Below are 53,079 nucleotides of genomic sequence, written 5' to 3'. Positions count from 1 at the left end.
GGTGAGGGGGTGAAGGCCAGTGTTGCCGGTCCGCACGGGTACGCCATACCTGCCCTGGCATGACCCTCGCGAAGCTACGCGTCTACTGCGTTACGCGTCGCCTCGCGTGCGATCGACCCACACCTACCAGAGCATGTCCAACGGCGCCTCCGCGCAATCGGTGTTGACTGAGCTGACCGTGTGGTGCGATGACGGATCCTTTGTCGCGAACGAGGAGGGTGACGCCCCCGTCACGCGCCCCATTGATGACCCGGTCGGTGCAGCTCGACGCATCACCACACGTAACCGGCAGCAGGGACCTTCACGTCCCCCCATCGACTCCGTGGGCGAGCCAACGGTCTAGGACTCCATCCCTCGCCGGAGTCCTGGCGCCGTCGCACACGGGGCAGGAAGCGCGTCCTGGCGGGTCCCCCACGCCCGCCAGGGCGCGTTTTCCACTCAGGGACCGACCACGAGACCCACGCCTCCATCTCCCGATGGGGGCCTTCTCGTTTTCTGGACGGCGGGGCGCGGGCACTGGGGCGGGCACCCGCTCGCGCCCTCGGGCGCGCAGGCAGGATCTCGTCGCGTGACCCCCCGGTCACCATCGCCACCGAGTCCTCACCGCTCACGTCTGCCGCCAGGTCTGTGCCGTCCGCGTCGACGACGCCTACTGCCTCATCATCAACCCTGGGACGCGAACGCGGGGACACCTTTCTTGTTGGTGGGACTGGTGGGATTTTCTGGTACCAATCCAATTTTCGGCGCAAGATCGACCAGCCGGCGGATTTCCGGGTCAGGACGGATCGGGACCCGGGGTGCAGGCGTCGGCCGGCGCCCAGTCCAGCAGCGTCACCCCCTCCCCCACCTCGGTGAACACCCCCACGACCCGCTCGCCGCCCACCGGCTGCCGCGCGGCGCGCCAGTTGCCGTACACCAGACAGTCCGGAACCGCCACAGGCCGGACCATCACCACTAGGTATGGCTCGCGGCGCCCCGGCACGAACGGCTGATGGCTGACGATCCAGCTCTCGACCGTCCCCACGGGCGCCACCTCCCGCCAGTGCCACCCCTCCGTACGGCAGGCCGCGCAGAACGCCCGCGCCGGGAACCGGAGCGTGCCGCAGGCGTCGCACTCCTGCACCGCGAACTCCCGCCTGGCGACCCGCTCCCACCAGGGCGCGGAGTCCCGGTCGGGCTGCGGCGGATAGTCCGTCACGACGCCCCCTCAGGACCTGTCACTACGCTCTCCTCAGGATCAGGGCCGAGGTGGCGGGCAGGATGTAGCCGGGCTGGGACGTCGAAAGCGCCACCTCCGCCCCCGGCACCTGCCGGTCCCCGGCCTCGCCCCGGAGCTGGGAGACCGCCTCGGCGAGGTGGTTGATCCCGTGCACGTACCCCTCGGACAGGAAGCCCCCGTGCGTGTTGACCGGCAGCGGGCCGTCGAGCGCGGTGGCCCCCGAGTCCACGTACGGGCCGCCCTCCCCCTTGGCGCAGAACCCGTAGTCCTCGAGCTGGACGATCACCGAGTACGTGAAGCAGTCGTACAGCTCGGCCACGTCGATGTCGCCGGGCCCGAGCCCGGCCTGGGCGTACAGGCGCGGGGCCAGCGCGGCGGCGGCGGTCACGGTGGGATCGGGGCCGGTCCAGGAAGGACCGCCGGCCCCAGAGAGGTGAGAGGTGCCGCCGCCCCAGGCCGCGGCCGAGACGAGGACGGGCGGGCGGCGCAGCGAGCGGGCGCGTTCCGCGGTGGTGACGACCACGGCGCAGGCCCCGTCGGTCTCCAGGCAGCAGTCCAGGAGGCGGAACGGCTCGGCGATCCACCGGCTGGCCAGGTAGTCGTCCAGGGTGATCGGGGCGCGCATGAGGGCGCGCGGGTTCTTGGCGGCGTTGGCGCGCTGGGTCACCGCGAGCCGGCCGAAGTGCTCTTCCCTGGTGCCGTAGCGGAGCATGTGGGCGCGGGCGTACATGGCGTACTGCTGGGGCGGGGCCACGAACCCGTACGGGGCCTGGTACTGCGTCTCCGGGCTGACCGGCACGCCCCGGCCGGTGCCGCCCATGCGGAACTCCGAGCGGGCGTTGACGGCCCGGTAGCAGACGACGGTCTCGGCCATCCCGGCGGCCACCGCCAGCGCGGCCTGGCCGACCACCGCGTGCGAGACGCTGCCGCCGCCGAACTGGTCGAGGTGCCAGGCCAGGTCCGTCAGGCCCAGCGCGGGGCCGACGAGCGTGGGTGGGACGGAGTCGCCCACCCGGTGGGTGGCCAGGCCGTCCACGTCGTCGGGGGACAGCCCCGCGTCCTCCAGGGCGGCGAGCACGGCGCGGCAGGCCAGGGTCAGGGTGCTGACGCCGGAGTCCTTGGTGAAGGGGGTGTAGCCGACCCCGGCGACGGCGGTGCGGTCACGGAACTCAAGCAAGCGCTTGGACACCTCGGTCACGGTAGGCGGGCGCGTCCTGACCTGTCAACGCAGGTCGGAGGGGGCGACTTGACAGCGTTTCGTGGATCGCCCTACCGTCCAAGCAAGCGCTTGGTATGATAGGCGCATTCGGTGGACGAGGAGGCGGACCATGAGCACACACGCTGCCCGGCTCATCACGCCGGACGGCTGTCGCGGCCTTCCGACGCCCCATCAGCGCAGGATTCGCAACGGAGCCGCCATGCCGCCGGGCCCATCCCACCACAGCCCGAACGGCCACCTCGACAGCCGCCGCTTCCGTCAGGTCCTCGGCAGGTTCGCGACCGGCGTGGTGGCGATCACCTCGGTCGACCCGCTGGACGGACGGCCGTGCGGCCTGGCCGCCAACTCCTTCACCTCGGTCTCGCTCGACCCGCCGCTCGTGGCGTTCTGCGTGGCGTACACGAGCACGAGCTGGCCCAAGGTGCGCGGCGCCAAGGTCGTCACCGTGAACGTGCTCGCCGAGGACCAGCAGCCCGTCTGCGCGCAGATGGCGGCCAAGGGCGGCGACAAGTTCGCGGGCCTGGAGTGGAGCGGCTCCCCCGGCGGCAACCCCGTGCTCGACGGCGCGCTGGCCTGGATCGACTGCGCCGTCGAGGCCGAGCACCCGGCGGGCGACCACGTGATCGTGGTGGCCCGGGTGCTCCAGCTCGACACGTACGCGGAGGGCGGCCCGCTGGTCTTCTTCCGCGGCGCCTACGGCTCTTTCGACGGGGGATTCGTTGACCCTTCGTGAAGAGGCGCGCGCCTGGCTGGAGGCGAGCCTGAGCGGCGAGTTCGCCGCCGCGCGGGGGCTCGGCGGCCCCGGCCGCGAGCACGAGGGCCACGAGCTGCGCCAGGCGTGGGAACGGCATCTCGGCGAGCACGGCTGGACGTGCCTGGCCTGGCCCGAGCGGTACGGCGGCCGCGCCGCCTCCCTCGAGGACCAGGTCGCCTTCCACGAGGAGTACGCCAGGGCCGAGGCCCCGGCCCGCGTGGGCCACATCGGCGAGGGCCTGATCGGCCCCACCATCCTCGAGTTCGGCACCGACGAGCAGAAGGACCGGTTCCTGCCCCCGATCCGGCGGGGCGAGGAGCTGTGGTGCCAGGGCTACTCCGAGCCCGAGGCCGGCTCCGACCTGGCGAACGTCCAGACGCGGGCCCGCCTCGAAGGCGGCGAATGGGTGATCACCGGCCAGAAGGTGTGGACGTCGCTGGCGCACGTGGCCGACTGGTGCTTCGTCCTGTGCCGTACGGAGGAGGGCTCGCGGCGGCATCGCGGGCTGTCGTACCTGCTGGTGCCCATGCGGCGGCCGGGCGTGCAGGTCCGGCCGATCGTGCAACTCACCGGGACCTCGGAGTTCAACGAGGTGTTCTTCGACGGCGCGCGCACGGCGGCGGGCAACATCCTCGGCGCGCCCGGCGAGGGCTGGCGGGTCGCCATGGCCACGCTGGGCCACGAGCGCGGCGCGTCCACGCTCGGGCAGCAGATCGGCTTCCGGCGGGAGTTGGCCGCGGTCGTCGAGACCGCCAGGCGGACCGGCGCGGCCGAGGACCCGGTGCTGCGCGACCGGCTCGTACGCTCGTGGCTGGAGCTGGAGATCATGCGGCTCAACGCGCTCAGGATGCTGCGCCCCGATCCGGGCCCCGAGGCATCGATCGCCAAGCTGTACTGGTCGGAGTGGCACCGCAGGCTGGGCGAGCTGGCGCAGGCCGTCCAGGGCAGGGCCGGGCTCGTGGGCGAGCCGGACGCCCTGCGGCGGCTCTACCTGTTCAGCCGGGCCGACACGATCTATGCCGGTTCCAGCGAGATCCAGCGGAACATCATCGCCGAGCGCACCCTGGGACTCCCCCGCTGATTGGAGCCTGCCGATGCCCCAGCAGAGATCCTCGTCGTACCCGAAGGCGCACGGCCTGCTCGACGGCAAGGTCACGCTGGTCACGGCCGCCGCGGGAGCGGGCATCGGCTACGCCACGGCCAGGCGCTGCGCGGAGGAGGGCGCCACGATCGTCGTCTCCGACCGGCACGAGCGCCGCCTGTCGGCCGCCGCCGACGCGCTGACGGAGCTGACGGGCGTCAAGCCGCTGGCCGTCCCGTGCGACGTGACGTCGGAGCCTCAGGTGCTGGCGCTGTTCGACGCGGTGGTGGAGGCGCACGGGCGGCTGGACGTGGTGGTCAACAACGCCGGCCTCGGCGGTACGGCCCCCCTGTCCGAGATGACCGACGACCAGTGGCACGCGGTCGTCGACGTCACCCTGACCGGCACCATGCGCTGCACCAGGGCCGCGCTGCGGCAGATGGTCGCCCAGGGCTCCGGCGCCATCGTCAACAACGCCTCGGTCGTCGGCTGGCGGGCCCAGCGGGGGCAGGCGCACTACGCGGCGGCCAAGGCCGGTGTGATGGCGCTGACCAGGTGCGTCGCACTGGAGGCGGCCGAGCACGGGGTCCGGGTCAACGCCGTGGCGCCGTCGCTGGCCGTGCACCCGTTCCTCGCCAAGGTGACCAGCGAGGAGTTGCTGGCCGAGCTGACGGCCAAGGAGGCGTTCGGGCGCTCGGCGGAGCCGTGGGAGGTGGCCAACGTGATCGTCTTCCTGGCCAGCGACTACGCCTCGTACATGACGGGCGAGGTGGTCTCGGTCTCCTCGCAGCACCCCTGACAATATCCTGCGAGACAGGATATGGTGGGGGCATGAATATGACGGAGCCCATGTTCCTGGCGCTGACCGCGCTCGTGGACGAGCCGCGCCACGGCTACGGCATCCTCCAGGAGGTCGACCGGCTGTCCGAGGGGCGCACCCAGCTCAAGATCGGCACGCTCTACGGCGTCCTCGACCGTCTCTCCGCGGCCGGCCTGGTGGCGCTCGACCGCGAGGAGGCGCAGCAGGGGCGGCTGCGCCGCTACTACCGGCTCACCGACGAGGGCGCCCGCACGCTCCAGGAGGAGGCCGCCAGGCTGGCCGCCACCGCGCACGCCGCCACGGTCCGCCTGCGCGCCAGGACCGCCGGAGGAGCCGCGTGAGCCTGCTCGAACAGCGCTACCGGTCGGTGCTGCGCCTGCTGCCCGCCTCCTACCGCGCCGAGCGGGAGGAGGAGATGGTGTCCGCGTTCATGGAGATGTCGGGTGAGGTGCCCGACGAGGTGGACCCGCGCCCTCGCTGGGGCGAGATCGCCAGCGTGCTCGCGCTGTCGGTGCGGGTGCGGCTGGGCGGCGCGGGCGCGTCCCCACGGGCCTTCGCCTGGGGCCGCGCCGTACGCCTCTTCGCCCTGCTCGGCCTGGCCCACCAGAGCATGTACGCCACCTCCGAGCTGATCGGGCTGGCCCACCAGTTCGCCCTCGGCACCGACCACCGCCTCACCGAGAGCCCACCGCTCTCCTTCGAGCGGCTGATGTCCATCGCCGTCCTGGCCGCGACGGTCTGTTCGGCGGTCGCGTTCGCGGCGGTCGTCCGCGGCCACGTCCGCCGGGCGAAGGTGACGGCCCTGCTGGGCGCCGCGCCCATGGTGGCCTACTTCGTGCTCCCGATGGTCCTGGCCGGGTACTCAGGCGACGGGCCGCTGACCGAGGTGGCCCGCCTGGCGCTCGTACTGGTGCCGTTGGCCGCGCTCCTGGCGGGCTTCCACTCCGACTTCGAGCCGACGCGCGGCCCGTGGACGCTCGCGCTGGCGCCCGCCGCCGCGGGCCTGGTGCTGCTGGGCTGGCCCGGCGCCGCCCTCGCGCTGGGGCTGGGCGAGCCGGAGTGGATCTACATGTGGCTGGACCTGGGGTTTGTGGTCGCGGCGTGGGTCGTGGGCGGCACGGTGGTGCTGGCCCGCCGCCGCTCGGCGTCCTGGGCGCTCGCGCTGTCGGCGGCCGGTCTGCTGCTGCTGGCGGCCCGGCTGCCGGCGCTCACCAACCTGCCCACGGGTGCGGAGTGGGCCGCGGTCTGCGTCCAGTGCGCGTTGCTCGGCACATTGTCCGCCGCGCTGGCCGCGACCGGGCTGAGCCGGCTGCCCGCCGTGCGGAGCGCACCCGGGCCCTGACTGGACCTGTCAGGGAAAGACCAGGGTAGGCGGCAAGGGGGATCCGGATCTAGTGTCCCTGCATGGGCACACGCTCCTCCTTTTTGCTCGACGTCCTCATGACGGAGTTCGGCGAGTCGATCAAGCGCGATCCGGCCGCGTTCAGGCGGAAGTTCCGGAAGATGGCGGCCTCGCCCTTCGCCTTCTACCGGGGCAGCGCCTGCCTGTTCTACGCCGACATGGCGGGCGGCTCCAGCGGGGCGTACGCCGACGACTCCTATCTCGACGGGCCGACCAGCCGGGTGTGGATCCACGGCGACCTGCACGCGGAGAACTTCGGCACGTACATGAACGCCTCCGGCGAGCTGGTCTTCAACGTCAACGACTTCGACGAGGCGTACGTGGGGCCGTACGTCTGGGACCTCAAGCGCTTCGCCGCCAGCGTGGCCCTGCTCGGTTACGCCAAGGCGCTGTCTGACGACTCGATCAGCGTGCTCGTCACCGACTTCGCCGGCGCGTACCTGGTGGAGCTGGGGGCCGTCGCGGCGGGCGGGGACGACGCGATCGGGTCGCTCACGCTCGGCACCACCAGCGGCGTGCTGCACCGGGTGCTCCAGCGCGCCCGGCTCAGCACCCGCGTGGCGCTGCTGGACGTCGAGACCGTGATCGACGACTACGACCGCCGCTTCGCGCTCATGGAGGGACGCGAGCCCGTGGACGCGGCGACCCGGCGGGACGTGCTGGCCGCGTTCGACGACTACCTGGCCACCCTGCCCGTGACGGTCAACCCCGTCGAGCACGTGATCAAGGACGTGGCGCTGCGCAAGGGCGTGGGCATCGGGTCGGCGGGGCTGCCGTCGTACAACCTGCTGCTCGAAGGACGTTCGCAGGCGCTGGAGAACGACGTCATCCTGTACATGAAGCAGGCGGCGGTACCCGCGGTGGCGCGGCACGTCGCCGACGAGAAGGTCACCTCCTACTTCCTGCACCAGGGGCACCGTACGGCCGAGTCTCAGCGGGCGCTGCAGGCGTACGCCGACCCGTGGCTGGGCTACACCACGCTCAACGGCGTGGGGCAGCTCGTGGCCGAGGTGTCGCCGTACTCGGCCGACCTCGACTGGGACGACGTCAACGAGCCGGCCGAACTGCGCTCGATCGTGCAGGACCTGGGCCGGGCGGTCGCCCGCATGCACTCGGTGGCCGACGACGAGTCCAGCCACGACCTGGTGGACTTCTCGACGGAGGAGGCGATCGTGCACGTGATCGGCGACGACCGGACGGGGTTCGTCGCGATGCTGGTGGACTTCGCCCACCGCTACGGGGCGCAGGCCCGGGACGACCACCAGCGGTTCGTGGACCTCTTCCGCAACGGCCGCCTCCCGGGGGTGTGATCCCGGCCTTCTGGTAACCGACCGGTCGGTATGGCATTGTTTCAGAACATGACGCTGTTCTCGGTGGAAGGCAAGTCCGTCGTCGTCACGGGCGGTTCGCGGGGCATCGGGCGCATGATCGCCGCGGGCTTCGTGGCGGCGGGGGCGGAGGTCTGGATCTCCGCCCGCAAGACGGCCGAGGTCGAGAGGACGGCCGCCGAGCTGGGCTGCCGCGCCGTACCGGCCGACCTGTCCACGTCCGAAGGGGTGCGGCGGCTGGTGTCGGCGGTGGACGGGCCCCTGCACGTGCTGGTGAACAACGCGGGGGCCACCTGGGGCGCGCCGCTGGAGGAGTATCCCGAGTCCGCCTTCGACAAGCTCTGGAACATCAACGTCAAGGGCGTCTTCTCGCTGACCAGGAGCTTCCTGCCGCAGCTCAGGCAGGCGGCCGACGCCGACGACCCGGCCCGGGTGATCAACGTGGGCTCGATCGACGGGATCAAGGTGCCGGAGCTGGAGAGCTTCGCCTACTCCGCGACGAAGTCGGCCGTCCACATGCTGACCCGGCACCTGGCCAGGCGCCTGGCGCGGGAACACATCACGGTCAACGCCATCGCGCCGGGACCCTTCGACTCGAAGATGATGGCCTTCGCGCTCGACGACCCCGCCACGCGCTCCGCCATCGCCTCGAACGTGCCCCTGGGCCGCATCGGGCGGCCCGAGGACATGGCGGGCGCGGCGATCTACCTGTCGTCGCGGGCGGGGGCGTACTTGACGGGGACGGTCATCCCGGTGGACGGCGGGATCTCCTGCTGATCACAGCAGCTCGCGCAGGGCCCGCGCGAACCTCGCCGCCGCCTCCGGCTCCTGGTTCAGGAAGAGGTAGGGCTCGGTCAGCTCCACCTCGATGACGGCCGGTCCGCCGCCGGGAAGCCGGACCAGGTCGATCCTGGCGTAGAGAAGGACATGGGGTACGGCAACAAGCACCTTCTCGGCGAGTTCGACCTGGTCCGGGGCTGGGGTGCGGGTGTGGACCCGCGGGGGTTCACCGGCCGCCCGCCCTGTGGCCAACACGGGGGCCAGCACGGGGTTGCGGCGGACGGCGTGGCTGAAGCGGCCGTTGAAGTACAGCAGCGAGGTCTCGCCCTCCGACTCCACCATGTCGAGGTAGGGCTGCACCATCGGGGTGCGCCCCGCGGCCTCCAGCGCCGCGGCCAGCGCCTGGGCCTCGGCGCGGTCGGTGGTCCTGGTGGTGTCGCGGCCCCCGGCTGAGACGGCCGGCTTGACCACGTATTCCTGCCAGTCCGGCAGCCCACGCGACGACCAGTGCGTGGGCACGGTCGGCACGGCGAGGTCACGCAGGTACGTCTTGTCGGTGTTGGACTCGAGCACGGCGCGGGAGTTCAGCAGCCGCGTGACGGACTCCGCCCCACGCGCCCACGCCAGGAACTCCTCCCGCCTGGGTACGTAGTCCCACACCGAGCGGATGACGACGGCGTCGTACGCGCTCCAGTCGACCTCGGGGTCGTCCCAGCGCTCGGCGCGCCCCTCGATGCCGACCTCCCGCCAGGCGGCCAGAACCGGGGCGATCTCGTCGTCGTCAGCCCCCGCAGACGTGGCATAAGCACAGATAGTCACGCACGGATGCTAATACGGCGCGAGCCGGGCCAAATCCGACCCGGCTCGCGCCTACCGGACACACCGCGTTCATGCCGTCCCGCGGCGTGGCCCCCGAATCAGTCGACGACGTCGTCGACGACCACGTCGCTGCCGTTGGTGCCGATCACGGCGTTGCCGTTGACGTTGTTGACGCTGGTCGCGCCGTGGCCGCCACTCAGGTTGGTGTTGACGACGTTGCCGAAGTTGTTGCCCGACTGCGAGGAGTGGGAATTGTGGCTGGAGTTACCCGCGTTCGTGTCGGCGTACGCCGGGACGGACAGCAGGGTCACCCCGGCCGCGGCGGCGATGACACCCGTCACGCAGAGCTTCTTCATCATCTCGATGTCCTTTCAGAGTGCTGTTTTCCGGACGTCAGCCGGTCAGTGGAAGATGTACGTCACCGTGATCCCGCCGTTGGTGGCGGTCGGGGCGAAGCCGTTGACGTTGTTGACGTTGGTCGAGAACCCCTGGCCGTGGATGCGGCCGAAGACGTCGCCGAAGTTGTTGCCCGACTGGGTCGAGTCGCTGTTGTCACTCCGGTTGGTCGACCAGTTGCCACCGCCCCAGGGACCGGCCCAGTCGTCGTCAGCGTGAGCGGGGACTGCAAGCAGCGTGCCGCCGGCGACCGCTGCCAGCACGGCCGCGGCGGCGCACACTCTTTTGATCACATCTGCTCCTTCGCCTGGAACAAGCCCTCAGGAACGGCGGTGGGCCAGGGCCCAGGGCACACCACCATCCCCGTTGACCTTCTTTGACCTCAGGGGATCAAGGTCAGTGCGAGCATATAACTTCACGTGGTCGTTCGATAGCTGTGAGTGATCAGAATATTGTTCGGCCAATACGCTGACAGGGGGTGTCAGTGACCAGGGCATAGCGTCCGCCGCATGATCTACGAGTTGCGCCGCTACCAGATGCGTCCAGGGCGGCGGGACACGCTGATCTCCCTGTTCGAGCGGGAGTTCATCGAGACGCAGGAAGCCGTGGGCATGCGCGTGACGGGCACGTTCCGAGAGGCTGGAGAGCCCGACACCTTTCCCTGGCTGCGGGCCTTCCCCGACATGGAGGCGCGGCGGGAGTCGCTGGCGGCCTTCTACGGCGGGCCGGTGTGGCGGGCCCACCACGAGGCGGCCAACGCCACGATGCTGGACTCGGACGACGTGCTCCTGCTGCACCCCGCCGGGCCCGAGCCGCCCTCATGGGAACGCCCGCCCACAGACGCGGGGGAACCGCCCTCGTCACTCTACGTCGCCACGATCTACCACGTCGCGGGCGACGACTTCGCCTCGTTCTTCGCCCGCGAGGCCGCGCCGGTGCTCGCCGCGGCCGGGGCGGCGCCGGTCGCCTGCCTGGAGAGCGAGCACTCGGAGAACACCTTTCCGCGGCTGCCCGTACGGACCGGGGTGAACGTGTTCGTGTGGTTCGCCCGGTTCGAACGGGCGGCGGACGAACGCGAGGTGCCTCTGCCCATGCTCACGACCCGCCTCACCGCCGCCCCGCAGCGCCTCCGCCTGCACCCCACCGCCCGCTCCGCCATGCGCTGACCCCACCACACGCTCTGGAGAGCCGCCGCTTTCTTCCGCCGTCGTCGGCCCCGAGCCCCAGAGCCATCCGCGCCACGGAGGTCCACCGCCCTCTTCGCCCGGCGTCGGTCCCGAGCGCCGGAGCCACCCGCGCCACGGAGGGAGGGCTGCCGCTTCTTCCCGGGGAACCTCAGTCCGGTGGTGAGGACGCGCCGTAGACCGGTTCTGGGGGCGGGGCGGAGGAGAGGAGGGCGGTGAGGGCGGGGCCGAGGTCGGCGGGCGACCAGCGGGCGCCGCAGTCCACCGCCGGGCCGTGCCGCCAGCCGGTGGCCACCGAGACGGCCCCGCCCTCCACCTCGAACATCCGCCCCGTGACGTGCCCCGACTCCGCCGAGCCGAGCCACACCACGAGCGGGGCCACGTTGGCGGGGTCCATGGCGTCGAACCCGGACTCCGGCCTGGCCATGGCGCCGGCGAAGACCTCTTCCGTCATCCGGGTACGGGCGGCGGGCGCGATGGCGTTCACCGTGACTCCGTACCGGCCCAGCTCGGCCGCCGCCACCTGGGTGAGAGCGGCGATGCCCGCCTTGGCCGCCGCGTAGTTGGCCTGCCCGACGCTCCCGAGCAGGCCCGCGCCCGACGAGGTGTTGATCACCCGGCCGCTGACCCGCTCCCCGGCCTTGGACCTCTCCCGCCAGTACGCCGCCGCGTGCCGCAGCGGGGCGAAGTGCCCCTTGAGGTGGACGCGTACGACGTCGTCCCAGTCCTGCTCGGTCATCGAGACCAGCATCCGGTCCCGGACGAAGCCCGCGTTGTTGACCAGGACGTCGAGCCTGCCGTACGCGCTGACCGCCGTCTTGATCAGCCGCGCCGCCCCGTCCCAGTCGGCGACGTCGTCGTTGCTGGCCACCGCCTGGCCGCCGAACCCGCGGATCTCCTCGGCCACCGCCAGCGCGGGGCCTGGCGAGCCGCCGTCGCCGCCGGGGCCGGTGCCGAGGTCGTTGACCACGACGCGGGCGCCCTGCCGGGCGAACTCCAGCGCGTGTTCCCTGCCGATGCCGCGACCGGCGCCCGTCACGACCACCACTCGGCCGGCACAGATTTCCACACAGACCTCCCGGAAGGATCAAGCAGGAAGGATCAAGCAGAGATATCAGGAAATGTCGCCAGAAACCAGATGTCGCCAGGCGGGGATCTCGCCGCCGCCGTCCACCCGCACCTCGGCCCCGGTCACATAGCCGGGCACGGCCAGCCACAGGCACGCCCGCGCCACGTCGGCAGGAGTGGCCATCCGACCCGCCGGAATGGCCCGCCCGTCCAGATCGGAGCGCCCCCCATAGTGGCCGGACGTGTCACGGCCGGACGCCTCACGACCGGACGGGCCAGGGGCGGACGGGTCGAGGGTGGGCGTGTCGAAGGTTGTGGCCAGGCCCACGACGACCGTGTTGACGCGTACGCGCGGGGCCCACTCGGCGGCCAGGCAGCGGGCCAGGTGGTGCAGGCCGGCCTTGGCGGCGCCGTACGCGGAGGTGCCGGGCGAGGGGCGGGCGCCGCTCGCGCTGCCGATCATGATGACGGCCCCACCCGAGGCGGCGAGCAGCGGGTAAGCGTACTGCGAGACCAGCAGCGGGGCCGTGAGGTTGAGTTCGATGACGCGGGCGTGCAGGCGCGGCGAGGTGCCCACCAGGGGCGCGGGGGGCGAGCCGCCCGCGTTGTTCACCACGACGTCGAGGCGGTCGAATCCGGCGAGCAGGCGCTCGACGTCCTCGGGCACCCGGACGTCCGCCCGCACGAACCGGACCCCCGCCTGCGCCAGGCGACGCCCACGGCCCTCAGGCACACCCGCCTCCGTCTGGGCGAAGACGTCCCCTGGCGCACCCGTCTCCGCCTGGGCAAAGCCGTTCCCGGGCGCAGCCACCTCCCCCTGGGCGAAGACGTTCCCGGGCGCGCCTGACCGAACAGAACCGGGCTCGGGTGGGGTGCGGGCGCAGACGGTGACCTCGGCGCCCGCTGCGCGGAAGGCCGCGGCGATGCCCGCGCCGATGCCCCTGGTCCCGCCGGTCACCAGGACGGACTTGCCCGTGTAGTCGTAAGTGACGGTCACGGATGCTACCGTACCAAGCAAGCGTTAGGTAAGGGAGAGTGGATGGGGATCTCGCTGCTGGGTGGGCCCGTCGCCGAGGTGGTCGTGGACGTGCCGCCGGTGAACGCGTTGCCCGTGCGGGCCTGGGAGGAGCTGGCGCGGGCCGTACGCGCCGCCGGGGACGACCCCGCGACCAGGGTGGTCGTGCTGCGGGCCGAGGGACGCGGGTTCAACGCCGGGGTGGACATCAAGGAGATGCGTGACACCGAGGGCTTCACCGCGCTGGTCGGGGCCAACCGGGCGTGTTACGCGGCGTTCGCGGCCGTGTACGAGTGCGCCGTCCCGGTGGTGGCCGCCGTGCACGGGCACTGCCTGGGCGGCGGGATCGGCCTGGTGGGGAACGCGGACGTGGTCGTGGCCGGCGAGGACGCGTACTTCGGCCTGCCCGAGGTGGACCGCGGCGCGCTGGGGGCGGCCACGCACCTGGCCAGGCTGGTGCCCCGGCACCTGGTACGCGCCATGGTCTACACGTGCAGGAACGCGACCGCGGCCGAGCTGCACGCGTTCGGGTCGGTGCTGGCGGTGGTGCCGCGCGACAGGCTGCGCGAGGCGGCGATGGAGGTGGCCGGGCAGATCGCGGCCAAGGACCCGTACGTCATCCGCCGCGCCAAGGAGTCGCTCAACGGCATCGACCCGGTCGACGTCAACCGCAGCTACCGCTTCGAGCAGGGCTTCACCTTCGAGCTGAACCTCATGGGCATCGGCGACCGGCACCGGGAGCGGTTCACGTGAGCAAGCTGATGACGGCCGGGCAGGTGGCCGCGTCGGTGGAGAGCGGCATGACGGTGGGCATCGGCGGGTGGGGCTCGCGCCGCAAGCCCATGGCCCTCGTCGGCGCCCTGCTGCGTTCCCCCGTACGCGACCTCACGATCGTCTCGTACGGCGGCCCCGACGTCGGCCTGCTCTGCGCGGCCGGGAAGGTGCGCAGGGTCGTGGCCCCGTTCGTCACGCTCGACTCCATCCCCCTGGAGCCCAACTTCCGGCGCGCCCGTCAGGCAGGGGAGATCGAGTTCACCGAGTACGACGAGGGCATGTTCATGTTCGGGCTGCTGGCGGGGGCGCACCGGCTGCCGTTCCTGCCGACGCGGGCGGGGATGGGGTCCGACGTGCTGCGGGTCAATCCTGAGCTGCGCACGGTGCGCTCGCCGTACGCGGACGGCGAGGAGCTGGTGGCGGTGCCGGCGCTGACCGCGGACGTGGCGCTGGTGCACCTGAACCGGGCCGACGCGCTGGGCAACGCCCAGTACCTGGGGCCCGATCCGTACTTCGACGACCTCTACGCCAAGGCGGCCGCGCGGTGTTACGTCTCGTGCGAGCGGGTGGTGGACACCGCCGACCTGCTCAAGGGCGGGCCCGTGCAGTCGTTGCTGATCAGCCGGTCGATGGTGGCGGGCGTGGTGGAGGCGCCGGGCGGCGCCGGGTTCACCTCGTGCGAGCCCGACTACGGGCGCGACGAGGACGCGCAGCGGCGCTATGTGGAGGACTCCCGTGAGCAGGGCTGACGTTTGCGTGGTGGCGTGCGCGGAGGCGTTCAGGGGCGACGGGGAGATCCTCGCGGCCGGGATCGGCGGGGCGATCACGGTGCTGGCGGCGCGGCTGGCGCGGCTGACGTTCGAGCCGCTGCTGCTCACGCACGACGGCGTCTGCCTGCTCACCGGCGACGTGCCCGCGCTGGGCGAGGCGCCGCGGGAGGTGGAGGGGTGGCTGCCGTTCAGGGAGCACCTGTGGCTGGTGCTGAACGGTCGGCGGCACGTCATGCTCGGGGCGAGCCAGATCGACCGGTACGGCAACACGAACATCTCGTGCGTCGGCGACTGGGCCCGGCCCACGGCGCAGCTCCTGGGCGTGCGCGGCGCCCCTGGCAACACGCGCTGCGACCCGACGAGCTACTGGATCCCCCGGCATTCGAGGCGGGTCTTCGTGCCCGCCGTCGACATGGTCAGCGGGCTCGGCACCGATCGGGGCGCGTTCGAGCTGCGGCGGGTGGTGACGAACCTGGCCGTGCTGGACTTCGGCGGGCCTGACGGGACGATGCGGCTGGTGTCGGTGCATCCCGGGGTGAGCGTGGCCGACGTGGCGGCGGCGACGGGGTTCGACCTGCACGGCATGTCAGGAAATGTCGCCCGGACGCGGGAGCCGACCCCCGAGGAACTGCGCGTGCTGGACCGGCTCGACCCCGGCCGCCTGCGCGACCGGGAGGTGTCCGGGTGAGGACCGCGCTGACCTCCCTGGTCGGCTGCCGGCACCCGATCGTGCAGACCGGCATGGGGTACGTCGCGGGCGCCCGGCTGGCGGCGGCCGTGTCCCTGGCGGGCGGCCTGGGCGTCATCGGCGCGGCCACCATGTCGGTGCCGGAGATGACGGCGGCGATCCGGCGGGTGAAGGAGCGTACCGACGCGCCCTTCGGGGTGAACCTCCGCGCCGACGCCGACGACGCGGCCGAGCGGGTGCAGGTGCTGGTCAGGGAGGGCGTGCGGGTGGCGTCGTTCGCGCTGGCGCCGCGACGGGAGCTGATCGCCCGGCTGAAGGACGCGGGCGTCGTGACGATCCCGTCGGTGGGCGCGCGCCGGCACGCGGAGAAGGTGGCCGGGTGGGGCGCGGACGCGGTCGTCGTCCAGGGCGGCGAGGGCGGCGGGCACACCGGTCCCGTGGCCACCACGCTGCTGCTGCCGCAGGTCGTGGACACGGTGGACATCCCGGTGATCGCGGCAGGGGGGTTCTTCGACGGGCGGGGGCTGGTGGCGGCGCTGGCGTACGGGGCCTGCGGGATCGCCATGGGCACCCGTTTCCTGCTGACCGAGGACTCGCCGGTGCCCGACGAGGTGAAGAGGTTCTACCTGGCGGCGCGGGAGACGGTGGTGACCACGTCCGTGGACGGCGTGCCGCACCGGGTGCTGAACACGCCGTTCGTGGCCTCGCTCGAACGCGCGCGGCTGCTGCGGGCGGTGGTGAACGGGACCCGCTTCAGGCGGCTGTCGGGGCTGTCGTGGCGGGCGATGCTCAGGGAGGGACGGCGGATGCGGCGCGGGCGCGAGCTGACGTGGGCGCAGGTGCTGCAGGCGGCCAACACACCGGTGCTGCTACGGGCGGCCATGGTGGACGGGCGGGTGGATCTGGGGGTGATGGCCTCGGGGCAGGTGGTCGGAGTGCTCGACGACCTGCCGTCGTGCCGGGAGCTGGTCGAACGCGTCATGGCCGAGGCGGAGACCGCCCTGGCCCGGCTCCCCCGGCCCGCCGGCTGAGCGGGAGCTACAGGACGGTGATGCCCCGGGCGGCGAGGATGGCGTTGGCCTGCGCCTGGTTGATGATCGCGCCCGCGAACGCTCTCAGCTTGGCGTCGTCGGGCTCACCCAGGTCGGCCCCGCGCAGGTCGGCCTTGGCGAACTTGGCGCCGAGCAGCCGGGTGCCGCGCAGCCGGCAGTCGCTCAGCGTGGCCTCGGTGAAGTCGCAGCCCGACAGGTCGGCGTCGTCGAAGCGCACGCCCTCGACGACCTCACCGCGCAGCGAGCAGCCGCCGAGGTTGGCCAGCGTCAGGTTGGAGCGCGACACCTTGAAGCCGGTGCCCCGCGAGCCGGTGAGCGAGGCACCGATCATGCGGCAGCCCGTGAACGAGGCGTCCGTCAGCAGCGCCCCGCCGAACTGCGCCGACGACAGGTCGACGTCGGTGAACGTCACGTCGATGAGGTCGGCGTCGTTGAACCTGACGCGCATCCCGCCCCCGCCGCCGAACACCGCCCCGTCGAGGTCGGCCTTGCGGAAGTCGGTCTGCTCCAGCACGCACGACTCGAACGTGGCCCCGGCCAGCGGGGCGCCCCACAGGTCGGCCTCCGTCAGGTCGCACTCGCGGAAGACGTGCGTCTCACCCGGGGGGAGCCGGTCCGCCAGCGCCTTGTGCGACAGGTCCTCGCCGTCGAAGTTCACCCTCAGAGACTACCGGTCAGCACCTCCGCCGCGGCCTGCCCGCAGACCCTGGCCGACCCGTACGTGGCGACGTGCACGGAGCCCAGGTCCGAGCGGGCGGGCAGGCCCATCTCGACCACCACGGCGTCCGGGCGGGCGCTGAGCAGGTGCCGCAGCGCCTCCGACTGCCAGGCGTGGCGGTGCACGTCCCTGACCACCACGACCAGCGGGTGACCTGCGGCCTCGATGATCAGGCGCTCCAGCTCGGGGCCGGTGGCCTGCGCGACCGTCAGGCGGGTGACGCTGGTGCCGGGGATCAGGACGCTCAGCGGCCGGCCCACGCCCCACGGGGTGTTCCTGTCGATGGCCAGGTTCATCTCCGGGGACAGCTCCACCACGTGGGGCACGCCCATCAGCGGGAGTACGGGCGCGGTGGAGCGGCGGGTGACCCTGATCGCCCGCCGGGCCGCGACCAGGCCGATCCGGCCGTCGGCGGGTGCGGGGCTGCCCGAGGAGGCGGCCCATGCGGCCAGCTCGCGGACCCGGCGAGCGGCGTCGGCCAGACGCTCCTCGGGCAGCAGCCCCTCCGCCACCGCCGCCGCGATCGCCTCGCGGATGCCGATGACGGTGGCCTCGTCAGCGTTCTCGCCGCCGACGCAGATCGCGTCCGCGCCGGCGGCTATGGCGCGGGCGGAGGCGCCCCCGATCCCGTACGCCCCCGACACCGCGGCCATTTCTATGCCGTCAGTGATGATCATCCCCTCGAACCCCAGCTCCTCCCGCAGCAACCCCGTCAGGACCTTGGTGCTGAGCGTGGCGGGCCGCTCGGCGTCGTACGAGGGCACCAGGAGATGGCCGGTCATGATGGCTTTGACGCCCTCCGCGATCGCCTCGCGGAAAGGGTGCAGCGCCTCCTCGATCCCGCTCTCAGCCACGACCGGCACCCCGTGGTGGGAGTCCACCGAGGTGTCCCCATGTCCGGGGAAGTGCTTGGCGCAGGCGGCCACCCCGGCCGACTGGAGCCCGCGGACGAACGCCCGGGTGTGCCGGGCGACCAGCACCGGGTCCGCGCCGAAGGCACGCAGGCCGATGACCGGGTTGTCGGGGTTGGAGTTGACGTCGGCGGAGGGGGCGAAGTCGATCGTGATGCCCGCTCTGGCCAGGTCGCCGCCGAGGTCTCTGGCCAGGGACTCGGTGAGGTCCACGTCGTCCACGACGCCGAGCGCGTACCCGCCGGGGCGGGAGCTGCCGCAGGCCACCTCCAGCCTGGTGACCTCGCCGGACTCCTCGTCGATGCCGACCAGCACCGAGGGGTTCTCCGCACGCAGCGCGGCGGTCAGCCGGGCCACCTGCGCCACGTCGGCGATGTTGCGGGAGAACAGCACGACGCCGGCCAGCCCGTCGCCGAGCCGGCGTCGGAGCCAGTCGGGAGGCATGTGTCCGGGGAAACCGGGGAAGAGGACTGCGTCAGCGAGGCGAAGCAGATCACCGCTCAGGGGCATGACCCGAAATCTAATAGGAAAGTTTCTTATTTGCTAGAGCCATTTTCTGACGTCAGCCCGCTTCCCTTCGCGAGGAACCCCCGACGTCTCCGGGCAAGGCTCTGCTTGATCGCGGGACGGCGCGCGTTTTCAGCGCGGCTTCAGCGGATTTTCAACGTGTGGCGTGATTATGGCGCGGACCGGACGCCGGGGGGACGGGCGGCGCGCTCGCCCTCCGGTTCACCCAGGACTACAGGAAGAACATGAACCTTCGTCACAAGTCAGCCGCCGCCGTGGGCGTCGCGATGCTCGCGACCCTGTTCGTCTCCGCCGCCGCGACTCCGGCCAGCGCGGCCGGCCCGTGTGGCAGCGGCTACAACCTCGTCGGGACGTACAGCATCTCGCTCAACGGCGTGAAGTACGGCACCCTTGAGGTCCGATGGAACGGCAGCACCGGGAAGAACTGCGCGCTCGCTTACGGCACCGGCTCGAACGACGGCCGGTCCGCACTCAAGTCGGCGCGGATCAAGGTGGCCAGCGCTGACAACTGGGCCGATTCCGACGTCGGCACCTACAAGCGCTACGCGGGTCCGGTGTACGTCTCCGCCAAGGACACGTGCATCACCGTGTTCGGCTCCATCAAGGGCGAGAGCAGATTGGCCACCTTGTGGAAGAGGAACGTCCACTGCGGCTGACCGGGAGCCCTCAGGCAGATCCCGTCCCCGGCAGGGCCCTCAAAGGCGCTCGATGACGGTGACGTTCGCCTGTCCGCCGCCCTCGCACATGGTCTGCAGGCCGTACCTGCCGCCGGTCCGCTCCAGTTCGTGCAGCAGCTTGACCGCCAGCACCGCGCCGGTCGCGCCGAGGGGGTGGCCCAGCGCGATGGCGCCGCCGTTCGGATTCACCCTGGCCGGGTCGGCGCCCGTCTCCCTGAGCCAGGCCAGGACGACCGACGCGAACGCCTCGTTGACCTCGATGACGTCGAAGTCCCCGATGGACATGCCGGTCAGGCCGAGCGCGTGCGCGGTGGCCGGGATCGGGGCCGAGAGCATCATGATCGGGTCGCCGCCGCGCGCCGACAGGTGGTGCACGCGGGCCCGCGGCGTCAGGCCGTGCTCGCGTACGGCGCGGGGCGAGGCGATGAGCAGCGCCGCGGCCCCGTCGGAGATCTGGGAGGCCAGGGCGGCGGTCAGGCGGCCCCCGGGCGTGAGGGGCCGGAGCGCGGCCATCTTCTCGGGCGTGGTGTCCCTGCGCGGGCCCTCGTCCGTGGCCGCGCCCTCGTAGGGGGCGATCTCGCGGCGGAAGTGTCCGGCGTCGATGGCGTGCAGGGCCCGCCGGTGCGACTCGTACGCGTACCGCTCCATCTCCTCGCGCGTGACGCCCCACCGGGTGGCGATCAGCTCGGCGCCGGCGAACTGGGAGACCTCCCGCGTGCCGTACCGCTCGGTCCAGCCCTTGGAGCCCGCGAACGGGGTCTCGTGGCCGAGGGGGCGGCCCGCGAGCATCGCGGAGGAGATGGGGACCATGCTCATGTTCTGCACTCCCCCGGCCACCACCAGGTCGTTCGTGCCGGAGAGCACGGCCTGGGCGGCGAAGTGCAGGGCCTGCTGGGAGGAGCCGCACTGGCGGTCGACCGTGACACCCGGCACCTCCTCGGGCAGCCCGGCCGCCAGCCAGCACGTACGCGCGACGTCGCCCGCCTGCGGGCCGACCGTGTCCACGCAGCCGAAGATCACGTCCTCGACGGCCGACGGGTCGGCGCCCGCCCCGCGCATCAGCTCCTTGAGCACGTGCGCGCCGAGGTCGGCGGGGTGGGCTCCGGCCAGGCCGCCGTTCCTGCGCCCGACGGGGGTGCGGACGGCGCCGACGATGTACGCCTCACTCATCCTCGAATCGTAGCAAGCGCTTGGTCTAGTCGGGAACGCCGCACGAGCTGGGCCTGTAACGTGAACAAGCGATTGCCTGAGGGCCCATAATGGTGTCGTGACCACGCGAAAGAACTCCGGCACCGCCACGACTCCGGCGAAGCGCCAGCGCGCCACCTCATCGGGGTCGGCGTCCGAGCGCCGTGACCACCTCGTCAAGCTCGCCGCGGAGCTCTTCGCGCGCAAGGGCTTCCAGGCCACGACAGTACGTGAGATCGCCGACGAAGCAGGCATTCTCTCCGGAAGTCTCTACCACCACTTCGACTCCAAGGAGACGATCGTCGACGAGGTGCTGTCCACCTTCCTCGACGACCTCATCGCCCGCTACCGCGCCGCGCTCGACACGGGCTCAGACCCGCGCACCGTGCTCTCGGAGATGGTCCGCATCGGCTTCGGCACGCTCGAGCCCCACCGCGCCGCCATCACGGTGATGCAGAACGACTGGAACTACCTGCGCCAGTTCGAGCGCTTCAACTACCTGGTCAAGGCCGAGGACGAGGTCGAGCAGATCTGGGTCACGCAGATCAAGGCGGGGCAGGCGGCCGGGCAGTTCAGACCCGACGTCGACCCGAAGCTGACCTACCGGATGATCCGCGACACCATCTGGGTGGCGGTGCGCTGGTTCCGTCCCGGCGGCAGACTCAACACGGCCGGGCTGGCAGAGCACTACATCACCGTGCTCTTCGACGGGCTGGCCACCGGCGAGCGCACCACCCAGCAAGGATGAGCCTCGGCAAGGCGGTGCGGCTGGCACTGCAGGACGCGGCCGAGCCCGGCAAGGCCGAGACGATGCGCGCCTACATGCGGTCGGACATGCCGTTCCTGGGCGTACAGGCGGTGCCCCGGCGGGCCGCGCTGCGGAAGGTGTTCGCCGAGCACCGGCTGGACAGCGCCCCGGAGTGGCGGCGGGCGGTGCTGTCGCTGTGGCGGGAGGCCGAATACCGCGAGGAGCGCTACGCCGCCGTCGAGCTGTCGGGCTACCACCTCTACCGGGAGTTCCAGACCCTCTACACCATCCCCATGTACGAGGAGATGATCGTCTCCGGGGCGTGGTGGGACCTGGTCGACGAGCTGGCCACGCACCGGATCGGCGGGCTGCTGGCCGCCTACCCCGACTCCATGCGGCCGCTCATGCTGGAGTGGGCGCACGACGACGACCTGTGGAAGCGGCGCACGGCCATCCTGTGCCAGAACCGGTTCAAGTCCCGCACGGACACGGCCCTGCTGTACGCGTGCATCGAGCCCAGCCTGTCCGACAACGACTTCTTCGCCCGCAAGGCCATCGGGTGGGCGTTACGCGAATACGCCAAGACCAGGCCGGAAGAGGTGATCCGCTACGTGAAGGCCAAGGGCCTCACCGGGCTCAGCCGGCGGGAGGCGCTGAAGAACCTGCCCGTGGCCTGACCGCGCCTGCCCGCGCCCGACGGCCGGGAGGTCGGGGGTCACCTCGTCCAGAGGGCGTCCTGCACGGCCTGCACCAGGGCCATCAGCTCCGGGGTGACGCGCTCCCTCGACCACGCCAGCGCGTACGTGATGCGCAGGTCACCCGCCTCCAGGGGGACGAAGCGGAGGTCGTCCCGCCTGATCGTGCGCACCAGAAGTTGCGGGATGGGCAACAGGCCAGCGCCCGCCGCCACCAGGTCGAGTGCGGCGGCGAAGTCGTCGTCGGCCACCAGGCGGGCACGGCCGGGCAGGCCGTGCCAGGGCCGGCCGGACGGCGTGATGAGCACCTGACCGGCCAGCTCCGCCGCCGTGACCCGGGCCCTTGACGCCAGCCGGTGTCCGGCGGGGACGGCCAGGTGGTCGACCGTGACGTGGAACCTGGCCGCCGTGACGAACCGCGCGGGCGCGGGCGTGGCCAGGATCGCCGCCGAAACCTCCCCGTCGGCCAGCGCCCGCGCCGCCGCGGCCCGCCCGGCCGCGTGCAGCTCCACCCGGATGGCCGGGGTCCGGCCCGCCAGCCGCCTGACGATCCGCGCCGCCAGCGCACCCACGAGCGGTGGATAAGCCAGATGAATGGTCGGCCGGGCCAGCCGGGCCGACTCCGCGGTGAACGCCGCGACCGACTCGATCACCTGCTCCGCGTACGCCAGCAGCGCCCTGCCCTCCGCCGTGAGCCGCACCTCGCGGGCGGAGCGTTCGAAGAGCCGGGTGCCGGTGGCGCGTTCGAGCCGGGTGATGGCCTGGCTCATGGCGGGCTGGGACATCCCGAGGTCGGCGGCGGCGGCCGAGAAGCTCAGCCGCTCCGCGACCCGCGTGAAGCAGTGGATCTCCCGAAGCATAAGCAGCACCAATACATGGTGCATGACCCCGTGGGTCGTCGGCACCATTCCAGCGACCTGACGGATCACCAGGGTTCACAAGGGAGCCGAAGAAGATGTCCTCATTCCCCACGTCCACCGTGCTCGGATATCCGCGAATCGGGCCGGACAGGGAGCTGAAGCGGGCGCTGGAGGCGTACTGGGACGGGCGCTCGACCCGGGCGGAGCTGGAGCGGGTGGGCGCGGAGCTGCGCGCGCGGACCTGGCGGAGGCTGGCCGAGCTGGGGCTGGAGGGGCTGCCGTCTAACACGTTCTCGCTGTACGACCAGGTGCTCGACACCTCGGTGCTGCTCGGGGCCGTGCCCGCGCGCTATCGGGACGCCGCCGACCCCTACTTCGCGATGGCCAGGGGCACGGAAGGGCGGGCGCCGCTGCGGATGACGAAGTGGTTCGACACCAACTACCACTACCTCGTGCCGGAGATCGGGCCCGAGACCGAGTTCCGGCTGAACGCGGGCAAGCCGCTGGGCGAGGTGCGGGAGGCGCGGGCGCTGGGGTACGAGACGCGGCCGGTCGTGGTGGGGCCGGTGACGTACCTGCTGCTGGGCTCGGCCCTGGACCGGCTGGACGAGGTGCTGGGCTGCTACGAGGAGCTGCTGTCCGCGCTGGCCGCCGAGGGCGTGGCGTGGGTGCAGCTCGACGAGCCCGCCCTCGTGGGCGACCGGACGGCGTCGGAGCTGGCCGCCGTCCGGACGGCCTACGAGCGGCTGGGCTCGATGGGGGCGCGGCCCGGGTTGTTCGTGGCGTCGTACTTCGGCTCGCTCGGCGAGGCGCTGCCGGTGCTGGCGGGCACGCCGGTGGAGGCCATCGGGCTCGACCTGGTGCGGGGGCCGGTGCCGGAGACCGACCTGACCGGGAAGACCGTGGTGGCCGGGGTGGTGTCCGGCCGGGACGTGTGGCGGACCTCTCCCGGGCGCGCGCTGGCCGCACTCGCCGCCGTACGGGCCTCGCGGGTCGTGGTGAGCACCTCGTGCTCGCTGCAGCACGTGCCCTACTCCGTGGCGGCCGAACCGGAGCTGGAGCCGGGGGTGCGGGCGCGGCTGGCGTTCGCCGAGGAGAAGGTGGCCGAGGTGGTGGCGCTGGCCGGGGCCGACTTCCCGAGCCCCGGTTTCGAGGGCGACGGGTTCGAGAGCGCCGGGTTCGGGGGCGACGGGTCGGGCGGGCGGCCGTCGGTGGCGCTGCCGGGGCCGGTCGCGGCCGGGGAGCGCAGCCCGTACGCGGTGCGCGCCGCCGCCCAGGCCGAGCACCTGAGCCTGCCCCCGCTGCCGGTCACCACGATCGGCTCCTTCCCGCAGACCGGCGAGCTGCGCGCGGCCCGCGCGGCGGTCGCGTCCGGCACGCTGTCGCAGGCGGGCTACGAGCACCGGGTCGAGGCCGAGATCGAACGGGTGATCAGGCTCCAGGAACGCCTCGGCCTCGACGTCCTGGTGCACGGCGAGCCCGAGCGCAACGACATGGTGCAGTACTTCGCCGAGCACCTCGACGGGTTCGCGGTCACCAGGCACGGCTGGGTGCAGTCGTACGGGTCGCGCTGCACCCGCCCGCCGATCCTGTACGGCGACGTCTCTCGTCCCTCGCCGATCACGGTGCGCTGGGCCGCCCACGCGCAGTCGCTCACGGACAAGCCGGTCAAGGGCATGCTCACCGGACCGGTCACGATCGTGGCCTGGTCGTTCGTCCGCGACGACCTGCCGCTGCGGGACGTCGTCCGCCAGGTGGCCGACGCCGTCCGGCAGGAGGTGCGGGACCTGGAGGCGGCCGGGGTGTCGATCATCCAGGTGGACGAGCCCGCGCTGCGCGAACTGCTGCCCCTGCGCCGCGCAGCCCAGGCCGACTACCTGGAGTGGGCGGTGGCGGCCTACCGGCGGGCCACCTCGGGAGCCGGAGACCGTACCCAGATCCACACGCACCTGTGCTATTCCGACGCCGACCAGATCCTGGACGCCATCGACGGCCTGGACGCGGACGTCACCACGATCGAGTCGGCCCGCTCGGGGGCGCGGATCCTGAGGGCGGTGTCGGCGTTCGGGCGAGGGCTCGGGCCCGGCGTCTACGACATCCACTCGCCTCGGGTGCCCTCGACCGAGGAGGTCGAGTCGCTGGTGCGGCAGACGGTGGCGGCTCTGCCGGTGGAGCGGGTCTGGGTGAACCCGGACTGCGGGCTGAAGACGCGTACGTACGAGCAGGTCGAGGCGTCCCTGGCCAACGTGGTGACCGCCGCTCGCCGGCTGCGGGACGAACTCGGGGCCTGATCCGTCCCGGCCACGCGGGCGCGCAGCCGTCTAGGAGGTGGCGCCTGGTCGGCGGTGACGCTCGGCGTACTCCTCGACCGTCATGCCGAACAGGAACTCGTCGTGATAGGCGCCGTTGGCGTAGTGACTCCGGCGGCGCCGGCCCTCCTCGACGAAGCCCAGGCGGCGGTGCAGGGCGAGGGACGCCTCGTTGTAGCTGTAGACCCAGGCTTCGGCCTTCTGGAAGCGGCGTTCGAAGAACATGTACCGCAGCAGCAGGACGACGGCCTCGCTGGCGTAGCCCCTGCGGTGGTGCGGGGTGCCGATGCTGATGCCGTAGGCGAAGACGCCGTAGGGGCGGTCGATCTCGTGGGTGTTGATCGAGCCGACCGGGGCGTTGTCGGCCTTGGCGGCGATGACCAGGGAGAGCTTGTCGAGATCGGGCTCCTGCTCGGCCTGCTCGGTCGCCTCCTTCTTCGCGCGGGCGGCTGAGATGGGCGGAGCCAGCCGCCAGCCGCTCCGCACCGCGTCGGAGTATTCGTCGAAGGACTGGAAGACCTCCCAGTCCTCGGGTTCTCTCGCGCGCAGGCGGACGCGCTCGCCTACCCAGGCGGACGATGTCATGGAGGTGAGCAAAGCAGATCGGCGGGCAGGCCCGCGAACGCTTTTCCGGCCCGCCGCCTCCAGGCGTCACGGACGACGTCCGCCAGGATCGTCCTCCGCCCGGGTCTCCCGGCGGGAACTTCCCGCGGCGGTTCGGCTAAGTATCGTCGTGAGAACCATCCTGGAACAGGAGATCGTCTTGGCTGATCCTCCGACGCCCGTGCAAGCGCCGACATCCGGCGGCGTCCTGCGGGCAGATCAGCGAGACGACTCCTCGATCATCGAGACCTCGCTGCGCGCTCCGGAGCGCTTCGCGGAGCTGTTCGATCGGCACGCCGCCGAACTGCACCGCTACGTCGTCCGGCGGCTCGGCCCCGAACCCGCGGAAGACGTGGTGGCCGAGACGTTCACGAGGGCCTTCGAGAAACGGCACCACTACGACCTCAGCCGCGGAGCGGCGCTGCCCTGGCTGTACGGCATCCTGACGAACGTCATCGGCAGCCACCGGCGGGCGGAGGTCCGCGGTTACCGGGCGCTGGCCCGTACCGGAGAGGACCCTGTCGCGGTGGCGTTCGACGAGCAGGTCGTGGCCAGGGTCTCCGCCTCGGCCACGCGGAAGCGGATCGCCGACGCGCTGGCGAGGCTGGGACGCGGTGAGCGCGACGTGCTGCTGCTGATCGCCTGGGGCGACCTGACCTATGAGGAGACGGCGCAGGCGCTGGGCGTGCCCATCGGCACCGTGCGCTCGCGCCTGTCGCGCGCCCGCCGCAAGGTCGCCAAGGCTCTGGGCGGCGTCAACCCGATCGATGTGCGGGAGGAGACCCCATGAATGACGTTGACCTGGTCCGGGACCTGCGTTCCGAGGTGCGGCAGAGCGATCCCGGCACCCTGCACGCCGCTCGGGGGCGCCTGCTCGCCGCGATGACGTCCCCCTCCCCCGCTCGGCGGCCCCGACGCATGACACAGCGCATGACATTGGGCCTGGCGGGTGCCGTCGGCCTGACGCTGGCCCTCGGTATCACGGTCGTGCAGAGTTCCGACGGCGCCGACGTGCCGCCGACCGCCAGTGCTCCCGCGTGGGTTCCGGTGGCCGCCGTGGAACACCTGGCAGAACGCGCCACGGCGGCATCCGCGCGGACGACGGACACCTACCCGCGCGCCGACCAGTGGCTCTACACCAAGTCACGGATCTACGTCCCCGGCGAGGAGGGGACGCAGGAGGCGGGCGAGACGCAGACGCACGAAAGCTGGCAGCGCGGCGACGGCGAGCAGGAAGCAATCCGTCACACCAGCACGGACCCGGACAAGGGCCAGTCCTCCGACGGCTCCGGCGACCCCGTCACCGCCGGTCCCGTCGAGAACTCCACGGGCCGGCGGTGGGACCCGGCCTACCTGAGTTCCCTTCCCCTGGATCCGGCCGAGCTGAAGGAGCGGCTGCGGCAGAACGGTGCGGACCGCCCTGACCTGCCGGCCGCGCGGACGCTGTTCCAGCAGGTGCAACTGATCCTCCAGGATGGCGCCCCTCCGCCCCGCCTGCGCGCCGCCCTCTACACCGTCGTCTCCGAGCTGGAGGGCGTCGGGCTGGAGGAGAACGTACGGGATCTGGCGGACCGTGAAGGCGTCGGAATCTACTTGGACAACGCGGACGGAACCCGCCACGAGATCATCGTCGACCCGGAGACCTACGCGTACCTCGGAGGCCGGAACCTCGTCCTCGGGGACGGCGAGCTGAGAGCCGCATGGGTGCAGGAGGCCCGTGGCATCGTCGATCGTGCGGGTGACCTTCCGTAGCCCTCGCCCGGTCATCGGCAAGAGCGCCCAAGAGGCGCGTCAGGCGGCCTGTGTAGTCAGGCGGCGGTCGTGAAGGTGGCGTGCCGGGCCCTGGCGTCGGCCTCCGTCAGCACCTCGCGGGCCGCCAGCCAGGCCGCCGCGCCCGCCGCGTCGCCCGCCGTGGTCACCGTCTCACCCGCCAGCAGCTCGACGACGGCCTGACGGATCGGCCCTTCGCTGGTCAGCACGCTGCCCGTGAGCACCACGGGGCCCGACACGTGAACCCTGCGCAAGGTCGCCACCAGGTGGCCGGCTGCCTCGCGGACGATCTCGACGGCCGTCGGGTCGCCCGCCGAGGCCGCCCGGCCGACCAGCGACGACAGGGCGGCCAGGCGCACGGGGTCCGCCTGCGCCAGCCGTACGACGCGCAGGGCGGCCTCTCGCGGCTCGTCGGGTGCTCGCGTACCGAGGAAGTGCGACACGACGAGCCCGGCCAGCACGTCTCCGGCGTCGGTGCGGCCCGGCACGGGCGCGCCCCGGTCGAGGGCCTCGATCACCGCCATGGCCGCCCGCCGCCCGATCCAGAACCCGGAGCCCGCGTCGCCGAGCAGCCAGCCCAGCCCGTCGGCGATCGCGGCCGGCTCGAACCCCGCCATCCTGGCCGCCACCGCCCCCGTTCCCGACAGCAGCAGCGACCCTTCGGGCTCGGCCGAGCCGGCGGCGTAGCCGACCGTCACGTCATCGACGTAACGCGGCGTATGGGCGATGCCGTGCGCGGCCCAGACCTTCGCCAGCTCGGGCACCATCTCCTCGACGTGCCCCGCGACCCCCGCCACCGACGCGACGACCCGCGCCCCGTCGAGAGACCCGAGCGCCGGGCCCAGGGCGTCGGCGACCGCCGCCACCGCCTTGGCCAGCCCGTGCGCGGTCGGATTGCCGGCCCCGGCCCGCGCGTACCCGACCCGCGTGCCGGTGAGCGTGTGCACGGCCACTCGCGTGGAGGTGGCGCCGGCATCGACACCGACCACTAGCGATTCAGTCACGGTCCGAGTCTGGGGGTTGACGTGACCGATAAGCAAGAATAATTTTCGCCAGAAGACCGGGTATTCGGAAGGAATATTCGTGACTTCAGGAGCGCTCGGGCGCGTCGAAACAGAGCTACCCGGTTTGCCGGAGGCTTTGCGCAGGGTCGGCGAGGTGATTCTCGGCGATCCGGCCGAGGCCGCGCGGTCGACCATCATCGCCCTCGCCGAGCGCGCGGGCAGCTCGCCCGCGACCGTGACCAGGTTCTGCCGGGCCTTCGGCTTCTCGGGGTACGCCGATCTGCGCGTGGCCCTGGCCACCGAGACCGGCAGGGCGGCCCAGGCGGGCTGGGGCGCGGGCGTCGGGCACGAGATCGGCCCCGACGACCCGCTCGACTCGGCCATCGAGGTGATGGCCGCCGCCGACACCCGCCTGATCCAGGACACCGCCGCCCAACTCGCCCTCGACGTCGTCTCCCGGGTGGCCGAGGCCATCGTGGCCGCGCCGCGCGTGCTCCTCGTCGGCGTCTCCACCAGCGGCAACGTCGCCACCATGCTCGAAGGACGGCTGCGCCGCATCGGCATCCCGGTCTGGAGCGCGGGCGACTCGCACGTGGCGCTGTCGGAGGCGGCGCTGCTGAAGTCCGGCGACGTGGCCATCGGCATCAGCCATCGGGGCCGTACGCGGGAGGTCATGGAGTCGCTGGCCGAGGCGGGCAGCCACGGCGCGCTGACGGTGGCGGTGACCTCGTTCGCCCGTTCGCCGCTGGCCGAGCTGGCCGACCTGGTGCTGACCACGGCCAGCAGGGAGACCACGTTCCGGCTCGGCGGGCTGGCGGCCGTCCACTCGCAGCTCTTCGTGCTGGACGCCGTGTACGTCGCCGTCGCCCAGCTCACCTACGAACGGACGAACGAGGCGTTCGAACGCACGATCCGGGCGGTGGAGAGCCACCGGGTGGAAAGAGGCTGAATTGACGTACGCATCCAAGACCCTCGACCTGGCCCGGCAGGTCGCCGAGAAACAGGCGGAACCGGTGGGCCGGGCGGCCGAGCTGCTGGTGACCTCGATCCGGGCGGGCGGCCTGGTCAACGCGTTCGGCTCGGGGCACTCCGAGGCCATCGCCATGGAGATCGCCGGGCGGGCCGGCGGCCTCGTACCGAGCAACCGCCTCTCCCCCAAAGACCTCGTGCTGTACGGCGGCGAGCCCCCCAGCGTGCTGACCCCCGAGCTGGAGCGGGACCCGGCGATCGCGCAGCGGATCTACGACCTGGCGCCGGTCGAGCCCGCGGACGTGTTCGTGCTGATCTCCAGCTCGGGCGTGAACGGCACGGTCGTCGAGCTGGCCAGGATCGTCAAGGACCGCGGCCACCCGCTCATCGCGATCACCTCGGTCGCGCACAGCACGCGCATGACCTCCCGCCACCCGTCGGGCGGCAAGCTGCTCGACCTGGCCGACGTAGTGCTGGACAACGGGGCGCCGTACGGTGACGCGATCCTCGACCTGCCCGGCGGCGGCAGCTACGGCGCGGTTTCCACGATCACCTCCGCGTTGCTCGCGCAGATGGTGGTCACCGAGGCGGTGGACCGGCTCGTCGCGCTCGGCGAGCGGCCGCCCATCTACCTGTCGGCCAACGTGACCGGCGGCGACGAGCACAACAGCGCCCTGGAGGGCCGCTACGCAGGCCGGATCAGACGCGGATCATGAAAGGTCAGGAGTAGACATCATGCCTCACACCCCCCGTATCAGCAGGCGCGAACTCCTGCGCGGAGCCGCGCTCGTGCCCGTGGCGGGCGCGCTGGGCGCGTGCGCCACGCCCGCCGCGCCGCCGGCCGCCTCGACCTCGGCCGCCCCGGTCGCGACCAGCGCGGCGAACCCGTTCGGCGTGGCCGCGGACAAGCCGCTGGAGGTCTGGATCTTCGACGGCGGCTTCGGCCAGGACTACGCCACGAACATCCATCAGCCGCTGTTCAAGTCGAAGTACCCGGGCGTCGAGATCAAGCACAACGCCACCAAGGAGATCACCAAGATCCTCCAGCCGCGCTTCGCCGGCGGCAACCCGCCCGAGGTCATCGACAACTCGGGCGCGCAGTTCATCGACTTCGGCGCCCTCTCCCAGGACGGCCAGCTCCAGGACCTGACCCCGCTGCTCGACGCGCCCTCCTGGGACGACCCGAACGTCAAGGTCAGGGACACCATCGACCAGTCCGTGATCGACATCGGCCAGTACGACGGCAAGTTCAGCGTCCTGGGCTACGTCAACTACATCTACGGCATCTGGTACTCGCAGAAGGTGTTCCGCGACAACGGCTGGCAGATCCCGAAGACCTGGGACGAGTTCCTCGCGCTCTGCGAGACGGTCAAGAAGTCCGGCAAGATGGCGCCGTTCACGTACGCGGGGAAGTTCCCCCAGTACCTCTACGAGCCGCTGCTGACCATGGCCGCGAAGATCGGCGGCAACGAGGTGCTGGTCAACATCGACAACCTCGAGGACGGCGCCTGGACCGCCGAGGCCATGAAGACCGCGGCCACGGCCTGGGCCGAGGTGGGCGCCAAATACCTCATGGAGGGCACCACCGGCCTCGACCACGTGCAGACCCAGACCGCCCAGAACAAGTACAAGGTGGCCATGCTGCCCTCCGCCTCCTGGCTGGAGAACGAGCAGAAGACCACTACCCCGGCCGACTTCGAGTACGGCGTGTTCCCGATCCCCGACGTCACCGGCTCCGACAAGCTGCCGTACGGCACCCTGCACACCCAGCCCGGCGAGAACTTCATCGTCTCCGCCAGGAGCCCTCACCCGCAGGCCGGGCTGGAGTACCTGCGGGCCATGCTGTCGAAGAAGGCGGCGGGCGACTTCAGCGCGCTGGTGCGTACGGTGACCGCGGTCAAGGGCGCCACCGAGGGCAGGGAGATCTCCCCTGGCGTCACCAGCGCCACCAAGGCCGTCACCGACGCGGGCGCGAACACCGTCTACTACCGCTGGTTCAACTGGTACGGCCCGCTCAAGGACGAGGCCATCGCCGCCACCGGCGAGCTGATGTCCGGCGGCCTGACCCCGGACAAGTACCTGGAGCGCATCCAGAAGAAGGCCGACGAGATCAAGAACGACTCCTCGATCAAGAAGTACCAGCGCCAATGATCTTCAACAGGTATCGCCGCGGGCTGTTCATCACCTCGTTCCTGGCAGCCCCGGTGATTCTCTACCTGGTGTACGTCATCGCCCCGTACGTCCAGGCGTTCTACATCGCGATGACCGACTGGCGCGGCGTGACGGCCACGCCGCGGTTCATCGGCCTGGACAACTTCGTGCGTCTGTTCGCCGACACCGCGTTCTGGAAGGCGGTCACGCACAACGCCGCCCTGCTCGTGCTGCTGCCGCTCATCACGATCGTCATCGCCCTGTTCTTCGCCTTCCTGCTCAACGTCGGGGGCCCGCAGGGCGTGACGGGGATCCGCGGGTCGAAGTTCTACCGGGTGGTGTTCTTCTTCCCGCAGGTGCTGGCCGTGGCCGTGGTGGCGGTGCTGTTCCAGCAGGTCTTCCGGCCGGACGGCAGCGGCATGCTCAACGGCCCGCTGACGGCGCTCGGCCTCAGCCCCGTCGGCTTCCTCTCCGACCCCGACATCGCGTTCTGGTCGGTGCTGGGCGTGATGGTCTGGCAGGCGGTCGGCTTCTACGTCGTGCTGTTCTCGGCCGGCCTGGCCTCGATCCCCAGGGACATGTTCGAGGCCGCGCAGATCGACGGCGCGAGCCGGCTCAGCCTGTTCTTCCGCATCACGCTCCCGCTGCTCTGGGACACCGTCCAGGTCGCCTGGGTCTACCTGGGCATCCTCGCCCTCGACGTCTTCGCGATCGTCTGGGTGATGACCCTCCAGCGCGGCGGCCCCGACCGGTCGACCACCGTCATGGCCGCCGAGATCTACCGCAACGCCTTCGAGTACTTCCGCTTCGGGTACGCCTCGGCACTGGGCGTGGTGATGTTCTTCTTCACCGTCGGCTTCGCGATCCTGTCGCTGCGCCTGTCCCGGCGCGAACGAATCGAGTACTGATGACAACGATGATCTCGTGGACGGTGGCGAACTCGCGCAAGCTCCTCCGGGCCGAGCGCCGTCGCCGGCTCGGCCCCCTCGGTGTGCTGACGCACCTGGCCCTGCTGATCTGGACGCTGCTGGTGATGATCCCGATCCTGTGGACGTTCCTGGCCTCGGTCAAGAGCGAGGACGAGATCTTCGACGACGCCTGGACGCTGCCCGCCACGTTGCGCTGGGACAACTTCGCCAGGGCCTGGGAGCAGGCGCACATCGGGCAGTACATGCTCAACAGCGTCATCGTCGTCGCGTCCAGTACGTTCGGGACGATGCTCATCGGGTCGATGGCGGCGTACGTGCTGGCCCGGTATCCCTTCCGCGGGAACCGGGCGATCTACCTGCTGTTCGTGTCGGGGCTGGCGTTCCCGGTCTACCTGGCGCTGACGCCGCTGTTCTTCGTGGTGCAGAACATGGGCAACCTGCCGGTGATCGGTCCCTTCATCGGGCTGAACACGCACGCGGGCGTGGTGCTGGTCTACATCGCGTACTCGATGCCGTTCACGATCTTCTTCCTGTCGGCGTTCTTCCGTACGCTGCCGACGGCCGTGGGTGAGGCCGCGATGGTGGACGGGGCCTCACACACCCGGGTCTTCTTCCAGATCATGCTGCCCATGGCCAAGCCCGGCATCGTCAGCATCACGATCTTCAACATCCTCGGCCAGTGGAACCAGTACCAGCTCCCGCTGATCCTCCTCCAGGAACGCGACAAGTGGGTGCTCACCATGGGCATCGCCGACATCTCCACCGCCGCCGGCTACGACCAGGACTGGGCGGCCCTCTTCGCCGCCCTCACCCTCGCCATCCTCCCCATGCTGATCGTCTACACCGTCTTCCAACGCCAGATCCAGTCCGGCCTGACCTCAGGCGCCCTGAAGTAGCCCCCAGCCGGACCAAACCGGACGGCACCCACCAGCACCCACCCGTGGGCCGTCTACCGGGTGAGCCCTGTATGCCCGCCCGAGCGGTCCTCGCTGTCGCTCGGGCGCCCTCCCGAGCGCGCCTCCGGCGCGCAAGGCTTCGCCCAGAGGCGCTATCGCGATCGACGGGCCAGCCCGTCGATGATGCCATCGTTCTGCAGATGTTCATGGCACGGCAAAAGCCCCGAGCCGTAACCTGAAGGTGCGACCTGTTCAGGAGGTGCAGGGCTGATGTACGACGAGAGTGCCATCGGGGCCCGCTTGAGAACGCTTCGTCGCTGGCGCGGCTTGAGCCTGGTCGAACTCGCCGGCCAGGCGGGCATGAGCAAGACCCACCTGTCCGACATCGAGCGCGGGCTGAAGGCGCTCGACCGGCGTTCCTACATCGCCGGTCTCGCCACCGCATTGCGGGTGTCCGAGAGCGACATCGTGGGAGGCCCGCACCTGTCCGCGGATCCGATCCAGGCCGAACCGCACGCCGCCATCCCCCGTATCAGGGAAGCCCTGCTCGCCAACACGTTGACCGCGCCAGTGGTCAACCAGGCGCGGGCGCTGCCCGAGCTCGCAGCCGAGACGACCCAGCTCGATCGCAGCCAGTTCAAGTTCCGGGAAGCCGGCCGCATCCTGCCCGCGCTGATCGACGAGCTCCATGTACATGCCGCGGCGCCCGTGGACGAGCCAGCCCACCGGCTCGCGCTGGGCACCTTGATAGATGCGTTCCAGACCGCGACCTTCGTATGCAAGGACCTGGGGTACACCGACCTCGGGCACATCGCCGCCATGCGAGCCATGGAGGCCGCGAACATCCTGGACGACCCGGTCAGCCGCGGCAAAGCGGCATCGCTGCGCATCCACACGATGCCCACCACGTCCTGGCGCGCTCGGCTCAACGCGGCCGAGGCCGCCGCCGACGCGCTCGAACCGCACGTCGACGACTCCACGGTCCCCGTCCTGGGCATGATCACACTGGTGGCCGCTCTGTCGGCAACCGTCGCCGGCAACTCCTCTCGCGCCGAGCAATGGCTGAACGAGTCCGAAGAGCTCGCCACCCGCATACCGGACACCCCCTTGGACAATTGGGGCGCGTTCTCGACCAGCAACGTCGGTGTCTGGCGTGTCGCCCTCGCGGTCGAGCGCGGCGAAGGCGGCGGCGCGATGTTGGACCTGGCCCAGAAGGTCGACGAGAGCAGGCTGGCGGGCAGGCGGGGACGACGCGCGGCGTTCCTGGCCGATGTCGGCCGGGGCCTGGCCAGAGACCCTCGCACCCGGGAACAGGCCGTACAGTGGCTTCGCCGAGCTGAGACTGTTGCCCCGCACAAGATCCGCAATGATCGCCGTGTCCACAACACGGTAACGGTAATGATGGCGCAGTCCCAGGCAGCCGCCATGGGCCGTGAACTGCGCGGTATGGCCGCGCGGATGGGGATTCCCCACTGAAGTTCGGCCGATTCCGCTCCAGCGGAAATAGGCCGTGACGAGCTCACTACGTTCTGTGGTCATGGAGACCGACACGGCCATCAGCGCCAAGCAGCAGCTTGAGCAGTTGCGCGCGGAGATGGAACGCCGCGGTTGGCACGCCGACCATCGGAGTGACCGCACGGGCCCGTTTCTGCACGTGCAGAACCCGGCCGACCCCGAGTTCAACGACTCGGTCGCATGCCGAGGCGACGTGTTCCACTGGGTCTGGGGACCGAAGATCGGGCCTGTCGACGACGTGTCCGGGGCGGCCGACCGAATCGTGCACGTGCTGCGAGTGATCGAGCGATGACGAGCCTCGAAGCGCGTGCGCTGATCCGGCCCGCTGACGGCCTCGCCCTCTGGGCGATCGCCTGCCGCGCCGTTCTGCAGGACTACACGGCCCGCCGGCTTTCGGTCCTGCGCAGCACCTATCCAGGGTGGGAGATCGCCCGGGAGCCGGACACGTCCGGCCGCGTGTGGTGGACAGGCCGGCTACTCCGGCCGGTCGGCATCGACCTGGCCGCGGCCGGGGTCACGCCCATCGTGGCGGAACCGAACGCAATCGCCCTCGCGTCCACGCTCGCCTGGCAGATGGCTCTGCTGCCCCGGCCATGAGCAGGGCCCTCCCCAACTGCGGCGGCTGCGGCCGGAACGTGGTCACGGTCTATCTCTTCGATCGCGGCGGAATGAAGATCGATCTCGACCCAGAGCCGGTGGTCGGCGGCGACTACACGTTCTGGAACCCGACCTACAGCGAGGTGAGGATCTGGCGTGCCAAGTCCAGGCCCGCCATGATCCCAGCGCCCCGCGACCTGCCGGAGCACCTGCGCAGGCAGTGGAACGGCGAGCAGATCGCCGACAGCCGCACCTGGTTCGTCCAGCACCTGTGCGGACTGACAGCAGCCCAAATCATTGCGGCGCGACGCACCAGACAGAGCGCATAGACCACCCTCCGAAGGCAGTCACCCCCACGCGTGCCGAAAACCCTCAGAGAAGAAGACGGACCCGCTACACCAAGCAAGGAGATCCAGAATGGGACAGCCACTCACCACCGCCACAGGCAACCTCACCGCCGACGCCTGCGCTCAGCACATCGCCACCCAGGCCGGCAACTACTGGCGCGCCATCACAGCCGGCCTCCCCCACGACCCCAGCGAGGTCGCCTCACTTCTCAGCGAAGTCAAGGCCCTGCAGGCCGAACTCACCGGCGAGCGAGACCAATGACCACACCCGACGAACTCACCCCCTTGACCGCCGCCATCGTCCCGCCGACCAGGCCGAGCGTATGCAGCCGAAACCCGCCCGGACACAGACGCTGTCCGTGAGGCCGACCGGCGTGCGAGGCTCTGGGACTGGTACGCATTGGCCGCAACTGCGGTCGCCGTGCTCTCCCCGGGAGTCTGGCTCTCGATCTGGTCCTGATACGGCTCCAAGTCGCACCTCATGGAGGTCAATGCCCTGACACACTCTTGCATCTGAGCCCGAGGCCGCACACATTGGAGATCGACGCCCATGAGCTGGATGCTCGACCATCCGAGCTGGAACCTGCGTCCCCAGCCCACACGCGCCATGCGCACCTCGACCGGGACCTGGCTGATCAAGGCCACCACCATGTACGACCCGGTCCTGCTCGACGGCGAGGGAGCGGCCCCACGTCTGGAAACCTACGATCCCGCCACGCTGGCGGGCCTGCCCCTGCCCGCAGGCTTGGCCCACGCCCTGCAGGGGCTCAACCCCATCCGCCGAGTGACCAACGCCGACCTGTGGGACGCTCTGGCCACGGCCATCATCCGCCAGGTCATCCGCGCCGCCCAGGCCCGCACCATGTACCGGGCGCTGCTCAACGCTCTCGGGCAACCGGCCGATCAAGCATGCCTACCCCCAACCGCGGAGCAGATCCTCGCCATGCCGGACCAGGAGTTCGCGAAGCTCAGGATGGCGTTCAAGCGCCGCCCACTCCAGGCCGCCGCCGACGCCTACCTACGCCACCGCGACGAATGGGCCCTCATGCCTGCAGACGTTCTGGTCAAGGCCCTGCAGGCGGTACACCGGATCGGCCCGTGGACCGCCGGCGCCGCAGTCGCCGATCACACTGGCGACTTCTCCCTCTACCCGTACGGCGACCTGGCCGTACGCACCTGGGCCCGCCGTGCCGACCCGGCCTCGCCATGGCCTCACGACGAGCCCGCCTTCGCCGCCCGCTGGCGCGAGCTGGCCGGGCCGCACCTGTCCACCCTGACCGCTCTCACCCTGTCTTGGGGAGACCACCATGTCCATCAACACCCCGCTCATCCAGGAAGGCTCGTGCACTGACCCTGGCGGGCAGCTCGACCTGCTCCTCGTGAACGCGCCGCTGCGCGACTACCGAATCCGCCCCCGCGTCAACGACTACACCCTGCCCGTCCTCGGGATGGCCTACATCGCCACCTACGCCGCCACCCGCGGCTACCGCGTCGGCGTCCTGGACGCCGAAGCCGCCGGACTCCCGGTGGACGAGACCATCGCCCTCATCAACCAGACCCACCCCCGCTGGGCAGGCTTCAACCTGCTGGCCCCCACCTACGAGCTGACCGCCACCATCGTGGCCGCGCTCGACCCGGGCATCCGCATCATGGCCGGCGGCCACCACGCCAAGGCCATGCCCCAGCGCATCCTCACGGACCCGCGCATGGCCCGCTGCGACGCCCTCATCCTGGGCGAAGCCGAGACCCGTGTCGTCGAACTCCTAGCCGACCACCGATCCCGCGCCGACCTGCCCGCCGTCATGTGGTCAGACCCGATCCTTCGCCAGCCCGTCACTGGTGGGCGCCCCGGTGCCGGCCACCACCTGGCGCCCGACATCAACGCGCTCCCGTTCGTCGATCGTGGCTACCTTGCTCAGGACCCTTACCTGGCCGACGATGGCCGAGTCGAGGCCAACATGGTGGGCGCCCGCGGCTGCCCGTATGACTGCTCGTTCTGCGGCGCGGCCGTGTCGGCGAATCCGGACGTGACGATCCGCGTACGGGACCCGCTCAACATCATCGGCGAGATGCAGCAGCTCAGGGACCGGCACGCGGTGAGGGCGTTCCGGTTCGTGGACGACCTGTTCCTCGGCGCCGGCCGCATCATCGATCGGATGATGCACGCCTTCGAGCAGGCCGACATCGGAAGGTGGGCAGCGTGGGACGCCACCGGCCGGATCAACGTGCTCGATCGGCGCCGTGAGGAGCAACTCGACCAACTCGCCGAGTGCGGGCTGCGAGAGGTGGCGCTCGGTATCGAGTCCGGCAGCGAACGGGTGCTGTCCTACATCGACAAGCGCATCACCCCGGGCATGGTTCTGTCGGTCGTCGAACGACTCGTCGCACGCGGCATCGGCGTGAAGGGGTACTTCATCCTCGGTTTCCCGGGCGAGAGCCGCACAGAGCTGCAGCAGACGGTCAACCTCGTCCGGCAGTTGTGGGCGATATCCGAACGTCACTCTGGAACGTTCCGGGCATCCGTTTTCCAGTTTCGTCCCTACCCCGGCACACCTGAGTGGACAAGGCTCATGGCCGACGGCCGCTACTCCGCCGAACAACTCCTCAGCTACGCCCCCGTCGACCTCGGAGCCGAAGACGCGGCCTTGCGCGGACGCGACGAGTTCAACTTCTCCTCCGGCATCCAGTTCGGAGAGGCCACCGAGGACGAGATCCATCAACACCTCGCCGAGCTCGCCCGCGAACAACACACCCGCCGTTACCCCACAACGAGGAGCCTCTGATGACTGCCCTGTTCATCACCGTCGACGGGCCGGGCGGTGCCGGCAAATCAACTCTCCTGCCGCTCCTCGGCGCCGCCCTGGAGCTGGCGGGCCACCGTGTGCATCTCACCCGCGAGCCCTCAGACGGGCTACTCGGACGCGCCGCCCGCGAGCGGACCAGCGACTTCCACGGACTGTCGCTGGCATGCCTGGTCGCCGCCGACCGATTCCACCACCTGGCAGAGGACGTCCACCCCGCGTTGGCTCGTGGCCAGTTCGTACTCTGCGACCGATACGTTCCCTCCTCCTACGTCCTACAGGTGCTCGACGGCGTACCACTGAAGTATGTGCGCCACCTCAACGCGCCCGCCCGGCGCCCGGACCTGGCGGTAATCCTCACAGCCGCCCCGGATCTGCTCGACGCCAGGCTGCGCGAGCGGGGCGTGCACTCGCGATTCGAGCACGACGGCTCCAGCGGCCCGGAGGTGCGCCTGTACGACGAGTTCGCCGACGTGCTGGCCGAGGATGGATTCCCGACATTCAGATTGGACACCGGGGAGTTTTCACCGCAAGCCGCCGTCCAGGCCATCACCTGCCACGCCAGTGCGCTACTGTCACGCAACCAAGCGGATTAGCTCACAGAGGTGACCGGCCATGACGCAGCGGTACCAGGTAGTCGTCGACGTCCACGTGATCCTTGAGCGAGGCAGCGACATCCTGCTGTGCCTGCGCGACGGCACGGGATACCGCGATGGCTGGTACTGCCTACCCTCCGGCCACCTCGAAGAAGGCGAGACGGTGGTGGACTGCGCGATCCGCGAGGCCAGGGAGGAGGTCGGCGTCCGCTTGGACCCGACATCCTTGCGGCCTGGCACCGTCGTCCACCACCTGTCGCCCGAAGGCAAGCCACGCGTGGGAGTGTTCTTCGCCACCGATGCCTGGAACGGTGCGGTGTTCAACGCCGAACCTGCCAAGTGCGCCGAACTGCGCTGGGTCCCGGCCAAGCAGCTACCGGACAACACCGTCCCCTACACGGCCGCCGGGATCAGTCTCTATCTCGACAATGTGGGCATCGGCCTGCATGGTTGGCCTGAACTCGCCTCCCGGTAGACACACCCATGGTCGAACACCACAGCCGCGACCCGCTCTGGGCACTTCCCCTGCTCTGCCTTTGGCCTGGTCTGCCGACCACGTAGCACGCGTGAGGGAACCGCTCCGAAGTGGGCACTTCCCGGGGAAGCTGCAACACGGATTGTCGGCAGGGTTGTGAGCTTCGTATGTCACTGGGCTGGGACGCCCAAGCCGAGTGACACAGGCGGTCACGCTACTTGCTGAGATGGTGTCTTCGGACCCTGGCTAGCCGTCCGCGGTGCCCGTCGGATCACCTGGAGCACGTGGCTGGGCGGCTGCGCGGCCGGGTTGCGGATCCTGGCCGGACGAGGTGAGCTTGCCCCGCGGACTGTCTCGATTCCCAGACTGTCAGGGCAGCCGAGACCGTCGGCGCGGCAGCCTGGGTTTACGACGCGGGCAAGAAGCTGAAGGGGCAGAAGCGGCATGTCGTGGTGGACACGCTCGGGCTGCTGTTGTGTGTGATCGTCACCGCCGCGTCGGTGCAAGACCGTGCGGCTTCGTTGTGCTGCCCCGCAGGTGGGTGGTGGAGCGAACGTTTGCCTGGCTCGTCCGCTATCGCCGCCTGGTGCGCGTCTATGAGCGCAGGCCCGACCACCACGAAGCCCTGATCTGGTGGGCCACCGCCCATCAGATGGCCCGCCGCCTGACGCGCGAACTGGCAGGCCGGCCGCCCAGCAGTCGCTGGAGCAGCCCGCCGCCGCTGCCGGATCTGTTCCGCCCCGACCGGCGCGGCAAGGTCCTGCAACTCCTGACCGCTCAGCCATGGCGGGCCTGGAAAGGAGCCGAACTGGCCGCCATCCTCGGCATCGAGAACGTCAACAGCTTCCGCGTCCAACTGTCGCAATGGTCCCACCAGGGCTACATCAACAAGATCGGGCCCGCCCTCTACGGCCCGATGCCCACCAGCACTTAAGCCTTTGTCAGCAGGCTCTGAGATCGGATCCCGGCCGGGGCCATCATGTGGATCCGCAGCCTCCGACCGGCCTGGGGATCCGGGCTCCTTACGGCCCCGGTTCCGGCCTCCACTCCCAGTAGCTGCTGCCAGATGACCAGGGTTGTGGCATACGGGCCGCGGGCGGTCTCGTCGACCAGCTTCTGTCCGTTCCTTCGGCGGGTGCGGCGGATGAAGGTCTGGCCGTGGGCGACGCACAGCTCGTAGAAGGTTGGTTGGCAGTCGCAGGTGTAGTCGCGGACGCGCGCGGCAGAGGAACGCAAGGGCTCCCACCGCAGCGGAATGAAGTTGGGGCCGGGTGGCGGCACGTGGTGTGAGTGGAACCGATCGTCCGAAGGGATCGCTGGAGGTTCGGTCATGCTGCAACCATAGCTATGGTCGTCTCGGCTCGTCTACTTGCACAGGCATATCTGTCTGTTTAGACAGAACGATATGGGAGCTGTTGCCCGCCTTGGCCTATGTTGCCTTCGTGCTGGACTACGAAGGCGACACCCACATCTACCTCCAGATCGCCGACATCCTGCGGCACCGCCTCGCCGGGCTCTCCTCCGGCGACCCGGTGCCGAGCGAGGCCGACATCCAGTACGAGTTCGGCGTCGCCAGGACCACCGCGCGGCGGGCGATCCACGTCCTGCGGGAAGAGGGGCTCGTCTACACTGTCCAGGGCGAGGGCGCCTTCGTCGGGCCGCCCGCGCAGGCACCTCGCAAGCAGCGCAAAGTGCCGCTTTACCAGCAGATCGCGGCAGGGATCGCCGAACAGATCAAGGCGGGGCAGTTCCCTCCGCGCCGTCCCATACCGGGCGAGGCGGCGCTGGTGAAGGAGCACGGGGTCGCGCGGGAGACGGTGCGGCGGGCCATGGCGCTCCTGCGGGAGCAAGGGTGGATCTACACCGTGCCCCAGCGCGGCAGCTACGTCTCGCAGAAAGAGTCGTGGCCCCAGGCTTGACCGTGGCCGCATATGCCCACGTGCTCGTATGCAGACGTCTACGCTATGAGCATGCTCGACCGTGACGGGCCGGTCCCGCTCTACGTTCAGGTCGCCGAGGTGATCCACGGGCGCATCGCCAGGGGAGAGCTACGGGTCGGCGAGGCCGTGCCGAGCGAGGTGGCGCTGGAGGCGGAGTTCGGCATCGCGCGGACCACCGCCCGTAACGTGGCCCGCGAGCTGCGGCGGCGCCGGCTCGTTCACACGGTCAGGGGCGAGGGCACGTTCGTCGGCCCGCCCGGCGTGCCGCGCGTCAAGCCGACCAGGGCCCGTTACGCGCTCATCGCCAACGAGATCGCCGCCCGCATCAGGCGGGGCGACCTGCGGCCGAACCGGATGATCCCCAGCGCGCAGGCCCTGACACTGCAGTACGGGGTCGCCAAGGTCACGGCGCGGCAGGCCGTCTCCCTCCTGCGCGAGCAGCGGTGGGTCTTCACGGTGCCGCACCGGGGCACGTTCGTCTCCGACCCGGCCGACTGGCCCGAGCAACGGCATGACCCCCGCGTATGGGGAACGGCTCATGCCAAGGCGGCGGGCGACTCACCTGAGTGCGTCGCCCGTACCGAGGCGGCGCGGCTCACCTGAGTGCGTCGACCGGTTCCATCCTGGCCGCGCGCAGCGCCGGGTAGAGCCCGGCCAGCAGCCCCACCACGGCTCCCGCGACGGGCGCGGCGACCGCGAGCCACGCGTCGAGGAGGGGCGTCCACTGTTTGGCGGCGGCGATCGCGACGACGACGACCACGCCCAGGCTGGCGCCGATCACGCCGCCGACGAGCCCGATCAGCGTCGACTCCAGCAAGAACTGGGTGGCGATGTGCCGCCGGGCCGCGCCCAGCGAGCGGCGCAGGCCGATCTCGGGGACGCGTTCCATCACGGTGACGAGGGTGACGTTGGCGATGCCGACCGCGCCGACGACCAGCGAGACCAAGCCGAGGATCAGGAAGAGGGCGTTGACGTCGTCCTGCGCCTTGTCCCTGGCCCTGGTGGGGCTGGGCGGGGCGATCACCTGGAGCATGTCGCCGTTGCCCGGGCTGAGCGCGGCGGGCGCCTGGCCCGCGATCAGCCCGGCGGCCCCCAGGCTGGTGTTGACCAGGACCCTGGTGACGTCGCGCAGCCCGAACCTGCTGCCCACGGTGGGCGGGACGACCACTGCTGAGCTGAGGTTCTTCTCGCGGCCCAGGTCGCCGAGGATCCCGATCACCGTGTACGCGTGCTTCCCGATGAAGATCGCCGGTGCCCGGTCGAGCCGGGTGACGCCGAGCATCCTGGCCGTCTCGTCGCCGATGACGGCCACCCGGTCGGCCCGTTGGACGTGCCCGGCGTCGTAGAAGCGGCCCTGCACCATCCGGCCGCGTACGGCCTGCGGCAGCCCGGTCGTGGCGGCCAGCACGGTCAGGGAGCGCGCGGTGACCCGGGTGGGGTCCACGAGGTCGTTGGAGCGTACGGACAGGTTCGTGCCCTCTTCGCTCTCGGAGACGGCGGCGGCCGACTCCACGCCGCGAAGCCGGGTCAGCCGGTCGACGGCGTCCCAGGTCACCAGTGGTTTGTGGGCGTTGCGCGGCACCTCGACGGTCACGGCCGTGGCCACCAGCTCGTCGAACCGGCCGACGATCTGGTTGCCCGCGGTGGCGGCCACCCCGAGCGTGACGACCAGCGTGGTGATGCCGAGCACGGTGCCGAGCGTGGTGAGCGCCGAGCGCACCGGTCTGGCGAGCATCCCGGCGACGGCCTCGTCGTACAGGTCGCGTACGTGCATCACTCCTCCACCAGCACGCCGTCGGTGATCCGCACCCGGCGGCCCGCCCGCTCGCTGACCTCCCGCTCGTGCGTGATCACCACGATCGTCAGGCCCTGGACCCGCAGGTCGTCGAACAGGCCGAGCACGGCCTCGGTGTTGCGGCTGTCGAGGTTCCCGGTGGGCTCGTCGCAGAGCAGCAGCGACGGCGTTCCCAGGAGGGCCCTGGCGATGGCCGCGCGCTGGCGTTCGCCACCGGACAGCAGGCCGGGCGCGAACCCGGCCCGGTGCCCGAGCCCCACCTGCTCCAGCGCCGCCAGGGCCCGTTCCCGCCTGCCCCTGCGCCCCTGGCGGCGGTAGATCTCCGCGAGCATGACGTTCTCCACCACGCTGCGGTGGGAGAGCAGGTGGAAGGACTGGAAGACGAAGCCGATCCGGTCGCCGCGCAACCGGGTTCTGGCTCCGTCCCTGAGTGTGGTGGTCTCGGTGCCGTCCAGGCGGTAACTGCCGGAACCTGGCCGGTCGAGCAGGCCCAGCACGTTCAGCAACGTGGACTTGCCGGAGCCCGACGGGCCGACGATCGCCAGGTAGTCGCCCCTGTCCACGCGGAGTGAGACGTCGTCGAGCGCCAGGACGGGAGGCTGCGCGGGAAAGCTCCTGCACACGCCGGTCAACTCGATGACCGGCCCCCCGTCCGCCACCGCAGACGCCTCCGAGGCGGTGAGCGCCGCCGAGCGGCCGCTCGTCATGCTGTCAGGCACCGCTGATCACCACCCTGTCGCCCTCCTTGAGCGCGCCGCTCACCTCGACGTCGCCGTCGGCGGTCAGCCCCGTACGCACCTCCACGTCCCTGGTCCGGTCGGTGGCGGACTCCACCAGTACGCGCGCCTTGCCGTCCGCCGAGGTGATCACCGCGGCCACCGGCACCACCAGCACCGGTTCGTCGGTCGCCCCCACGGTCACCCGGGCGGTCACCGCCGTGCCGGTCCGCAGGCCCTTGGCCGAGGCCGGCGTGATCAGGACCGGCTGCGTGCCGTCCAGGCCCGGCTCGGCACCGGGCATCTTGGCCTTCTCGCCGACCGCCGTGAGCGTGGCCGGGTACGACTTCCCGGTGTCCAGCTCGACCTCGGCCTTCATGCCCGGCCGCAGCAGTTCAGACTCCGCCGCCTCCACCGACCCGGTCACCATGAACGTCGAGCTGGTCACGGTCGCCACCTCCGCCTCGACCCGCTGCCCCGCCTTCACCGAGACCTTCTGCACGCGGGCGGGCAGTTTGGGCAGGAAGACCACCTCGCCGGGCGGGATCGAGACGCCGTACGTGCGGGTGTACTCGGCGAGCAGTTCCTTCGCCGCGGCCAGGTCCTTCCCCGCGTTGGAGACCTTCAGCCGGGACGGCGAGAGCTGCCTGGCCTGGCGCAGCGCCTGCTGGGCGGTGACCTTGGCCTCTTCGGCGGTCCGCACGGCCTTGCGCAGCGTCTCCAGCCTCGTCTGCCTGTTCTGCGCGGCCTCCTCCAGCGACCGGTCCAGTGCCTGTTCGGCCGCCGCCAGGTCGGCCCTGGCGTTGTCCACCTTCAGTTCCAGCAGCCGGGTGTCGGCGGTGGGGTCGGGGGCGGGGGCGGGCGTGCCGGTCGGGGTGCTCGTCGGGGCGGCCGTGGGACGGTTCCTGGCCGCTTCGAGCGCCTGCTCCGCCTCCAGCAGCCGCTCCCCGGCCGCGCGTACGGCCGCCTCGGCCGCCGCCAGCTTGGTCTCGTCCTCGGGCGTGGACTCCTGCGCCTCGGCCTTCTCCAGCGCGGCGCGCGCCGATTTGAGGTCCTTCTCGGCATTGGCCAGCTTGACCTTCAGCGGCAGCACGTCACGGCCCTGGTCCAGCGCCTTCTGCTCGGTCGCGAGCGTCTCCTCGGCCGTCTGCACGGCCTTGCGCAGCGTGTCGTACGCCTGCCGGTCGGTCAGCGTGGGCTGCTGGGCCTCGTAGCCCTTCTTGGCGTACAGCTTGGTGACCGCGGCGATCGTGGCCGGGTCGAAGGCGCCCGTGACGGGCACGCGGTGGCCGAGCCTGCGCAGGGCCTGCTGCAACTGCTTCACGTCGTCGCCCTCGCTGCCGGGGGCGATCGTGCGGTGCATCGGCACCGTGCCGCGCAGCGCGAACACCGGGCGGCCGTTGACCTCCATCAGCACGCCGCCCTCCTTGATCCTGCCCTGGCGCGGCGCGCGGGTGGCCCGCTGCGCCTCGGCCGTGCCGCCGACCACGCCGGCCAGGCTGATCGGTAGCGGGGAGCCGTACTCGAGGGTGCCGCTGAGCACCACCGTGCTGACGAGCTTGCGGCGCTCGACGGCGGCGGTGACGAGGGAGGCGGCGGGGGCGGCGCGGCGGGCCGCCTCGTCGGCCGGGGAACGCAGCCGGGCGCCGACCGCCCAGCCCGCTCCCGCGATGATCACGACTCCGGCGACGACGACGGCGAGGAGTCTCCGTGGGGACTTCACGACGCCGGCGTCAGAAGGCGAACTGGTCGTCGACCTGCTGCGTGATCGCGGTCTCCCTCGGTGTGAAGACCGGGTAGAAGTCCTTGCCGCACTCCAGGTCGTCGAGCGCGGCCTTGACCTCCTTGGCCAGGTACGACCTGGCTTGCTCGGGCGTGAGGTCAGGCATTTGGTGCCCGTCGCCCTTCTGCTTGCGGGCCAGCGCCTTCGTCTGCTCGAGGAAGACGAGCCGGCCACGCTTCTCCATGGCCGACGGCTTCGTGTCGCTGACCGGGTAGCCCTTGCCCTTCAGACAGGTGGCCATGGACGCCGCCAGCTCCACCAGTTCGGGGTCGCCGTCCAGTTCGTCGCCCACGATCCGCCCTCTGGTGAGGGCGATCTGGTTGAAGTAGTCAAGGTTCGACTTGAGCTCCAGGCCGAGGACCTGTTCGGCCGCCTGCGAGACGCAGCCGTCCTGGGCCTTGTTGTACGCGTCGAGCTGAGCGCCGGAAAGTGAGCCGATGACCGCGGCGTTGGGGTCCTGCTCGTGGTCCGCGACCGCGGCCGAGATGCCGATCTCATCGGGGTAGACGAACTTGGAGAAAGCCTCGAACCCGTATTTCTCTCGATATTTCCGCATCGCCTGGTAATCGCCGGAGTCGCGCTTGCGCTCCTCCTCGGACACCTGCTTCTCCGGCTTCACGTACGCCACGTACTTGAAGCCCTTCTGCTTCATGCAGTCGGCCTTGGCCGCCTCGTACTGGTGCTTCTTGTCCTTCGCGGCGGCGGCCGTGCTCGCGGTGGCGCCGGCGGACGGCTGGGCATCCCCTGCGGCGCCCCCGCAACCGCAGAGCACGACCGCAGAGCACGACACGGCCAGGAACAGACGGGATCTCCTCAACATGACGCGTGACCATACTCCGTTGCACGAAGTATCGTCAATCCAGGCAATGCCTCCCCTGCCGCAAGGGGGCGAAGGCGGCGGACACGGCCAGCAGGACGAGGACGCCCGCATACGCGAGGTGCTGACTGGTCAGCCAGTCGGCGTGCCAGGCCAGATCGCCACAGACCGTCAGCAGGTAGATGCCCGACGCCAGCGCCCACCGGTGGTCGCGCGCCCAGTAGCACGCCACCACCCCCAGCCCCAACGCCCCGGCCTCCACCGCCAGCCTGCTCAGGCTCATCGGATACTGCGTGCCGCCGGGCATCCACTCGGGCCCCGCCCAGGCGGCCGGCACGAGCACCGCCCACCACCACCATGACCTGGCCCGCACCGGCCGCCGCAGCCACGCGAGGACCACCAGACCGGCCAGCACGATCGCGTAGCCGGACGCCACCAGCAGCGGATCACTGTCCTGGAACATGGCCCGGTCGCCCAGCGGATTCGGATCGACCGGCACCAGGGTCAGGTCGAGGAAGACCCACCCGCTCGCGATCCCGACCGCCTTCACGCCGGTGACCAGGGCGAGCGGGAACGCCGTACGCAGCCATCCGCGCAGGATCGCCAGCAGCGCCAGCGCCGACAGCAGCGTCCACACCGGCAGCTCACCCGCGTACGGCAGCAGCGCGGCCAGGTTCGCCGCCGCGACCGCCGTGATGCCGAGGTGCAGGCCGTCCTCCCACGCGCTGCCGGTGGCCTGGTGCGCGATGCGGCTGCGTACGCCGCCCGTCAGCAGCCCCCACGCCTCCCTGGGCACGGGGAGCCTGCGGCCGGGCGCGGCCTCCTCCAGCAGCACGTCGAGCAGCTCTTCGCCGTGCGCCCGCCGGTACGCCCGCGGATAGGCCAGCAGCAGCCTGCGGTAACGCCGTTCGAGTGCGGTCGCGACCCGCGCCCCCGCGGGATCGAACGCCGTCATGCGCCGGACGGCCGCAGGACCAGGGCGGCGGCCTCTTGCATCCGTCGGGCCTCGGCCTCCACGAGCGCCTGGCCGTCGGGGGTGATCCTGAAGTAGCGCCGGTTGCGGCCGTTGACCGTCTCCTCGCGGTCGACGGCGATCACGCCCCGCTCGTTCAGGCGTTCCAGGATGCCGTAGAGCGTGCCGACGGACGGCTGCACCCGTCCCCGCGACAGCTCCTTGATCGACTTGCTGATGGCGTGTCCGTGCAGCGGCCCGGCACGCAGGGCGGTGAGCACGAAGTACATCGGCTCGCTGACTTCAGAGGTTCCCCTGGGCATGGGGACGACAGTATTCCGTTCAACGAAGCGTGCGCAACAGCCCGGATCTCAGCTCACGAGGAGGGCCGCGCTGCCGTAGCCGCCGCCGAAGCCCGTCACCAGCGCCACCTCGCGTCCCTCGCGCAACTCGCGTACCGCCTGGGCCACGTTGTTGAGGCCGTGCACGTAGCCCTCGGAGAGCAGCCCGCCGTGCGGGTTCACCCGGGCGTGCCGCCGCTCCAGCAGGTACGCCCCCAGGTCCCCGCGCGCCACGAAGCCGAAGTCCTCCAGTTGCCTGGGCACCAGCCAGGAGTAGGCGTCGTACGGCAGCACCACGTCCACGTCCGGGGGCCGCATCCCCGACGCCCGCCAGAGCATGGGCGCCACGTACGCCGAGAAGATCGCCGTGACGTCGGGCGCCCGGTCCATCGAGGAGCACCCGGGGCCTCCCCCGCGCACGACCGCGTGGACGCGCGGCCCGTCCAGCACGCCGCTGACCAGCAGGGCGCAGGCCCCGTCGGTCTCCTGGCAGCAGTCCACCGTACGGAGCGGGGTGCAGACGTACGGCCTGGCCAGGTAGTCGTCCAGGGCGAGCGGCTCGCGGCGCAGCGCGCGGGGGTTGGCCCCGGCGTTGTCCCTGGACTGGGCGACGACGGCGTGCAGATGCTCGGCGGTGAGGCCGGTGTCGTACAGGTAGCGGGTGGCGGCCAGGGCGAAGAGCGGGACGGGACCGGCCAGGCCGTAGGTGAACCGTTCCTGGGGGCCGGTGGAGACGGTGTTCATGCGCTTGCCCGAACGGCCGTTGAGCGCCCGGTAGATCAGGACGTTGTCCGCCAGGCCGCAGTGGACGAGCATGGCCGCGTCGCCCAGGATCGAGGCCGCCTGCGTGCCCCCGCCGGCGATGTCGTTGTGCCAGCCGAGCCGCTCGATGCCCAGGGCGCGGGCGACCTGGACGACGAGGGCTGAGTCGTTCATGTGGTAGCTGAGCAGGGCGTCCACCTCGCCAGGTGCGATCCCGGCGTCCGCGCAGGCGGCCCGGCACGCCTCGGCGGCCAGCTCCAGCTCACCGCGCCCGGACTGCCTGCTCAGGGCGGTCATGCCCACCCCGGCCACGGCCGCCCGCCCCGCGAAGGACTGCATGCCCCCTCCTCCGCCCGCCCGCCCATGGCGGTGACGCTAGCCGTCACCCGGGCCTGAGGCAAGCGCTTGCTCGGCACGCCGCCGCTCCCCCTGCGTGGTTACGGGCGGCCGAAACGCCGTCGTTCCGCATCCCATGAGACTGGAACGAGGTCCGGGAAACCCCCTGCGACCAGCGGATTGTCGCCACCTTCGCGGAATCAGGTGACTGAGCGCCTTCACGGGAGCTGTCCGCTCTTGTAATACGGAGGTGTGATCTTCCGATAGCCCATCATCATCACGCCGAGGTGAGCGATGGATCTACGCTACGTCCGATACGCCATGGCGATCGCCCGCGCGGGCAGCCTCCGCCGGGCCGCCGCCGCGCTGCGCATCGCGCAGCCCACGTTGTCGGAGCAGCTCAGGGCGCTGGAGAAGGAGATAGGCGTCGAGTTGTTCAGCCGTTCGTCGAGTGGGGTGCAGCTCACCGAGGCGGGCGAGGCGTTCCTCGCGCAGGCCACCGTCGCCGTCGACGCCTTCGAACGCGCCGTGGCCGCCGCCAGGAGCAAGGGCGACACCGTCCGGCTCGGCGTGGCCGACGGGCTGGCCGACGTCGCCGCCCGGCTGCTCTCCCAACTCCACGCGAGCCCCCTGCGGGTGACGCCGATGGGGACGGCCGAGCAGATCGTCTCGATCGCCGACGGCACGCTGCAGGCGGGGCTGGGCTACGCGCCGGGCTCCCTGCCGAGGGGCGTGGCCCGCATGCTGATCCAGCGGTTCCCGGTACGCGCGCTGCTGCACCGGGAGCACCACCTGGCGTCGCACGAGGCGCTGTCGCTGTCGGACCTGGCCGCCGAGCCGCTGGTGATGCCCGAGTCGGACGCGGTCGCCGGGGCCCGCCGCTTCCTGGAGGGCTTCGTCCGCCACCGGCTCCACCCCCGCCTCGGCCCGTCGGCCGCCACCCACGACCTGGTCATCAACCTGGTCGGCGAGGGCACCGGCTACGCTCTGTGCGTACGCGAGGGGACGACGGTGCCCGGCTCCCTGACCTTCGTCCCGATCAAGGAGGACGTGCCGCCGCTCGAAGTGGTCCTCCTCTGGAACCGCCAGGCCGACGTGCCCGAAGTGGTGAGCGCCGCCCGGCACCTGGCCCGACATGGATAGCACTATTATCTAACGATGCGGATCTCCGAACTCAGCGCCAAGTCCGGCGTGGCCATCCCGACGATCAAGTACTACCTGCGCGAGGGCATGCTGCACCAGGGCGAGCAGACCGCCGCGACCAGGGCCGAGTACGACGAGACGCACCTGCGCAGGCTCCGCCTGATCCGGGCCCTGCTCGACGTGGGCCGCCTCTCCGTGGCCTCGATCAAGACGATCGTCGCCGCGGTCGAGGACGAGTCGCTGCCCATCCACCAGATGCTCGGCACGGCCCACTACGCCCTGAGCCCGGCCGTCGAGCCCGAGCCCGGCGAGGAGTGGCAGGCCGCCCGCGCCGAGGTGGACGCCCTGATCGAGAGCCTGGGCTGGGACATCACCCCCGCCGCCCCCACCCGCGACGAACTCGCCCAGACCCTGGTCAGGATGCGCCAGCTCGGCGTGCCCGTGGACCTGACCCCGTACGTCGAGGTGGCCAGGAAGCTGGTCTCCGAGGTGGAGATGGACGTCATCCCGTTCCACGGCCCGCGTGACGCCGCCGTGGAGGCGCTGGTGCTCGGCACGGTCCTGTACGGCAGGGCGCTCGACACGCTGCGCCGGATGGCCCAGGAGTCGGAGTCGGCCCGCCGCCTCGCCCCCCGGCCGGGGCCCGCCGGTCAGGGAGGGTCAGAGTAGGCCGTTCGCGCGCAGGATCCGGACCGCCTGCACCGTGGTCGCGCCCCGCCACTCCAGCGCCCCGGCCGGCGAGATGCGCGCGTAGTCCACGACCCAGCCGCCGTCGTCCTGCTGCTCCCCCGCCAGCCTGACCAGGTCCGCCGCGATCACGTCGGGCTCGAACAGCTCGCGGACCGGCCGCCCGGGGTAGGGCGCGAAGTCCAGGGGCCGCAGGGCCTCGGTCTCGGTGCCGCCCGCGACGGGGACCCGCCCGTCCTCGGGGATGTGCGCGCCGAGCCGCTTGAGCAGGTCGGCCGCGCGGGGGTGGGTGTCGTAGACGGCGTCGAGGAAGTGGACGGCGAAGGCGAGCACGTACGCGTGCGGGCACTCCTCCAGCGCCTGGATCGCGTCGAAGCAGTACCGCGTGGCCTTCTCCAGCCACGGGTGCGCGGCCACCGCCGGGTCATGGGCGGCCACGCGGTGGGCGGCCGCCGCGGACACCGCGGTGATCTGCAGCGACGACGTGTTCGGATCGCCCGCCACCCACCAGGGCGCCGTGGCGGCCGTCTGCCTGAGCGGCAGCGAGAACGGCAGGCCGCCGTCCGGCAGCGACACCGCGTCCAGCCAGTCGCACAGGCCCGCGGCGTGCGGCGAGGTGACCGGGGCGACCTCCTCGAACACCCCGAAGGCGTGCAGCGCCGCGCCCGGCTGGCTCTCGGGGGAACGCAGGTCGGGTTCGAGGCCCCAGCCGTAGCCGCCGTCGGGGTTGCGGTAGCCGTCGAGGGCCGCGAGCGCGCCCGCCGCGACGCCCTCGCCGACGAGCAGGTCGTAGCGGCGGCGGTCAAGGACACGCGCGTGCCCGGCCAGGAAGCCGGGGATCACGGAAAGGTTCACGTTCATGTCACTCATCGTGCCCAGATCGGCGCGCCTCGGTCTTGCAGGTTCCGGACACGCCGGACGGCCGTGCGATCATGACGACATGGCGGCCGGCGTCGACGACGGGGCGGCGCGGGCGAGGTTCGGCGCGCAGCCGGTGGCCCGCATGGCCAGGCTCGCCGCCGACGGCACACCGCGCCTGGTGCCCATCACGTTCGCTCTCGACGGAGACCGGGTGGTGACGGCCGTCGACCACAAGCCCAAGACGACCACCGACCTCGGCAGGCTGCGCGACCTGCGGCGCGATCCGGCCGTCAGCCTGCTGGCCGACCACTACGAGGACGACTGGGCCCGGCTGTGGTGGGTGCGCGCCGACGGCCTGGCCTCCGTCGTGACGGCCGGCCCCGGCCGCGAGGCGGCGCTCGACCTGCTGGCGGCCAAGTACGCGCAATACCGCGACCGCCGCCCGCAAGGCCCCGTGATCGTCGTCGAGGTGACCCGGTGGAGCGCCTGGTCGGCTACTCCGTGATCGTCACCGGCCGCTTGAGCAGCCACAGCGCGGCCCGCCGGAGCAGCGCCCGGTGGACCTCGTTGTCGTACGACCTCGTGTCGTGCCCCAGCGCGTCGTAGAACACCCGCCCCCTGCGCACCGGCCGCGCCCAGATCAGCGGCTGGCCGTTCGACGAGGCCAGCGGCTCGACGTCGGGCAGCACGTCGAGGTCGCTGTAGACCTCGTCCACCACGTCGAAGTCGCGCAGGCCGTCCACCACCGGGTGAGTGCCGTGCACGCGCACGCCCGTCCAGCCCAGCGGCGGGTGGTGGGACTTGGGCCAGGTCCAGCAGCCGCCCAGCACGCGCGGCCAGCCCTGCCAGTCGTCGAAGCAGATCGACGCCGCGTGCATGCACAGCAGCCCGCCGCCCCGGTCGAGGTGGTCGAGGAGCGTCGTACGGGCCTCGGCGGGCAGGGCGAAGCGCCACTCGTCACGCAGGTCGGCGAAGCGGTCCTGGTCCATCTGCCAGCGCAGCGCGTTGACCGTGATGAGCTGGAACTCCGACGGCTCGCTCAGCGCGCCCGCGATGTCCTCGGTGATCTCGGTGATCTCGGACTCGACCCCCGCCTCGGCGAGCACCTCCGCGAGCGCGGCCGAAGTCATGGAACAGTCCTCGTCAACGACTCGGGCCTGAAGTGAAGGCCCGAGCTTGCAGCTCCTCGTCCTGGCTGGAGGTCAGGTGTCAGGCCGCGTTCGGCTGGTTGACAGCAGCCCAGCCCACCACGCCGCGCGAGGCGATGTTGAGGGCTGCGTTGACGTCGGC

General features: G+C 71.2%; 60 protein-coding genes and 2 pseudogenes. 39 read left to right on the top strand and 23 right to left on the bottom strand.

What is annotated here, in order from left to right; genetic code table 11:
- Positions 1-775: 775 nt before the first annotated feature.
- On the bottom strand, positions 776-1,198 hold the full coding sequence (locus ACZ6S0_RS40950) for a Zn-ribbon domain-containing OB-fold protein (protein ID WP_465924715.1): 423 nt from the start codon (positions 1,196-1,198) through the stop codon (positions 776-778).
- A gap of 22 nt (positions 1,199-1,220) precedes the next feature.
- Positions 1,221-2,408, bottom strand: a complete 1,188-nt coding sequence (locus ACZ6S0_RS40945; RefSeq protein WP_465924714.1) for a thiolase C-terminal domain-containing protein — start codon at positions 2,406-2,408, stop codon at positions 1,221-1,223.
- Between the two features lie 139 nt (positions 2,409-2,547).
- On the opposite strand from ACZ6S0_RS40945, the gene ACZ6S0_RS40940 reads away from it, so the two are divergent.
- From ACZ6S0_RS40940 to ACZ6S0_RS40910, 7 genes are all read left to right on the top strand, one after another.
- Positions 2,548-3,171 carry a flavin reductase family protein gene (locus ACZ6S0_RS40940; protein WP_465924713.1) on the top strand — a complete coding sequence of 208 codons (624 nt, stop codon included), beginning with the start codon at positions 2,548-2,550 and terminating at the stop codon, positions 3,169-3,171.
- On the top strand, positions 3,158-4,273 hold the full coding sequence (locus ACZ6S0_RS40935) for an acyl-CoA dehydrogenase family protein (RefSeq protein WP_465924712.1): 1,116 nt from the start codon (positions 3,158-3,160) through the stop codon (positions 4,271-4,273). The genes ACZ6S0_RS40940 and ACZ6S0_RS40935 overlap by 14 nt, the downstream gene beginning before the upstream one ends.
- Positions 4,274-4,286: 13 nt before the next feature.
- Positions 4,287-5,072, top strand: coding sequence for an SDR family oxidoreductase (locus tag ACZ6S0_RS40930; protein ID WP_465924711.1), 786 nt, complete (start codon positions 4,287-4,289; stop codon positions 5,070-5,072).
- A gap of 32 nt (positions 5,073-5,104) precedes the next feature.
- Positions 5,105-5,434 carry a PadR family transcriptional regulator gene (locus tag ACZ6S0_RS40925; RefSeq protein WP_465924710.1) on the top strand — a complete coding sequence of 110 codons (330 nt, stop codon included), beginning with the start codon at positions 5,105-5,107 and terminating at the stop codon, positions 5,432-5,434.
- Positions 5,431-6,435 carry a hypothetical protein gene (locus ACZ6S0_RS40920; RefSeq protein ID WP_465924709.1) on the top strand — a complete coding sequence of 335 codons (1,005 nt, stop codon included), beginning with the start codon at positions 5,431-5,433 and terminating at the stop codon, positions 6,433-6,435. The genes ACZ6S0_RS40925 and ACZ6S0_RS40920 overlap by 4 nt, the downstream gene beginning before the upstream one ends.
- A 62-nt stretch (positions 6,436-6,497) precedes the next feature.
- Positions 6,498-7,805, top strand: a complete 1,308-nt coding sequence (locus tag ACZ6S0_RS40915; protein ID WP_465924708.1) for a DUF2252 domain-containing protein — start codon at positions 6,498-6,500, stop codon at positions 7,803-7,805.
- Positions 7,806-7,853: 48 nt separating this feature from the next.
- Positions 7,854-8,600 carry an SDR family oxidoreductase gene (locus ACZ6S0_RS40910; protein WP_465924707.1) on the top strand — a complete coding sequence of 249 codons (747 nt, stop codon included), beginning with the start codon at positions 7,854-7,856 and terminating at the stop codon, positions 8,598-8,600.
- On the opposite strand, the gene ACZ6S0_RS40905 is transcribed toward ACZ6S0_RS40910, so the two are convergent.
- The 3 genes from ACZ6S0_RS40905 to ACZ6S0_RS40895 all read right to left on the bottom strand — a co-directional run bounded on the left by ACZ6S0_RS40905 (position 8,601) and on the right by ACZ6S0_RS40895 (position 10,111).
- The gene (locus ACZ6S0_RS40905; protein ID WP_465924706.1) at positions 8,601-9,422 is read right to left on the bottom strand and encodes an ATP-grasp domain-containing protein; all 822 of its coding nucleotides are present in this window, start codon (positions 9,420-9,422) and stop codon (positions 8,601-8,603) included.
- A gap of 98 nt (positions 9,423-9,520) precedes the next feature.
- Complete coding sequence (locus ACZ6S0_RS40900; RefSeq protein WP_465924705.1) at positions 9,521-9,781, bottom strand: hypothetical protein; 261 nt, start codon at positions 9,779-9,781, stop codon at positions 9,521-9,523.
- A 42-nt stretch (positions 9,782-9,823) separates the two neighbouring features.
- Positions 9,824-10,111, bottom strand: a complete 288-nt coding sequence (locus ACZ6S0_RS40895) for a hypothetical protein (protein ID WP_465924704.1) — start codon at positions 10,109-10,111, stop codon at positions 9,824-9,826.
- 216 nt (positions 10,112-10,327) lie between these two features.
- On the opposite strand from ACZ6S0_RS40895, the gene ACZ6S0_RS40890 reads away from it, so the two are divergent.
- Entirely contained in the window at positions 10,328-10,984 is a 657-nt protein-coding gene (locus tag ACZ6S0_RS40890; protein ID WP_465924703.1) for an NIPSNAP family protein, read from the top strand.
- Positions 10,985-11,153: 169 nt separating this feature from the next.
- Here ACZ6S0_RS40890 and ACZ6S0_RS40885 read toward each other — a convergent pair whose 3' ends face one another.
- Positions 11,154-12,071 carry an SDR family oxidoreductase gene (locus ACZ6S0_RS40885; protein WP_465924702.1) on the bottom strand — a complete coding sequence of 306 codons (918 nt, stop codon included), beginning with the start codon at positions 12,069-12,071 and terminating at the stop codon, positions 11,154-11,156.
- Between the two features lie 45 nt (positions 12,072-12,116).
- A complete protein-coding gene (locus tag ACZ6S0_RS40880; RefSeq protein ID WP_465924701.1) occupies positions 12,117-13,067 on the bottom strand; it encodes an SDR family oxidoreductase in 951 nt (316 codons plus the stop codon).
- Between the two features lie 42 nt (positions 13,068-13,109).
- Between ACZ6S0_RS40880 and ACZ6S0_RS40875 the strand changes: the two genes are divergently transcribed.
- Genes ACZ6S0_RS40875 through ACZ6S0_RS40860 form a run of 4 tightly spaced genes read left to right on the top strand, consistent with a single transcriptional unit; the run spans position 13,110 to position 16,348 of the window.
- Positions 13,110-13,838 (top strand): enoyl-CoA hydratase family protein, encoded by a 729-nt coding sequence (locus ACZ6S0_RS40875; protein WP_465924700.1) that lies wholly within the window; start codon positions 13,110-13,112, stop codon positions 13,836-13,838.
- Positions 13,839-13,846: 8 nt separating this feature from the next.
- Positions 13,847-14,608, top strand: coding sequence for a CoA transferase subunit A (locus tag ACZ6S0_RS40870; protein WP_465924798.1), 762 nt, complete (start codon positions 13,847-13,849; stop codon positions 14,606-14,608).
- A complete protein-coding gene (locus tag ACZ6S0_RS40865; RefSeq protein WP_465924699.1) occupies positions 14,580-15,317 on the top strand; it encodes a CoA-transferase subunit beta in 738 nt (245 codons plus the stop codon). Before ACZ6S0_RS40870 ends, ACZ6S0_RS40865 begins: the two co-directional genes overlap by 29 nt.
- The gene (locus ACZ6S0_RS40860; RefSeq protein WP_465924698.1) at positions 15,314-16,348 is read left to right on the top strand and encodes an NAD(P)H-dependent flavin oxidoreductase; all 1,035 of its coding nucleotides are present in this window, start codon (positions 15,314-15,316) and stop codon (positions 16,346-16,348) included. The genes ACZ6S0_RS40865 and ACZ6S0_RS40860 overlap by 4 nt, the downstream gene beginning before the upstream one ends.
- A 7-nt stretch (positions 16,349-16,355) precedes the next feature.
- Here the strand turns inward: ACZ6S0_RS40860 and ACZ6S0_RS40855 are convergent, their stop codons facing one another.
- On the bottom strand, positions 16,356-17,027 hold the full coding sequence (locus ACZ6S0_RS40855; RefSeq protein ID WP_465924697.1) for a pentapeptide repeat-containing protein: 672 nt from the start codon (positions 17,025-17,027) through the stop codon (positions 16,356-16,358).
- Positions 17,028-17,029: 2 nt separating this feature from the next.
- A complete protein-coding gene (locus ACZ6S0_RS40850) occupies positions 17,030-18,442 on the bottom strand; it encodes a glycoside hydrolase family 3 protein (RefSeq protein WP_465924696.1) in 1,413 nt (470 codons plus the stop codon).
- 308 nt (positions 18,443-18,750) lie between these two features.
- Here ACZ6S0_RS40850 and ACZ6S0_RS40845 point away from each other — a divergent pair, with 308 nt between their 5' ends.
- Positions 18,751-19,182, top strand: coding sequence for a spore-associated protein A (locus tag ACZ6S0_RS40845; RefSeq protein WP_465924695.1), 432 nt, complete (start codon positions 18,751-18,753; stop codon positions 19,180-19,182).
- 39 nt (positions 19,183-19,221) lie between these two features.
- Here ACZ6S0_RS40845 and ACZ6S0_RS40840 read toward each other — a convergent pair whose 3' ends face one another.
- Positions 19,222-20,373, bottom strand: a complete 1,152-nt coding sequence (locus tag ACZ6S0_RS40840) for an acetyl-CoA C-acetyltransferase (protein WP_465924694.1) — start codon at positions 20,371-20,373, stop codon at positions 19,222-19,224.
- Between the two features lie 97 nt (positions 20,374-20,470).
- On the opposite strand from ACZ6S0_RS40840, the gene ACZ6S0_RS40835 reads away from it, so the two are divergent.
- Positions 20,471-21,139, top strand: a complete 669-nt coding sequence (locus ACZ6S0_RS40835) for a TetR/AcrR family transcriptional regulator (RefSeq protein ID WP_344883041.1) — start codon at positions 20,471-20,473, stop codon at positions 21,137-21,139.
- On the top strand, positions 21,136-21,816 hold the full coding sequence (locus ACZ6S0_RS40830; RefSeq protein ID WP_465924693.1) for a DNA alkylation repair protein: 681 nt from the start codon (positions 21,136-21,138) through the stop codon (positions 21,814-21,816). Before ACZ6S0_RS40835 ends, ACZ6S0_RS40830 begins: the two co-directional genes overlap by 4 nt.
- 38 nt (positions 21,817-21,854) lie before the next feature.
- Here ACZ6S0_RS40830 and ACZ6S0_RS40825 read toward each other — a convergent pair whose 3' ends face one another.
- The gene (locus ACZ6S0_RS40825) at positions 21,855-22,694 is read right to left on the bottom strand and encodes a LysR family transcriptional regulator (RefSeq protein WP_465924797.1); all 840 of its coding nucleotides are present in this window, start codon (positions 22,692-22,694) and stop codon (positions 21,855-21,857) included.
- Between the two features lie 95 nt (positions 22,695-22,789).
- Here ACZ6S0_RS40825 and metE point away from each other — a divergent pair, with 95 nt between their 5' ends.
- On the top strand, positions 22,790-24,985 hold the full coding sequence (gene metE, locus ACZ6S0_RS40820) for a 5-methyltetrahydropteroyltriglutamate--homocysteine S-methyltransferase (RefSeq protein WP_465924692.1): 2,196 nt from the start codon (positions 22,790-22,792) through the stop codon (positions 24,983-24,985).
- A 30-nt stretch (positions 24,986-25,015) separates the two neighbouring features.
- On the opposite strand, the gene ACZ6S0_RS40815 is transcribed toward metE, so the two are convergent.
- Positions 25,016-25,588 (bottom strand): GNAT family N-acetyltransferase, encoded by a 573-nt coding sequence (locus ACZ6S0_RS40815; RefSeq protein WP_465924691.1) that lies wholly within the window; start codon positions 25,586-25,588, stop codon positions 25,016-25,018.
- A 178-nt stretch (positions 25,589-25,766) separates the two neighbouring features.
- Here ACZ6S0_RS40815 and ACZ6S0_RS40810 point away from each other — a divergent pair, with 178 nt between their 5' ends.
- The gene (locus tag ACZ6S0_RS40810; protein WP_465924690.1) at positions 25,767-26,396 is read left to right on the top strand and encodes an RNA polymerase sigma factor; all 630 of its coding nucleotides are present in this window, start codon (positions 25,767-25,769) and stop codon (positions 26,394-26,396) included.
- Positions 26,393-27,358 carry a CU044_5270 family protein gene (locus tag ACZ6S0_RS40805; RefSeq protein ID WP_465924689.1) on the top strand — a complete coding sequence of 322 codons (966 nt, stop codon included), beginning with the start codon at positions 26,393-26,395 and terminating at the stop codon, positions 27,356-27,358. Before ACZ6S0_RS40810 ends, ACZ6S0_RS40805 begins: the two co-directional genes overlap by 4 nt.
- A gap of 56 nt (positions 27,359-27,414) precedes the next feature.
- Here ACZ6S0_RS40805 and ACZ6S0_RS40800 read toward each other — a convergent pair whose 3' ends face one another.
- Positions 27,415-28,380, bottom strand: a complete 966-nt coding sequence (locus ACZ6S0_RS40800; protein ID WP_465924688.1) for an N-acetylglucosamine kinase — start codon at positions 28,378-28,380, stop codon at positions 27,415-27,417.
- Positions 28,381-28,459: 79 nt separating this feature from the next.
- Between ACZ6S0_RS40800 and ACZ6S0_RS40795 the strand changes: the two genes are divergently transcribed.
- The 16 genes and pseudogenes from ACZ6S0_RS40795 to ACZ6S0_RS40720 form a co-directional block, all read left to right on the top strand.
- Positions 28,460-29,329, top strand: coding sequence for a MurR/RpiR family transcriptional regulator (locus tag ACZ6S0_RS40795; RefSeq protein WP_465924687.1), 870 nt, complete (start codon positions 28,460-28,462; stop codon positions 29,327-29,329).
- 1 nt (position 29,330) lies between these two features.
- Entirely contained in the window at positions 29,331-30,065 is a 735-nt protein-coding gene (locus tag ACZ6S0_RS40790; protein ID WP_465924686.1) for a sugar isomerase domain-containing protein, read from the top strand.
- 19 nt (positions 30,066-30,084) lie between these two features.
- Positions 30,085-31,500, top strand: a complete 1,416-nt coding sequence (ngcE, locus tag ACZ6S0_RS40785) for an N-acetylglucosamine/diacetylchitobiose ABC transporter substrate-binding protein (protein ID WP_465924685.1) — start codon at positions 30,085-30,087, stop codon at positions 31,498-31,500.
- Positions 31,497-32,408 carry a carbohydrate ABC transporter permease gene (locus tag ACZ6S0_RS40780; protein WP_465924684.1) on the top strand — a complete coding sequence of 304 codons (912 nt, stop codon included), beginning with the start codon at positions 31,497-31,499 and terminating at the stop codon, positions 32,406-32,408. The genes ngcE and ACZ6S0_RS40780 overlap by 4 nt, the downstream gene beginning before the upstream one ends.
- Entirely contained in the window at positions 32,408-33,325 is a 918-nt protein-coding gene (locus tag ACZ6S0_RS40775; protein WP_465924683.1) for a carbohydrate ABC transporter permease, read from the top strand. The genes ACZ6S0_RS40780 and ACZ6S0_RS40775 overlap by 1 nt, the downstream gene beginning before the upstream one ends.
- 270 nt (positions 33,326-33,595) lie before the next feature.
- Complete coding sequence (locus tag ACZ6S0_RS40770) at positions 33,596-34,801, top strand: helix-turn-helix domain-containing protein (RefSeq protein ID WP_465924682.1); 1,206 nt, start codon at positions 33,596-33,598, stop codon at positions 34,799-34,801.
- A gap of 61 nt (positions 34,802-34,862) precedes the next feature.
- On the top strand, positions 34,863-35,132 hold the full coding sequence (locus tag ACZ6S0_RS40765) for a hypothetical protein (protein WP_465924681.1): 270 nt from the start codon (positions 34,863-34,865) through the stop codon (positions 35,130-35,132).
- A complete protein-coding gene (locus tag ACZ6S0_RS40760) occupies positions 35,129-35,437 on the top strand; it encodes a hypothetical protein (RefSeq protein WP_465924680.1) in 309 nt (102 codons plus the stop codon). Before ACZ6S0_RS40765 ends, ACZ6S0_RS40760 begins: the two co-directional genes overlap by 4 nt.
- A complete protein-coding gene (locus ACZ6S0_RS40755; RefSeq protein ID WP_465924679.1) occupies positions 35,434-35,766 on the top strand; it encodes a hypothetical protein in 333 nt (110 codons plus the stop codon). Before ACZ6S0_RS40760 ends, ACZ6S0_RS40755 begins: the two co-directional genes overlap by 4 nt.
- An 88-nt stretch (positions 35,767-35,854) precedes the next feature.
- A complete protein-coding gene (locus tag ACZ6S0_RS40750; protein WP_465924678.1) occupies positions 35,855-36,046 on the top strand; it encodes a hypothetical protein in 192 nt (63 codons plus the stop codon).
- Between the two features lie 288 nt (positions 36,047-36,334).
- Entirely contained in the window at positions 36,335-37,135 is an 801-nt protein-coding gene (locus ACZ6S0_RS40745) for a DNA glycosylase family protein (protein ID WP_465924677.1), read from the top strand.
- Positions 37,092-38,567 carry a B12-binding domain-containing radical SAM protein gene (locus tag ACZ6S0_RS40740; RefSeq protein ID WP_465924676.1) on the top strand — a complete coding sequence of 492 codons (1,476 nt, stop codon included), beginning with the start codon at positions 37,092-37,094 and terminating at the stop codon, positions 38,565-38,567. Before ACZ6S0_RS40745 ends, ACZ6S0_RS40740 begins: the two co-directional genes overlap by 44 nt.
- Complete coding sequence (gene tmk / locus ACZ6S0_RS40735; protein WP_465924675.1) at positions 38,567-39,181, top strand: dTMP kinase; 615 nt, start codon at positions 38,567-38,569, stop codon at positions 39,179-39,181. The genes ACZ6S0_RS40740 and tmk overlap by 1 nt, the downstream gene beginning before the upstream one ends.
- Positions 39,182-39,200: 19 nt before the next feature.
- Positions 39,201-39,656 carry an NUDIX hydrolase gene (locus ACZ6S0_RS40730; protein WP_465924674.1) on the top strand — a complete coding sequence of 152 codons (456 nt, stop codon included), beginning with the start codon at positions 39,201-39,203 and terminating at the stop codon, positions 39,654-39,656.
- 362 nt (positions 39,657-40,018) lie between these two features.
- Positions 40,019-40,159 (top strand): annotated as a pseudogene (locus ACZ6S0_RS40725) (transposase); the annotation flags it as partial.
- Positions 40,111-40,590 (top strand): annotated as a pseudogene (locus ACZ6S0_RS40720) (transposase); the annotation flags it as partial. The pseudogenes ACZ6S0_RS40725 and ACZ6S0_RS40720, both read left to right, overlap by 49 nt.
- Here the strand turns inward: ACZ6S0_RS40720 and ACZ6S0_RS40715 are convergent.
- Positions 40,587-40,988 carry a hypothetical protein gene (locus ACZ6S0_RS40715; protein WP_465924673.1) on the bottom strand — a complete coding sequence of 134 codons (402 nt, stop codon included), beginning with the start codon at positions 40,986-40,988 and terminating at the stop codon, positions 40,587-40,589. The pseudogene ACZ6S0_RS40720 and the gene ACZ6S0_RS40715 overlap by 4 nt on opposite strands.
- Before the next feature lie 110 nt (positions 40,989-41,098).
- On the opposite strand from ACZ6S0_RS40715, the gene ACZ6S0_RS40710 reads away from it, so the two are divergent.
- A complete protein-coding gene (locus ACZ6S0_RS40710; RefSeq protein WP_344882982.1) occupies positions 41,099-41,575 on the top strand; it encodes a winged helix-turn-helix domain-containing protein in 477 nt (158 codons plus the stop codon).
- A 51-nt stretch (positions 41,576-41,626) separates the two neighbouring features.
- Positions 41,627-42,199, top strand: coding sequence for a GntR family transcriptional regulator (locus tag ACZ6S0_RS40705; protein ID WP_465924672.1), 573 nt, complete (start codon positions 41,627-41,629; stop codon positions 42,197-42,199).
- On the opposite strand, the gene ACZ6S0_RS40700 is transcribed toward ACZ6S0_RS40705, so the two are convergent.
- The 7 genes from ACZ6S0_RS40700 to ACZ6S0_RS40670 are packed head-to-tail and all read right to left on the bottom strand — an operon-like array spanning position 42,192 to position 49,101.
- Entirely contained in the window at positions 42,192-43,370 is a 1,179-nt protein-coding gene (locus ACZ6S0_RS40700; protein ID WP_465924671.1) for an ABC transporter permease, read from the bottom strand. The two genes, ACZ6S0_RS40705 and ACZ6S0_RS40700, sit on opposite strands and share 8 nt — an antisense overlap.
- Positions 43,370-44,110, bottom strand: a complete 741-nt coding sequence (locus tag ACZ6S0_RS40695) for an ABC transporter ATP-binding protein (protein WP_465924670.1) — start codon at positions 44,108-44,110, stop codon at positions 43,370-43,372. Before ACZ6S0_RS40695 ends, ACZ6S0_RS40700 begins: the two co-directional genes overlap by 1 nt.
- Positions 44,103-45,830 carry a peptidoglycan-binding protein gene (locus ACZ6S0_RS40690; RefSeq protein ID WP_465924669.1) on the bottom strand — a complete coding sequence of 576 codons (1,728 nt, stop codon included), beginning with the start codon at positions 45,828-45,830 and terminating at the stop codon, positions 44,103-44,105. Before ACZ6S0_RS40690 ends, ACZ6S0_RS40695 begins: the two co-directional genes overlap by 8 nt.
- Positions 45,831-45,840: 10 nt before the next feature.
- Positions 45,841-46,710 carry a hypothetical protein gene (locus ACZ6S0_RS40685; RefSeq protein ID WP_465924668.1) on the bottom strand — a complete coding sequence of 290 codons (870 nt, stop codon included), beginning with the start codon at positions 46,708-46,710 and terminating at the stop codon, positions 45,841-45,843.
- 34 nt (positions 46,711-46,744) lie between these two features.
- Complete coding sequence (locus ACZ6S0_RS40680) at positions 46,745-47,662, bottom strand: hypothetical protein (RefSeq protein WP_465924667.1); 918 nt, start codon at positions 47,660-47,662, stop codon at positions 46,745-46,747.
- Positions 47,659-47,982, bottom strand: coding sequence for a PadR family transcriptional regulator (locus ACZ6S0_RS40675; protein WP_465924666.1), 324 nt, complete (start codon positions 47,980-47,982; stop codon positions 47,659-47,661). Before ACZ6S0_RS40675 ends, ACZ6S0_RS40680 begins: the two co-directional genes overlap by 4 nt.
- 48 nt (positions 47,983-48,030) lie before the next feature.
- Positions 48,031-49,101 (bottom strand): thiolase C-terminal domain-containing protein, encoded by a 1,071-nt coding sequence (locus ACZ6S0_RS40670; RefSeq protein ID WP_465924665.1) that lies wholly within the window; start codon positions 49,099-49,101, stop codon positions 48,031-48,033.
- Between the two features lie 291 nt (positions 49,102-49,392).
- On the opposite strand from ACZ6S0_RS40670, the gene ACZ6S0_RS40665 reads away from it, so the two are divergent.
- Both ACZ6S0_RS40665 and ACZ6S0_RS40660 read left to right on the top strand, forming a co-directional pair.
- Positions 49,393-50,241, top strand: coding sequence for a LysR family transcriptional regulator (locus tag ACZ6S0_RS40665; protein WP_465924664.1), 849 nt, complete (start codon positions 49,393-49,395; stop codon positions 50,239-50,241).
- 15 nt (positions 50,242-50,256) lie between these two features.
- Positions 50,257-50,910, top strand: a complete 654-nt coding sequence (locus ACZ6S0_RS40660) for a MerR family transcriptional regulator (protein WP_465924663.1) — start codon at positions 50,257-50,259, stop codon at positions 50,908-50,910.
- Here the strand turns inward: ACZ6S0_RS40660 and ACZ6S0_RS40655 are convergent.
- Positions 50,902-51,789 (bottom strand): hypothetical protein, encoded by an 888-nt coding sequence (locus ACZ6S0_RS40655; RefSeq protein ID WP_465924662.1) that lies wholly within the window; start codon positions 51,787-51,789, stop codon positions 50,902-50,904. The genes ACZ6S0_RS40660 and ACZ6S0_RS40655 overlap by 9 nt on opposite strands.
- Positions 51,790-51,868: 79 nt before the next feature.
- Here ACZ6S0_RS40655 and ACZ6S0_RS40650 point away from each other — a divergent pair, with 79 nt between their 5' ends.
- Positions 51,869-52,294: a TIGR03668 family PPOX class F420-dependent oxidoreductase gene (locus ACZ6S0_RS40650; RefSeq protein ID WP_465924661.1), complete on the top strand. Its 426-nt coding sequence runs from the start codon at positions 51,869-51,871 to the stop codon at positions 52,292-52,294.
- Here the strand turns inward: ACZ6S0_RS40650 and ACZ6S0_RS40645 are convergent.
- On the bottom strand, positions 52,284-52,919 hold the full coding sequence (locus tag ACZ6S0_RS40645; RefSeq protein WP_465924660.1) for a ThuA domain-containing protein: 636 nt from the start codon (positions 52,917-52,919) through the stop codon (positions 52,284-52,286). The two genes, ACZ6S0_RS40650 and ACZ6S0_RS40645, sit on opposite strands and share 11 nt — an antisense overlap.
- Positions 52,920-53,079: the final 160 nt, after the last annotated feature.

This window comes from Nonomuraea sp. NPDC051298 (assembly GCF_055586305.1).
This window is presented reverse-complemented; position numbering and strand designations above follow the sequence as displayed.

Bases quoted from the DNA above. Each gene is read 5' to 3' on its own strand.
- ACZ6S0_RS40745 (WP_465924677.1), top strand. From the start codon at position 36,335: ATGAGCTGGATGCTCGACCATCCGAGCTGGAACCTGCGTCCCCAGCCC.
- ACZ6S0_RS40755 (WP_465924679.1), top strand. From the start codon at position 35,434: ATGAGCAGGGCCCTCCCCAACTGCGGCGGCTGCGGCCGGAACGTGGTC.
- ACZ6S0_RS40685 (WP_465924668.1), bottom strand. From the start codon at position 46,710: ATGTTGAGGAGATCCCGTCTGTTCCTGGCCGTGTCGTGCTCTGCGGTC.
- ACZ6S0_RS40900 (WP_465924705.1), bottom strand. From the start codon at position 9,781: ATGATGAAGAAGCTCTGCGTGACGGGTGTCATCGCCGCCGCGGCCGGG.
- ACZ6S0_RS40660 (WP_465924663.1), top strand. From the start codon at position 50,257: ATGCGGATCTCCGAACTCAGCGCCAAGTCCGGCGTGGCCATCCCGACG.
- ACZ6S0_RS40915 (WP_465924708.1), top strand. From the start codon at position 6,498: ATGGGCACACGCTCCTCCTTTTTGCTCGACGTCCTCATGACGGAGTTC.
- ACZ6S0_RS40770 (WP_465924682.1), top strand. From the start codon at position 33,596: ATGTACGACGAGAGTGCCATCGGGGCCCGCTTGAGAACGCTTCGTCGC.
- ACZ6S0_RS40715 (WP_465924673.1), bottom strand. From the start codon at position 40,988: ATGACCGAACCTCCAGCGATCCCTTCGGACGATCGGTTCCACTCACAC.
- ACZ6S0_RS40930 (WP_465924711.1), top strand. From the start codon at position 4,287: ATGCCCCAGCAGAGATCCTCGTCGTACCCGAAGGCGCACGGCCTGCTC.
- ACZ6S0_RS40775 (WP_465924683.1), top strand. From the start codon at position 32,408: ATGACAACGATGATCTCGTGGACGGTGGCGAACTCGCGCAAGCTCCTC.
- ngcE (WP_465924685.1), top strand. From the start codon at position 30,085: ATGCCTCACACCCCCCGTATCAGCAGGCGCGAACTCCTGCGCGGAGCC.
- ACZ6S0_RS40675 (WP_465924666.1), bottom strand. From the start codon at position 47,982: ATGCCCAGGGGAACCTCTGAAGTCAGCGAGCCGATGTACTTCGTGCTC.
- ACZ6S0_RS40680 (WP_465924667.1), bottom strand. From the start codon at position 47,662: ATGACGGCGTTCGATCCCGCGGGGGCGCGGGTCGCGACCGCACTCGAA.
- ACZ6S0_RS40870 (WP_465924798.1), top strand. From the start codon at position 13,847: ATGACGGCCGGGCAGGTGGCCGCGTCGGTGGAGAGCGGCATGACGGTG.
- ACZ6S0_RS40925 (WP_465924710.1), top strand. From the start codon at position 5,105: ATGAATATGACGGAGCCCATGTTCCTGGCGCTGACCGCGCTCGTGGAC.
- ACZ6S0_RS40910 (WP_465924707.1), top strand. From the start codon at position 7,854: ATGACGCTGTTCTCGGTGGAAGGCAAGTCCGTCGTCGTCACGGGCGGT.
- ACZ6S0_RS40700 (WP_465924671.1), bottom strand. From the start codon at position 43,370: ATGCACGTACGCGACCTGTACGACGAGGCCGTCGCCGGGATGCTCGCC.
- ACZ6S0_RS40875 (WP_465924700.1), top strand. From the start codon at position 13,110: ATGGGGATCTCGCTGCTGGGTGGGCCCGTCGCCGAGGTGGTCGTGGAC.
- metE (WP_465924692.1), top strand. From the start codon at position 22,790: ATGTCCTCATTCCCCACGTCCACCGTGCTCGGATATCCGCGAATCGGG.
- ACZ6S0_RS40750 (WP_465924678.1), top strand. From the start codon at position 35,855: ATGGGACAGCCACTCACCACCGCCACAGGCAACCTCACCGCCGACGCC.
- ACZ6S0_RS40760 (WP_465924680.1), top strand. From the start codon at position 35,129: ATGACGAGCCTCGAAGCGCGTGCGCTGATCCGGCCCGCTGACGGCCTC.
- ACZ6S0_RS40840 (WP_465924694.1), bottom strand. From the start codon at position 20,373: ATGAGTGAGGCGTACATCGTCGGCGCCGTCCGCACCCCCGTCGGGCGC.
- ACZ6S0_RS40890 (WP_465924703.1), top strand. From the start codon at position 10,328: ATGATCTACGAGTTGCGCCGCTACCAGATGCGTCCAGGGCGGCGGGAC.
- ACZ6S0_RS40815 (WP_465924691.1), bottom strand. From the start codon at position 25,588: ATGACATCGTCCGCCTGGGTAGGCGAGCGCGTCCGCCTGCGCGCGAGA.
- ACZ6S0_RS40850 (WP_465924696.1), bottom strand. From the start codon at position 18,442: ATGCCTCCCGACTGGCTCCGACGCCGGCTCGGCGACGGGCTGGCCGGC.
- tmk (WP_465924675.1), top strand. From the start codon at position 38,567: ATGACTGCCCTGTTCATCACCGTCGACGGGCCGGGCGGTGCCGGCAAA.
- ACZ6S0_RS40830 (WP_465924693.1), top strand. From the start codon at position 21,136: ATGAGCCTCGGCAAGGCGGTGCGGCTGGCACTGCAGGACGCGGCCGAG.
- ACZ6S0_RS40670 (WP_465924665.1), bottom strand. From the start codon at position 49,101: ATGCAGTCCTTCGCGGGGCGGGCGGCCGTGGCCGGGGTGGGCATGACC.
- ACZ6S0_RS40940 (WP_465924713.1), top strand. From the start codon at position 2,548: ATGAGCACACACGCTGCCCGGCTCATCACGCCGGACGGCTGTCGCGGC.
- ACZ6S0_RS40825 (WP_465924797.1), bottom strand. From the start codon at position 22,694: ATGCTTCGGGAGATCCACTGCTTCACGCGGGTCGCGGAGCGGCTGAGC.
- ACZ6S0_RS40765 (WP_465924681.1), top strand. From the start codon at position 34,863: ATGGAGACCGACACGGCCATCAGCGCCAAGCAGCAGCTTGAGCAGTTG.
- ACZ6S0_RS40730 (WP_465924674.1), top strand. From the start codon at position 39,201: ATGACGCAGCGGTACCAGGTAGTCGTCGACGTCCACGTGATCCTTGAG.
- ACZ6S0_RS40845 (WP_465924695.1), top strand. From the start codon at position 18,751: ATGAACCTTCGTCACAAGTCAGCCGCCGCCGTGGGCGTCGCGATGCTC.
- ACZ6S0_RS40645 (WP_465924660.1), bottom strand. From the start codon at position 52,919: ATGACTTCGGCCGCGCTCGCGGAGGTGCTCGCCGAGGCGGGGGTCGAG.
- ACZ6S0_RS40780 (WP_465924684.1), top strand. From the start codon at position 31,497: ATGATCTTCAACAGGTATCGCCGCGGGCTGTTCATCACCTCGTTCCTG.
- ACZ6S0_RS40705 (WP_465924672.1), top strand. From the start codon at position 41,627: ATGCTCGACCGTGACGGGCCGGTCCCGCTCTACGTTCAGGTCGCCGAG.
- ACZ6S0_RS40665 (WP_465924664.1), top strand. From the start codon at position 49,393: ATGGATCTACGCTACGTCCGATACGCCATGGCGATCGCCCGCGCGGGC.
- ACZ6S0_RS40655 (WP_465924662.1), bottom strand. From the start codon at position 51,789: ATGAACGTGAACCTTTCCGTGATCCCCGGCTTCCTGGCCGGGCACGCG.
- ACZ6S0_RS40805 (WP_465924689.1), top strand. From the start codon at position 26,393: ATGAATGACGTTGACCTGGTCCGGGACCTGCGTTCCGAGGTGCGGCAG.
- ACZ6S0_RS40740 (WP_465924676.1), top strand. From the start codon at position 37,092: ATGTCCATCAACACCCCGCTCATCCAGGAAGGCTCGTGCACTGACCCT.
- ACZ6S0_RS40865 (WP_465924699.1), top strand. From the start codon at position 14,580: ATGTGGAGGACTCCCGTGAGCAGGGCTGACGTTTGCGTGGTGGCGTGC.
- ACZ6S0_RS40650 (WP_465924661.1), top strand. From the start codon at position 51,869: ATGGCGGCCGGCGTCGACGACGGGGCGGCGCGGGCGAGGTTCGGCGCG.